57 protein-coding genes and 1 tRNA gene (2 of these 58 only partly in view) are annotated in these 57671 nt (G+C 42.2%); 22 read left to right on the top strand and 36 right to left on the bottom strand.

What is annotated here, in order from left to right:
- A protein-coding gene (locus WFY05_RS08010) for a fasciclin domain-containing protein (protein ID WP_340112260.1) crosses the window boundary here: on the top strand, positions 1-657 show its end. 1338 nt of this gene lie to the left of the window's left edge; 657 of the gene's 1995 nt are visible here — the last part of the coding sequence; the start codon falls outside the window, past its left edge; it ends in the stop codon at positions 655-657.
- A 101-nt stretch (positions 658-758) separates the two neighbouring features.
- On the opposite strand, the gene WFY05_RS08005 is transcribed toward WFY05_RS08010, so the two are convergent.
- The 6 genes from WFY05_RS08005 to WFY05_RS07980 all read right to left on the bottom strand — a co-directional run bounded on the left by WFY05_RS08005 (position 759) and on the right by WFY05_RS07980 (position 7326).
- Positions 759-1688, bottom strand: coding sequence for a DUF58 domain-containing protein (locus WFY05_RS08005; RefSeq protein WP_340112259.1), 930 nt, complete (start codon positions 1686-1688; stop codon positions 759-761).
- 76 nt (positions 1689-1764) lie between these two features.
- The gene (gene trxA, locus WFY05_RS08000) at positions 1765-2082 is read right to left on the bottom strand and encodes a thioredoxin (RefSeq protein WP_340112258.1); all 318 of its coding nucleotides are present in this window, start codon (positions 2080-2082) and stop codon (positions 1765-1767) included.
- Positions 2083-2130: 48 nt separating this feature from the next.
- Positions 2131-5781 (bottom strand): DNA polymerase III subunit alpha, encoded by a 3651-nt coding sequence (gene dnaE, locus WFY05_RS07995; protein WP_340112257.1) that lies wholly within the window; start codon positions 5779-5781, stop codon positions 2131-2133.
- Positions 5782-5903: 122 nt separating this feature from the next.
- On the bottom strand, positions 5904-6296 hold the full coding sequence (locus WFY05_RS07990; protein WP_340112256.1) for an HIT family protein: 393 nt from the start codon (positions 6294-6296) through the stop codon (positions 5904-5906).
- A 5-nt stretch (positions 6297-6301) separates the two neighbouring features.
- Positions 6302-6775, bottom strand: coding sequence for a transcription elongation factor GreA (gene greA, locus WFY05_RS07985; protein WP_340112255.1), 474 nt, complete (start codon positions 6773-6775; stop codon positions 6302-6304).
- Positions 6776-6933: 158 nt separating this feature from the next.
- The gene (locus WFY05_RS07980) at positions 6934-7326 is read right to left on the bottom strand and encodes a hypothetical protein (protein ID WP_340112254.1); all 393 of its coding nucleotides are present in this window, start codon (positions 7324-7326) and stop codon (positions 6934-6936) included.
- 56 nt (positions 7327-7382) lie between these two features.
- On the opposite strand from WFY05_RS07980, the gene WFY05_RS07975 reads away from it, so the two are divergent.
- Positions 7383-7808, top strand: coding sequence for a Rieske (2Fe-2S) protein (locus WFY05_RS07975; protein WP_340112253.1), 426 nt, complete (start codon positions 7383-7385; stop codon positions 7806-7808).
- A 52-nt stretch (positions 7809-7860) separates the two neighbouring features.
- On the opposite strand, the gene ahcY is transcribed toward WFY05_RS07975, so the two are convergent.
- Together ahcY and recQ are read right to left on the bottom strand one after the other, a co-directional pair.
- Positions 7861-9279, bottom strand: coding sequence for an adenosylhomocysteinase (ahcY, locus tag WFY05_RS07970; protein WP_340112252.1), 1419 nt, complete (start codon positions 9277-9279; stop codon positions 7861-7863).
- A gap of 80 nt (positions 9280-9359) precedes the next feature.
- On the bottom strand, positions 9360-11546 hold the full coding sequence (gene recQ, locus WFY05_RS07965; protein WP_340112251.1) for a DNA helicase RecQ: 2187 nt from the start codon (positions 11544-11546) through the stop codon (positions 9360-9362).
- A 261-nt stretch (positions 11547-11807) separates the two neighbouring features.
- On the opposite strand from recQ, the gene tatC reads away from it, so the two are divergent.
- The 9 genes from tatC to upp all read left to right on the top strand — a co-directional run bounded on the left by tatC (position 11808) and on the right by upp (position 18874).
- The gene (tatC, locus tag WFY05_RS07960; RefSeq protein WP_340112249.1) at positions 11808-12656 is read left to right on the top strand and encodes a twin-arginine translocase subunit TatC; all 849 of its coding nucleotides are present in this window, start codon (positions 11808-11810) and stop codon (positions 12654-12656) included.
- Positions 12657-12688: 32 nt separating this feature from the next.
- Positions 12689-13411 carry an LPS export ABC transporter ATP-binding protein gene (gene lptB / locus WFY05_RS07955; RefSeq protein ID WP_340112248.1) on the top strand — a complete coding sequence of 241 codons (723 nt, stop codon included), beginning with the start codon at positions 12689-12691 and terminating at the stop codon, positions 13409-13411.
- Between the two features lie 188 nt (positions 13412-13599).
- Positions 13600-13671, top strand: a tRNA-Glu gene (locus WFY05_RS07950).
- Positions 13672-13701: 30 nt separating this feature from the next.
- Positions 13702-13953, top strand: coding sequence for a 30S ribosomal protein S20 (gene rpsT / locus WFY05_RS07945; RefSeq protein WP_340112247.1), 252 nt, complete (start codon positions 13702-13704; stop codon positions 13951-13953).
- Between the two features lie 147 nt (positions 13954-14100).
- Entirely contained in the window at positions 14101-14802 is a 702-nt protein-coding gene (radC, locus tag WFY05_RS07940) for a RadC family protein (RefSeq protein ID WP_340112246.1), read from the top strand.
- 11 nt (positions 14803-14813) lie between these two features.
- Positions 14814-16169, top strand: a complete 1356-nt coding sequence (locus tag WFY05_RS07935; protein ID WP_340112245.1) for a polysaccharide deacetylase family protein — start codon at positions 14814-14816, stop codon at positions 16167-16169.
- Positions 16169-17089 carry a hypothetical protein gene (locus WFY05_RS07930; protein ID WP_340112244.1) on the top strand — a complete coding sequence of 307 codons (921 nt, stop codon included), beginning with the start codon at positions 16169-16171 and terminating at the stop codon, positions 17087-17089. The genes WFY05_RS07935 and WFY05_RS07930 overlap by 1 nt, the downstream gene beginning before the upstream one ends.
- A gap of 77 nt (positions 17090-17166) precedes the next feature.
- Entirely contained in the window at positions 17167-18072 is a 906-nt protein-coding gene (locus tag WFY05_RS07925; protein WP_340112243.1) for a GNAT family N-acetyltransferase, read from the top strand.
- A 139-nt stretch (positions 18073-18211) separates the two neighbouring features.
- Entirely contained in the window at positions 18212-18874 is a 663-nt protein-coding gene (upp, locus tag WFY05_RS07920) for a uracil phosphoribosyltransferase (protein WP_340112242.1), read from the top strand.
- A gap of 80 nt (positions 18875-18954) precedes the next feature.
- Here the strand turns inward: upp and WFY05_RS07915 are convergent, their stop codons facing one another.
- On the bottom strand, positions 18955-19635 hold the full coding sequence (locus WFY05_RS07915; RefSeq protein ID WP_340112241.1) for a ferredoxin--NADP reductase: 681 nt from the start codon (positions 19633-19635) through the stop codon (positions 18955-18957).
- A gap of 196 nt (positions 19636-19831) precedes the next feature.
- Here WFY05_RS07915 and WFY05_RS07910 point away from each other — a divergent pair, with 196 nt between their 5' ends.
- Positions 19832-20335 carry a flavodoxin domain-containing protein gene (locus WFY05_RS07910; RefSeq protein ID WP_340112240.1) on the top strand — a complete coding sequence of 168 codons (504 nt, stop codon included), beginning with the start codon at positions 19832-19834 and terminating at the stop codon, positions 20333-20335.
- On the opposite strand, the gene WFY05_RS07905 is transcribed toward WFY05_RS07910, so the two are convergent.
- The 7 genes from WFY05_RS07905 to WFY05_RS07875 form a co-directional block, all read right to left on the bottom strand.
- Complete coding sequence (locus tag WFY05_RS07905) at positions 20332-21045, bottom strand: tRNA1(Val) (adenine(37)-N6)-methyltransferase (RefSeq protein ID WP_340112239.1); 714 nt, start codon at positions 21043-21045, stop codon at positions 20332-20334. The two genes, WFY05_RS07910 and WFY05_RS07905, sit on opposite strands and share 4 nt — an antisense overlap.
- A 31-nt stretch (positions 21046-21076) precedes the next feature.
- Positions 21077-21856 carry a TIGR02757 family protein gene (locus WFY05_RS07900; RefSeq protein WP_340112238.1) on the bottom strand — a complete coding sequence of 260 codons (780 nt, stop codon included), beginning with the start codon at positions 21854-21856 and terminating at the stop codon, positions 21077-21079.
- Positions 21853-22503 carry an ABC transporter ATP-binding protein gene (locus WFY05_RS07895; RefSeq protein WP_340112237.1) on the bottom strand — a complete coding sequence of 217 codons (651 nt, stop codon included), beginning with the start codon at positions 22501-22503 and terminating at the stop codon, positions 21853-21855. The genes WFY05_RS07900 and WFY05_RS07895 overlap by 4 nt, the downstream gene beginning before the upstream one ends.
- A 28-nt stretch (positions 22504-22531) precedes the next feature.
- Positions 22532-23557, bottom strand: coding sequence for a calcium/sodium antiporter (locus WFY05_RS07890; RefSeq protein WP_340112236.1), 1026 nt, complete (start codon positions 23555-23557; stop codon positions 22532-22534).
- Positions 23558-23582: 25 nt separating this feature from the next.
- Positions 23583-23903 carry a twin-arginine translocase TatA/TatE family subunit gene (locus WFY05_RS07885; protein ID WP_340112235.1) on the bottom strand — a complete coding sequence of 107 codons (321 nt, stop codon included), beginning with the start codon at positions 23901-23903 and terminating at the stop codon, positions 23583-23585.
- Between the two features lie 175 nt (positions 23904-24078).
- A complete protein-coding gene (gene secDF, locus WFY05_RS07880) occupies positions 24079-27093 on the bottom strand; it encodes a protein translocase subunit SecDF (protein ID WP_340112234.1) in 3015 nt (1004 codons plus the stop codon).
- A gap of 107 nt (positions 27094-27200) precedes the next feature.
- Entirely contained in the window at positions 27201-27602 is a 402-nt protein-coding gene (locus WFY05_RS07875) for a hypothetical protein (protein ID WP_340112233.1), read from the bottom strand.
- 97 nt (positions 27603-27699) lie between these two features.
- Here WFY05_RS07875 and WFY05_RS07870 point away from each other — a divergent pair, with 97 nt between their 5' ends.
- On the top strand, positions 27700-28128 hold the full coding sequence (locus tag WFY05_RS07870) for a gamma-glutamylcyclotransferase family protein (protein WP_340112232.1): 429 nt from the start codon (positions 27700-27702) through the stop codon (positions 28126-28128).
- On the opposite strand, the gene WFY05_RS07865 is transcribed toward WFY05_RS07870, so the two are convergent.
- The 8 genes from WFY05_RS07865 to WFY05_RS07830 all read right to left on the bottom strand — a co-directional run bounded on the left by WFY05_RS07865 (position 28117) and on the right by WFY05_RS07830 (position 38015).
- Complete coding sequence (locus WFY05_RS07865) at positions 28117-28542, bottom strand: aspartyl protease family protein (protein ID WP_340112231.1); 426 nt, start codon at positions 28540-28542, stop codon at positions 28117-28119. The genes WFY05_RS07870 and WFY05_RS07865 overlap by 12 nt on opposite strands.
- A gap of 126 nt (positions 28543-28668) precedes the next feature.
- The gene (gene mdh, locus WFY05_RS07860; protein WP_340112230.1) at positions 28669-29604 is read right to left on the bottom strand and encodes a malate dehydrogenase; all 936 of its coding nucleotides are present in this window, start codon (positions 29602-29604) and stop codon (positions 28669-28671) included.
- A 170-nt stretch (positions 29605-29774) separates the two neighbouring features.
- A complete protein-coding gene (locus WFY05_RS07855) occupies positions 29775-31946 on the bottom strand; it encodes a DUF5916 domain-containing protein (protein ID WP_340112229.1) in 2172 nt (723 codons plus the stop codon).
- Positions 31947-32091: 145 nt separating this feature from the next.
- On the bottom strand, positions 32092-33429 hold the full coding sequence (locus WFY05_RS07850) for a TolC family protein (protein ID WP_340112228.1): 1338 nt from the start codon (positions 33427-33429) through the stop codon (positions 32092-32094).
- 57 nt (positions 33430-33486) lie between these two features.
- Positions 33487-34617: an efflux RND transporter periplasmic adaptor subunit gene (locus tag WFY05_RS07845; protein WP_340112227.1), complete on the bottom strand. Its 1131-nt coding sequence runs from the start codon at positions 34615-34617 to the stop codon at positions 33487-33489.
- 37 nt (positions 34618-34654) lie between these two features.
- Positions 34655-35926, bottom strand: a complete 1272-nt coding sequence (locus tag WFY05_RS07840) for an ABC transporter permease (protein ID WP_340112226.1) — start codon at positions 35924-35926, stop codon at positions 34655-34657.
- A 34-nt stretch (positions 35927-35960) separates the two neighbouring features.
- On the bottom strand, positions 35961-37223 hold the full coding sequence (locus WFY05_RS07835) for an ABC transporter permease (protein ID WP_340112225.1): 1263 nt from the start codon (positions 37221-37223) through the stop codon (positions 35961-35963).
- A 66-nt stretch (positions 37224-37289) separates the two neighbouring features.
- Complete coding sequence (locus WFY05_RS07830) at positions 37290-38015, bottom strand: ABC transporter ATP-binding protein (RefSeq protein WP_340112224.1); 726 nt, start codon at positions 38013-38015, stop codon at positions 37290-37292.
- A 440-nt stretch (positions 38016-38455) separates the two neighbouring features.
- Here WFY05_RS07830 and lysA point away from each other — a divergent pair, with 440 nt between their 5' ends.
- The 3 genes from lysA to WFY05_RS07815 all read left to right on the top strand — a co-directional run bounded on the left by lysA (position 38456) and on the right by WFY05_RS07815 (position 41480).
- The gene (lysA, locus tag WFY05_RS07825; RefSeq protein WP_340112223.1) at positions 38456-39721 is read left to right on the top strand and encodes a diaminopimelate decarboxylase; all 1266 of its coding nucleotides are present in this window, start codon (positions 38456-38458) and stop codon (positions 39719-39721) included.
- 82 nt (positions 39722-39803) lie between these two features.
- Positions 39804-40913, top strand: a complete 1110-nt coding sequence (locus WFY05_RS07820; RefSeq protein WP_340112221.1) for a glycosyltransferase family 4 protein — start codon at positions 39804-39806, stop codon at positions 40911-40913.
- Between the two features lie 3 nt (positions 40914-40916).
- Entirely contained in the window at positions 40917-41480 is a 564-nt protein-coding gene (locus WFY05_RS07815; protein WP_340112220.1) for an L-threonylcarbamoyladenylate synthase, read from the top strand.
- A gap of 35 nt (positions 41481-41515) precedes the next feature.
- Here the strand turns inward: WFY05_RS07815 and mscL are convergent, their stop codons facing one another.
- On the bottom strand, positions 41516-41953 hold the full coding sequence (mscL, locus tag WFY05_RS07810) for a large-conductance mechanosensitive channel protein MscL (RefSeq protein WP_340112219.1): 438 nt from the start codon (positions 41951-41953) through the stop codon (positions 41516-41518).
- A 112-nt stretch (positions 41954-42065) separates the two neighbouring features.
- Positions 42066-42770, bottom strand: a complete 705-nt coding sequence (locus tag WFY05_RS07805) for a head GIN domain-containing protein (protein ID WP_340112218.1) — start codon at positions 42768-42770, stop codon at positions 42066-42068.
- Between the two features lie 158 nt (positions 42771-42928).
- Here WFY05_RS07805 and WFY05_RS07800 point away from each other — a divergent pair, with 158 nt between their 5' ends.
- Entirely contained in the window at positions 42929-43351 is a 423-nt protein-coding gene (locus WFY05_RS07800) for an acyl-CoA thioesterase (protein WP_340112217.1), read from the top strand.
- Here the strand turns inward: WFY05_RS07800 and WFY05_RS07795 are convergent.
- The 5 genes from WFY05_RS07795 to galE form a co-directional block, all read right to left on the bottom strand.
- Positions 43337-43864, bottom strand: a complete 528-nt coding sequence (locus tag WFY05_RS07795; RefSeq protein ID WP_340112216.1) for a ribosome maturation factor RimM — start codon at positions 43862-43864, stop codon at positions 43337-43339. The genes WFY05_RS07800 and WFY05_RS07795 overlap by 15 nt on opposite strands.
- 178 nt (positions 43865-44042) lie before the next feature.
- The gene (locus WFY05_RS07790) at positions 44043-44777 is read right to left on the bottom strand and encodes a 30S ribosomal protein S16 (RefSeq protein ID WP_340112215.1); all 735 of its coding nucleotides are present in this window, start codon (positions 44775-44777) and stop codon (positions 44043-44045) included.
- Between the two features lie 142 nt (positions 44778-44919).
- Entirely contained in the window at positions 44920-45972 is a 1053-nt protein-coding gene (rfbB, locus tag WFY05_RS07785) for a dTDP-glucose 4,6-dehydratase (RefSeq protein WP_340112214.1), read from the bottom strand.
- 23 nt (positions 45973-45995) lie between these two features.
- Positions 45996-46496, bottom strand: a complete 501-nt coding sequence (locus tag WFY05_RS07780; RefSeq protein WP_340112213.1) for a hypothetical protein — start codon at positions 46494-46496, stop codon at positions 45996-45998.
- A gap of 41 nt (positions 46497-46537) precedes the next feature.
- Positions 46538-47566 carry a UDP-glucose 4-epimerase GalE gene (galE, locus tag WFY05_RS07775; protein WP_340112212.1) on the bottom strand — a complete coding sequence of 343 codons (1029 nt, stop codon included), beginning with the start codon at positions 47564-47566 and terminating at the stop codon, positions 46538-46540.
- Positions 47567-47711: 145 nt separating this feature from the next.
- On the opposite strand from galE, the gene WFY05_RS07770 reads away from it, so the two are divergent.
- On the top strand, positions 47712-48902 hold the full coding sequence (locus WFY05_RS07770) for an HU domain-containing protein (RefSeq protein WP_340112211.1): 1191 nt from the start codon (positions 47712-47714) through the stop codon (positions 48900-48902).
- 3 nt (positions 48903-48905) lie between these two features.
- Here the strand turns inward: WFY05_RS07770 and WFY05_RS07765 are convergent, their stop codons facing one another.
- Complete coding sequence (locus tag WFY05_RS07765; RefSeq protein ID WP_340112210.1) at positions 48906-49454, bottom strand: nitroreductase family protein; 549 nt, start codon at positions 49452-49454, stop codon at positions 48906-48908.
- 66 nt (positions 49455-49520) lie between these two features.
- On the opposite strand from WFY05_RS07765, the gene WFY05_RS07760 reads away from it, so the two are divergent.
- Both WFY05_RS07760 and WFY05_RS07755 read left to right on the top strand, forming a co-directional pair.
- Positions 49521-49886 carry a DoxX family protein gene (locus WFY05_RS07760; protein ID WP_340112209.1) on the top strand — a complete coding sequence of 122 codons (366 nt, stop codon included), beginning with the start codon at positions 49521-49523 and terminating at the stop codon, positions 49884-49886.
- A 145-nt stretch (positions 49887-50031) separates the two neighbouring features.
- Positions 50032-50241, top strand: a complete 210-nt coding sequence (locus WFY05_RS07755; RefSeq protein WP_340112208.1) for a dodecin family protein — start codon at positions 50032-50034, stop codon at positions 50239-50241.
- A gap of 205 nt (positions 50242-50446) precedes the next feature.
- On the opposite strand, the gene mtnP is transcribed toward WFY05_RS07755, so the two are convergent.
- From mtnP to WFY05_RS07740, 3 genes are read right to left on the bottom strand one after another with little or no spacing between them, the layout of a single operon-like run.
- Complete coding sequence (gene mtnP, locus WFY05_RS07750; RefSeq protein ID WP_340112207.1) at positions 50447-51196, bottom strand: S-methyl-5'-thioadenosine phosphorylase; 750 nt, start codon at positions 51194-51196, stop codon at positions 50447-50449.
- Entirely contained in the window at positions 51193-52296 is a 1104-nt protein-coding gene (gene mtnA, locus WFY05_RS07745; RefSeq protein ID WP_340112206.1) for an S-methyl-5-thioribose-1-phosphate isomerase, read from the bottom strand. The genes mtnP and mtnA overlap by 4 nt, the downstream gene beginning before the upstream one ends.
- The gene (locus tag WFY05_RS07740) at positions 52297-54684 is read right to left on the bottom strand and encodes a glycosyl hydrolase family 95 catalytic domain-containing protein (protein WP_340112205.1); all 2388 of its coding nucleotides are present in this window, start codon (positions 54682-54684) and stop codon (positions 52297-52299) included.
- A gap of 201 nt (positions 54685-54885) precedes the next feature.
- Between WFY05_RS07740 and WFY05_RS07735 the strand changes: the two genes are divergently transcribed.
- Positions 54886-55659, top strand: coding sequence for an SOS response-associated peptidase (locus WFY05_RS07735; protein WP_340112204.1), 774 nt, complete (start codon positions 54886-54888; stop codon positions 55657-55659).
- Here the strand turns inward: WFY05_RS07735 and WFY05_RS07730 are convergent.
- A complete protein-coding gene (locus tag WFY05_RS07730) occupies positions 55642-57054 on the bottom strand; it encodes a PQQ-dependent sugar dehydrogenase (RefSeq protein WP_340112203.1) in 1413 nt (470 codons plus the stop codon). The two genes, WFY05_RS07735 and WFY05_RS07730, sit on opposite strands and share 18 nt — an antisense overlap.
- Positions 57055-57273: 219 nt before the next feature.
- On the opposite strand from WFY05_RS07730, the gene WFY05_RS07725 reads away from it, so the two are divergent.
- Positions 57274-57671: the 5' portion of a metallophosphoesterase gene (locus WFY05_RS07725; RefSeq protein ID WP_340112202.1), read on the top strand. It continues 715 nt past the right edge of the window; 398 of the gene's 1113 nt are visible here — the first part of the coding sequence; it begins with the start codon at positions 57274-57276; the stop codon falls past the right edge of the window.

The following is a 57671-nucleotide window of genomic DNA, read 5'->3' as shown; positions in this document are numbered from 1 at the left end:
TACGAGCTTACCAATAATCGTATAAGGATTGGCCACGGAACACCTGAATATCCTTCTCAGGGTTGGTTCTTTCCGCAAGGTTATTTTGAAAGATTTAAAGGCTCGAATACCTCTGCCCTGTTGTACTGCGATTCAGACGACAGGTGGCCCGATTACATGGGTGATGAGGTGCGTGCCGATGGACTGTATGATTTTGAGGCCATTACACTACCTATTCCCAAAGGGACTTATGAAGTTAGGTTTGGATACCATGCTACCAATAACAGGGGAGTAGCCCAACTGTATTTCGATGACTATCCGGTAGGAATACCTTTAGACTTAAGAATATTGGCCTCTGACCCAAAGATCGGCTATGTGAGGCCAGGTTCGGATAGTGATGACCCATATGGATACGAAAATGACAAAGCGATGCGCAACAGAGGTTACATGAAAGCGCCGGCAACCTTTAAAACTCTTTCCCCTACATATTATGGCGATGCATATAACTCTAACGTTAGATATCAGGAAAATTGTCTGCGCCGAATACTTGGTATTTTCACGTTCGACGAGATGACAACACATAGATTCAGAGTAGTTGCCGTGAAATCAGGACAGTTTCATTTTGACTGGCTGGAGTTTGTTCCTTTGGAAGTGTTGGAATATGAAGATATCTACTAGATGAGTTATTACTAAGATCTGAAAGCAGCTCGATGCCCTGAAGAGATCATATGTATTTAGCTGTCGAACGGGAGTAAAGTACGACAAAAGTCAATATCAATTTAAAACAACTTCTTCCGCTTCACCAAATAAGAAAACAGCACCTCTTTAAAATCTTTATTGATGTCGGCTTCGGCCAGATCGATCTGGTACTGGCCGCACTTTACTTTCAGATCTTCAAAGTAATCTTTTACTGTAGAAACGTAGTGCTTCTTGACTTCCCATGGATTAAACTTAACCACCTGTCCACTTTCGAGGTCGACGAATTTGTGCGGACGATTGGAGAATTCAAACTCACGCTCGAGCGAATGATCCGTTACATGAAATAAAATGACCTCGTGTTTGTTGTAGCGCAAATGTTGCAGCGCCGAAAAAAGTTCTTCGGTCTTCTGGCTGTCGAGCATATCACTGAAAATGATCACCAGCGAGCGTTTGTGAATGTTCTCCGCAATCTGGTGCAGCACATCGGTCGTGTTGGTGTTTTTGCGCAGGTGTGCGTTTTCGGGCTGGATCAATTCAGAAAGCTTGCTGTACATGATCTCGGCATTCACCGAAGAAATACGCGGAGTACTTTGAAACTCGATCTCCTCAGAAAAAAGCGTTAGACCCACTGCATCGCGCTGCTTGCGCATCAGGTAGATCAAAGCAGCTGCGGTGTACACCGAGAAAGCCAGTTTATTGTGTAAATGTTTACTACCTTTCGAATAGGGAAACAACATCGACGAAGATGTGTCGATAACCACCTGGCAACGCAAGTTGGTTTCCTCTTCGTACTGTTTTACAAACAATTTATCGGTTCGGGCATAGAGTTTCCAGTCGATGTGCTTGGTCGATTCGCCCTGGTTGTATAAGCGATGTTCGGCAAACTCCACCGAGAATCCATGAAACGGACTTCGATGCAATCCGGTTATAAAACCTTCTACCACTTCATGGGCGATCAATCCGAGATTATCGAACTGATGAAACTGTTCTATGTCGAAAATGTTTTTCAAATCTCAAAAAAGGAATTCACCGGGTGACGCAATGTTACAAATCGAGTCACCCGGTGAAAATATTTAATATTGACGATTACAGCAGCGCGTCAAGTTTGGCAGTAAACACCTGTTTAGGTGCTGCACCAACCTGTTTGTCAACTACCTCGCCGTTTTTCACAAAAAGAACGGTTGGGATGTTGCGGATACCGTATTTCATGGCAACTTCCTGATTGTTGTCCACATCTACTTTACCAATAACTGCTTTACCATCATATTCTCCAGTCATTTCTTCAACAATAGGAGCGATCATACGACACGGGCCACACCAAACAGCCCAAAAATCAAGCATTACCGGTTTATCCGAATTCATAACCAACTCTTCAAAGTTGGCATCTGTAATTTCTAAAGCCATAATTAAATTGTTTTTTTATTCGTTATTCTGTTCTTATAATTCGCAAAACTAATTAATTCTGTAACTCATATCCGACTGACCTTCAAAAAAGTTAAGGAAAGCATCGGAGGGATGTATCTTAGTTGTTCTTGAAAACATTTCAAGATGCATATTGTTCTCGGGGTCGAACACGTTGAACTTTAAAAGTGCTTTTCCCTGGTGTTCCTTCGAAAGTTTCTGAATGTCGGATACCAGTTTTTTTGTAAGCACTGGCAACGGAACATTAATGGTTATGCTTTTTACGTAGCTCGACCTGACATCATTCAACAATTCGATGCTGTTTACTTTGTACTCGTAATAATCGTTACTACCAAACCTGGACTTCACGGTTCCTTTCACCATAATAAAAAGACCTACCTTGCAGAATTTACTGAAGTTAACATAGTCGTTGCCAAAAAAAAAGATCTCTTTTGAATCGGTATAATCCGAGAGTGTTAAAGTGGCATACATGTTGCCATTTTTCGACTGTCCCTCGCGGGCTGCTGTTACCATTCCACCAAAAACCAGGTCCCGGTCCTTATACTTTTCAATGTCGTTGTTCAGGTCTTTCAGGGCCACGTCTCTCGAGCAGAAATTATTGATCTCCAGTTTGTAATCGTCAAGCGGATGTGCCGTTAAGTAAATGCCGATAAAGTTCTTCTCTTTCTCGAGCAGAATGAGTTTCGCCCATTCTTCCACATCCGGTATTGCAGGTTTTTGCACACCGGAACCACCTCCCATTCCGCCAAACAAACTTTGTTGAGCACTGTTGGCTTCGAGCTGCATTTTATTTCCGTAGCGAATCAGTTTTTCAATAAAATTGGTATCGTCGTTTTCATTTTCACCGGCAAAAAAGCAACTGCGTTTTATTCCATTCAAATTATCAAAAGCTCCGGCCATGGCCAGTGCTTCGAGGTTTTTCTTATTTACACTCTGTAAACTCACATTTTCAACTACATCGTAAATGGACTTGAAACCATCAATTTTTTCACGTGTGTCGATAATGTTCTGAACAGCGCCGGAACCAACTCCTTTAATGGCTCCCATTCCAAAACGAATATCACCGTCTTTATTCGCGGTAAACTTGATAAAACTCTCGTTCACATCCGGACCAAGCACGTTAAGTTTCATGCGTTTGCATTCGGTCATCAACTTGGTGATATCGGTAATGTTATTGAGGTTTCGACTCAGGTTGGCCGCCATAAATTCTGCCGGATAATGTGCTTTCAAATAACCGGTTTGGTAAGCAATATGCGCATAACAAACCGAATGCGATTTGTTAAAAGCATAAGAGGCAAATGCTTCCCAGTCTTTCCAGATCTTCTCAATGACAATGTCCGGCTTTTTTCCTACATTCTTACATTCGTCGGTAAACCTGAAATTGGCCTTACAACCCGCCACAAACTTTTCTTTCAGCTTCTCCATCATGGCAATGATCTTTTTTCCCATTGCCTTTCGCAGCGAATCGGAATCGCCGCGGGTAAAACCGGCCAAAAGTCGCGAGAGTAACATAACCTGCTCCTGAAATACCGTAATCCCATAGGTATCGCTGAGGTATTCTTCCATCATTGGCAGGTCGTATTCCACTTTTTTCCGACCATGTTTTCGATCGATATAATCCGGAATGTATTCCATCGGCCCCGGACGATAGAGGGCGTTCATAGCCACAAGATCCTCGAAACGGTTAGGTTTCAAATCGCGCAAATGCTTTTTCATTCCGTCGGATTCGAACTGAAAAATAGCGGTGGTTTCACCGTGGCTAAAGAGCTCGAAAGTTTTTTCATCATCTGGCGGGATGTTGTCTATATCAATTTCAATGCCTATCGACAAACGAATATTCTCCAGCGTTTCTTTTATGATGGAAAGCGTTTTCAGCCCAAGGAAGTCCATTTTCAGCAAACCGATGTCTTCCACAAAACGACCATCGTACTGTGTTGTCAGGAGGTTTTCCTCATCCTTGGTTGGCATTAACGGAATATGGTTCGACAGCGGATCGCGACTGATAAGAATTCCGCAGGCATGAACGCCTGTTTGCCGCACCGAACCTTCAAGCGTTTCCGCAAAGTTGATGGTTTGCGACACCAGCTCAATACTCGATTCTTTTTCCTTTTGGAGGTCGGGGCTTTCTTTAAAAGCTTTCTTAAAACTCATTTTCGGAGCATCCGGAACCAGTTTTGCTAACCGATCTGCTTCGGGTAAAGGAAGTTTCAACACACGTGCTACATCGCGAATGGCTGATTTTGTAGCCATGGTGCCAAAAGTACAGATGTGGGCTACTTTATCGCGTCCGTATTTTTCGGTTACATAGTCGAGTACGAGTTGTCGTCCGTCGTCATCAAAATCGATATCGACATCGGGGAGTGAAATACGATCGGGATTAAGGAAACGCTCAAAAAGCAGATCGTACTTTATCGGATCGATGTTGGTAATTCCGCAACAATATGAAACTGCTGCCCCGGCTGCCGATCCACGTCCGGGTCCCACAAGAACACCATTTTCTTTTGCCCAGTTGATGAAATCCTGGGTGATAAGAAAGTACCCGGGATATCCCATAGTTTTTATGGTGTCCAATTCAAAATTTAAGCGATCGAATACCTTTTCATCCAGGGGATCGCCGTAACGCTCTTTGGCTCCTTCAATGGTGAGATGCTCAAGGTAAGCTGATTCAAGCTTTACACGGATCACCTTTTCGTAACCTCCCAATCGATCAAACGCGGCCTCGCCAAATTCCTTTTTTAAATCGTCGGGCGAATACTTCTGTTTGAATCCTTCTTCCGTTCCAATTTCATCAGGAATGGGGAATACCGGCATAATTGGGGCCGTATCCAGCTCAAAATTTTCAATTTTTTCCGCAACCTCTTTTGTATTTTTCAGGGCTTCGGGAACATCGCTGAACAACTCGTTCATTTCGGCCTGCGTTTTAAACCATTCCTGCTTGGTATAGCGCATTCGGTTGGGATCATCAAAATCTTTACCCGTATTCAGACAAATCAGCAAGTCGTGTGCGTCGGCATCTTTTTCGTTGGTAAAGTGAATATCGTTGGTGGCCACAAGTTTTACGCCCAGTTTTTTCGAAAGCTTTATCAGGTGTTTGTTTACTTCTACCTGGTTATCGTATACTTCCTCGCGCTCTCGCTGCGAAAGGGCAGGATGTCGCATCAATTCCAGGTAGTAATCGTCACCAAATAATTTCTTGTACCACAGAATTGAGTCTTCCGCATCCTGCATGTGGTTGTTCATGATCAGTTGCGCGATTTCGCCACCCAGACAGGCGGAAGAAGCGATCAATCCTTCGTGGTGCTGTTCAAGCAATGCTTTATCTATCCTTGGTTTATAGTAAAATCCATCGGTACTGGCTACCGAAATCAGCTTAATAAGATTACGGTATCCTGTTTTGTTTTTAGCCAGCAGAATCAGGTGATGACCTGAGCGGTCGACTTTATCCGATTTATCGGCAATGCTTCTAGAAGCTACATATGTTTCGCAACCCAAAATTGGTTTGATGTCGTTTTTTCCACAAGCTGCATGAAACTCCTTGATCCCGAACATGGTTCCGTGATCGGTGAGCGCCAGGGCATTCATTTTATCACTTTTGGCCTTGGTTATCAGATCATTAACGCTGGCTGCTCCATCGAGGATTGAATACTGCGAATGTACGTGTAAGTGTATAAAAGGAACCATAAAATTTGTATAAAAAAACGTCCTTTAAAGTTAGGAATTTTAAAGCCTGAATTGGGGCGTGTTGATAAATTTTGAAAGATTGAAAGGGCAAAAAAAGCCCTGACGAGATGTCAGGGCTGATATTAAATATTTTCAGCAATTAGTTTTGCCAGTTGCTCCATTTCCTCAGGCGGAAACTTTGTTTTGTCGGTAAAGTTCAGCAAATCGTGTTCGCTTTGCATGGGGACCAAATGTATATGTGCGTGGCGCACTTCGAGCCCCAGCACCATAATCCCTACTTTTACACAGGGAACAGCTTTTCCGAGGCCTTTGGCCACTTTTTTGGCAAACATTTGCAAACCAGCATAAGTTTGATCATCAAGATCGAAAATATAATCCACTTCCTTTTTCGGAATGACCAAAGTGTGTCCTTTCGCGGTTGGAAAAATATCGAGAAACGCAAAATAGTTCTCGTCTTCTGCCACCTTATAAGAAGGGATTTCGCCGTTTATTATTTTAGTAAAAATGCTTGCCATTTTCTTTAAATTGAAATGTCAACGATTTCGAACGGAATAATACCTGATGGCACTTTTATTTCAACAACATCGCCCACTTTCTTTCCCATCAGTCCTTTTGCAATCGGTGTTTCAACCGAAAGCTTACCTTCTTTCAGGTTGGCTTCACTTTCCGGAACCAGCGTGTACTTCATTGTAGCTTTGTTCTTCTGGTTCTTAATGGTTACAATATTCAGAATCTGCACTTTGGAAGTGTCGATTTTCGATTCATCCAGGATACGGGCATTGGCCACTTTCGATTTTAATCTGGAAATCTTTGCCTCAAGCATTCCCTGGGCATCTTTAGCTGCATCGTATTCGGCATTTTCCGATATATCGCCTTTCTCGATGGCTTCACCAATTTGTTTCGAGATTTTTGGTCGTTCTACGCTCATTAAATGCTCAAGTTCTTTCTTGAGCTTATTTAATCCGTCCTGTGTTAAATATGTTACATCAGACATTTCTGATCCTCCTTTTCAATTACTCTCTTGTTATACTATAAAAAAACAGAAAGAATCCCGGAGATTCCGGGACCCTTCCTTTTGCAAAAGTAAATATTTTATTTAAAACTCTGTTAATCCCGTAGAAAAAATCTTAATAATGAGTGATTTATAGTCGATTAGGTATATTTTCGATTCATTATCTCCTGATAGATAACTGCTTTTCGAAGGGAAAAATCCTCACCGTCAACTTTCACTTTTTTAGGTTTTTTCTGCACCGCTTTTCGCAACTCTTCTTCAATTTCTGAGGTGCCTTCGCTGCTGGGAACAAACTCGTATCCTCTTGGTTTTTCTTTGGGTTGTTCAATAAGCTCCTGTTCTTCAACTTCCTGTTGTGGCTGGTATTCCGGACGACGATCTTCCTCTCCCATGATCGCATCCCACAAATCCATGGGTTGATTTGCACCGGGTGACGGTGCTTGCCCCTGTTGAATTTTTCGCTTGTTCCGCTGCCCGATAATACCGATAACGGCAACTACAAGGGTCAATATTATTACGATCAGATCATCCATAAAACTAGTCGAAGCAATAAATTGCTATTTTTGATGTTTCAGTAAAAATAATAAAAATGAAGGAGTTGGTCTTGAAAAGCGGGAAGTATTTATTGATTTTTACGATGTTGGTGCTAATGAATTCGTCGTGTGACAAAGTCGATTCGCAGATTCCTGATGTTTATGTAAATCTACCCATCAACCTTTCAATTAACAACGAGCTGACTATACCGGGGAATTCGCTGTATTCCCCGGGAGTTGGTTTTGGAGGTATCATTGTGTACTGCGAAACCGAAGGTTCATATTATGCTTTTGATGCTGCGTGCACAAACGAAATCAACAGCAGTTGTAAAGTTTTAAATGAAGGTCTGCTGGGAATTTGTTCGTGCTGCGAATCGCAGTTTATTCTTATCGGTGGCTATCCTTCCGACGGACCTGCTTCAGCACCCTTAAAACAATACAAAACGTCGTTGTACGGGAACATTCTCAGGGTATACAATTAAAAACGGGTCTCCAAAACTGAAGACCCGTTTCAATATTTTATCAGTACTATTTTTAGTACCTGTAATGCTCAGGCTTAAACGGACCTTCTTTCGGAACTCCGATGTAGGCAGCCTGCTCTTCGGTCAGCTTAGTGAGTTTCACACCCAACTGCTCCAGATGCAAACGGGCTACTTCTTCATCAAGGTGTTTTGGTAAAGTGTAAACGCCAACCTCATAGTTATTCTTCCATAATTCAATCTGCGCCAGCGTTTGATTGCTGAATGAATTACTCATTACAAAAGATGGGTGCCCCGTAGCACAACCCAGGTTCACCAAACGTCCTTCGGCCAGCAGGAAAATGCTGTGTCCGTCATCGTAGGTGTACTTATCAACCTGAGGTTTAATATTTGTTTTTGCAACTCCCGGCCATTTTTCAAGACGCGAAACCTGAATTTCGTTATCGAAATGACCGATGTTACAAACAATAGCCTGATCCTTCATGGCAGCCATGTGTTCACCGGTTATTACATCTTTGTTTCCGGTGGTTGTAACAAAAATATTTCCTTCTGTGAGTGCGTCTTCCATGGTTTTCACTTCAAAACCTTCCATGGCAGCCTGCAAAGCGCAAATCGGGTCAATTTCGGTAACGATCACACGTGCACCGTAGCTGCGCATCGATTGTGCACAACCTTTACCCACATCGCCATAACCGGCAACAACTACTACTTTCCCGGCAATCATAACGTCGGTGGCTCGTTTAATTCCGTCAGCCAACGATTCGCGACAGCCATAAAGATTATCGAATTTGGATTTGGTTACCGAGTCGTTAACATTGATGGCCGGAACCAGCAATTCTCCTTTATCAAACATGTGGTAAAGGCGGTGAACTCCTGTGGTAGTTTCTTCTGAAACACCTTTCCATTCTTCAACCGTGCGGTGCCATTTCTGATTATCTTCTGCAAGTGTTTTCTTTAACAGCTTTAGTATTTCGCCTTCTTCTTCACTGCCGGGTTCAACATCCAGCGTTGTCGAATCATTTTCAGCAACATATCCTTTATGGATCAGCAAAGTTGCATCGCCTCCGTCATCCACAATTAATTGTGGTCCTTTTCCATCCGGGAAACTCAATGCTTCACGTGTACACCACCAATATTCTTCAAGTGTTTCGCCTTTCCAGGCAAAAACCGGAATTCCTGCTGTAGCAATGGCTGCTGCTGCATGGTCTTGTGTCGAAAAAATATTGCAGCTACACCACCTTACATCAGCGCCTAATTCAGCAAGCGTTTCAATCAGAACCGCTGTTTGAACAGTCATATGAAGGCTGCCCATAACACGCACATCTTTCAGTGGCTTCTCGGGGCCGAATTTTCTGCGCACAGCCATTAGGCCGGGCATTTCTTTCTCTGCAATCTCAATTTCCTTGCGTCCAAAATCTGCCAATGAAATATCGGCAACTTTATAGGCTAGTGTTTCGTTTACTGCAACTGTCATACTTAATTATTTACATGTGAAAAATTCGCTGCAAAAGTAACAATTTTTGCAACAAAAAGGTTTTAGATAAATTTTAAGGATTAATTCCCCATATCGGAGAAGAACTTGACCCGCATCAATCGAATATCGTCGGCCGAATAATCATCTTCGCCAAGTTCTTCAACTGCGGCGTCGATCGAATCGGTTTCGGCTTCCCTGAAATACTCGAAAATCTCATCCTGATGGTCTTCATCCAAAACGTCATTGATATAGTAATCAATGTTCAATTTTGTTCCGGAATTCACGATCGCCTCCACTTCTCCAATCACATCACTCACTTCCAGTCCTTTGGAATCGGCAATGTCTTCGAACGAAAGCTTGCGGTCGATGCTTTGAATGATGAATACCTTCATTTTTGATTTGTTGGCTACGGAGCGTACCACCATGTCCTCGGGTCGTTCTATTTCGTTTTCGTCAACGTACTTTTTTATCAGTGCAACCACTTCTTTTCCATAGCGGCGTGCCTTTCCCTGTCCAACTCCCTGAATGCTTTGCAATTCTTCAATCGAAACAGGATATTGAATCGACATATCGGCCAACGATGGATCCTGAAAAATGACAAATGGAGGAAGATTATGCTTCTTGGCTATCTTCTTCCGAAGGTCTTTTAGCATTGCAAACAGTTGCGGGTCGCCACTTGCTCCTCCTGAAGGTGCACCACCTCCCGATCCGCTTTCATCTTCCTCTTCATACTCGTGATTTTTCACCAGCATGAAACTTTGAGGATGCTCCAGAAAATCGTGCCCTTTTTGAGTGACCTTCAGCAAACCGTAATTCTCGATGTCCTTATTTATAATGCCTGCCACCATCGATTGCCGAAAGACTGCATTCCAAAACCGCTCGTCGTGATCTTTTCCGCGTTCAAACGATTTCAACTCGTAATGCTTAAACGATTTTACAGCAGCCGTTTTATTCCCTATTAATATATTGGCAATGTGATCGCCTTTGTATTTTTCGTTGACCTCGAGAATGGCTTTCAGTGCGGTAACGATTTCGTCCTTTGCTTCTATTTGTTCCTTAGGATTCAAACAATTGTCGCAATTGCCACAATTCTCGGCTTCATATTTTTCGCCGAAATAATGCAACAGAACAATCCTGCGGCAAATGGCCGATTCGGCATACGACACAGTATCGAGCAGAAGTTGTTTACCAATTTCCTGTTCGGCCACCGGTTTCCCGTGCATAAATTTTTCGAGTTTCTGAATGTCCTTATAACTATAAAAAGTAATGCACTTCCCTTCACCTCCATCACGACCGGCACGACCGGTTTCCTGATAGTAACCTTCCAGACTTTTAGGAATATCGAAGTGAATAACAAAACGCACATCGGGTTTATCGATGCCCATTCCAAATGCAATGGTTGCCACTATTACATCCACCTCTTCCATCAGGAATTTATCCTGATTTCCGGAGCGCGTGGCTGCATCCATTCCGGCATGGTAAGGCAATGCTTTAACGCCGTTCACCACCAAAGTCTCGGCCAACTCCTCTACCTTTTTTCGGCTGAGGCAATATATTATCCCCGATTTCCCTTCGTTATGCTTAATGAATTTAATGATCTGTGTAGCAGTTTTAACTTTGGGCCGCACTTCGTAATACAAATTCTCGCGGTTAAAAGATGCCTTAAAGACCTCTGCATCCAAGATTCCCAGATTTTTCTGAATATCGTGCTGAACTTTCGCCGTTGCGGTTGCCGTTAAAGCCACAATCGGCGATTGTCCGATCTCTTCAACAATAGGCTTTATCCGACGGTATTCAGGCCTGAAATCATGTCCCCATTCAGAGATACAGTGCGCCTCGTCGATGGCATAAAACGAAATCTTTACCTGTTTCAGAAAATCGATGTTTTCTTCTTTTGTTAAAGATTCAGGTGCTACGTACAGTAATTTGGTTTTTCCGGCCAGTACATCTTCTTTCACCTGCGTAATTGCTGCTTTCGACAGCGAAGAATTTAAAAAATGGGCCACACTGTCTTCGGCGTGTGTTCCGCGGATGGAATCGACCTGATTTTTCATCAAAGCGATCAATGGCGAGATAACGATTGCCGTACCATCCATTATAAGAGCCGGAAGCTGATAAATTAAAGATTTCCCACCTCCGGTAGGCATCAGGACAAAAGTATTTTTCCCTTCTAAAACACTTTTTATTGCTTCTTCCTGCTGTCCCTTAAAACGATCGAATCCAAAGAAATGCTGTAATCGTTCTACTAATACAATGTTCTTCTCCATAACCTACTCTCTCACAATATGCTATTGTATGTCTACTAAATTTCTAATTTATTAAAACTAAACTAATCCACAATAACTTTTATTGTTTTTTACCATAATTCACGCAAAATCATAATACGTTTTTGGTCCCTGTTTTATGTAAAATGCATATGCCATTTAAGTTAGAGATAAAATCCGATCCTTCCCATTTCGGTGAAAGAAATTTAAAATGCCAAAATTTCGTTTACTTTTGTGAAGTTTTCTGAAAAGCCATCATAAAGTATGAGCGAAGAACAAAGCACGAAAAAAAGAGGCAAAAAAAAGATTGAGGCAGAAATGTCATTCCTCGAGCACCTCGAAGAGTTGAGGTGGCACATTGTTCGGGCGGCGGCTGCCATTATGGTATTTGCCATTGTTGCTTTTGTAATGAAGCAGTTTGTGTTTGATACTATTATATTACGCCCACGCTTACCCGAATTCTGGACCAACCGTATGTTTGCCAAATTAGGCGATCTTATTGGTTCGGAAGCCGTAAAAATTAACCAGACACCATTAAAGATGCAGAGCATTAAAATTGCGGGGCAGTTTTCTACACATATTATGGTATCGATCATTGCCGGATTTATACTGGCATCGCCTGTTGTATTTTTCGAATTCTGGCGCTTTATTCGCCCGGCTTTGTACGAAAACGAACGTAAACATGCCGGTGGCGCTGTATTCTTCACCTCCCTTCTTTTTCTGACCGGGGTGTTGTTCGGCTATTTTCTGATCGTACCACTATCCATCCATTTCCTGGGGACTTACCAAGTGAGCAGCGAGGTAGAGAACACCATTAATCTGCGCTCCTACATTGGCTCTGTAACTTCCATTTCGCTGGCGGCAGGCGTGGTTTTTCTTATTCCTATATTTTCATATTTTCTAAGTAAAGTGGGAATTCTTACACCACAGTTTATGAAAACCTATCGCCGTCATGCGTACATTGTAATGTTGCTTTTGTCGGCCATTATTACACCACCGGATATTTTTAGCCAGATAATGGTTTGTTTCCCGCTTGTATTCCTATACGAAATTGGCATTTTCATTTCACGTCGTGTAGTTAAAAAACGTGAAATCGAAATGGATGCCATGTAATTCCACAGAAAAAATCCGTTATTTGAACTGAAATGAGACTTCGAGCAGAAAATATTGTCAAGAAATACCGTAAACGTACCGTTGTTAAAGGCGTGAGTTTCGAAGTGGAACAGGGAGAAATTGTAGGTTTGCTTGGACCTAACGGCGCCGGAAAAACTACTTCGTTCTACATGATCGTTGGTTTGATTCAACCATTTTCCGGAAAAATATTTCTGGACGATGAGAACATTACCAAATTGCCGGTATACAAACGGGCTAAAAAAGGAATTGGCTACCTGGCACAGGAAGCTTCGGTATTTCGTAAACTCAGCATCGAAGACAATATCAGGGCAGTACTCGAACTCACCAATTATTCCAAAGAATACCAGCGAGAAAAACTGGAAACGCTAATCGACGAATTTGGATTGCAACACATTCGAAAAAGTAAAGGAATCCAACTTTCAGGCGGAGAACGCAGACGTACAGAAATTGCCCGCGCTTTAGCCATCGATCCAAAATTTATATTGCTCGACGAACCTTTTGCCGGCGTTGATCCCATTGCGGTGGAAGACATCCAGCAAATTGTAATAAAACTAAAAGAAAAAAACATTGGGGTGCTGATCACCGATCACAATGTTCACGAAACACTAAGCATTACCGACCGTTCATATCTGTTGTTTGAAGGGAACATATTAAAGGCAGGTACGGCTGAGGAACTTGCTGCCGATGAAGATGTTCGGCGTGTTTATCTAGGGCAAAATTTCGAATTGCGCTAGTGCTTATTTTTTTTCATTTTTTATTTGCAGTTTCAAAAATCTTGCTTTTCTTTGCAGCGCTAAAATCGAAAACGGCATTTTTAAAACGAAAAAGTGCCAGAGATTAGTTGAAATATTCCTATAAAATTTGGTGGATAACAAAAATGAAGTATTTTTGCAGTCCCAAAATTAAGGGAATAAAATAGGAAGGCCCGTTCGTCTAGGGGTTAGGACGCCAGGTTTTCATCCTGGTAGCAGGGGTTCGAATCCCCTACGGGCTACTAATTTTTTAATGAAGAAGGAAAAAGAAAATGGCAAATCATAAGTCAGCATTAAAAAGAATTCGTCAGGACGAAAAAAAGAGAGTACACAATAAGTACTACGCAAAAACTACACGTAATGCAATTAAAGCTTTACGTAATGCTACTGACAAAGCAGAAGCTGAAAAAATGTATCCACAGGTTGTGGCTATGATTGATAAACTGGCAAAACGCAATATCATTCATAAAAACAAAGCTTCGAACCTGAAATCGAAACTGGCCGTACAGGTTAACCAGTTGTAAAAAATCAATTCGATATATATCAGAACCTCTTCGGAATCCGAAGAGGTTTTTTTGTGCCCGGAAATTCCCTAAACATGTTTCACAATCTGTTCAGTCACTTTTCAAAACCATTTATTATGGCTAATTTTAGAAAAGAAGCGAAGATTAATGGCCGAATACAAAAAACTCAAGATAAAAGATTGGGCAGCCGAGGATCGTCCGAGAGAGAAATTACTCGCCAAAGGTTCGCGTGCTCTTACCGATGCCGAACTTATTGCTATTCTTATTGGTTCGGGGAACCTAGACGAAACTGCGGTTGAACTTTCAAAACGTATTCTGTCATCAGTCGACAACAGCTTAAACGAACTCGGGCGTAAAAACATTGATTTTCTTCAGGCGTTTAACGGTATTGGCGAAGCAAAGGCCGTAACCATTTCTGCCGCACTCGAATTGGGAAAACGCAGAAAAGAAGCTGAAGTATTCAACAAAAATAAAATTGGAGGAAGCAAGGATGCTGCCGATTTCTTTTTTCCCGTTCTGGGCGATTTGAACCACGAAGAATTTTGGGTAATGTTGCTGAATCGCGGCAATAAAATCATCGATACGTTTATGATCAGCCAGGGAGGAATATCGGGAACGGTGATCGATGTTCGGCTTATTCTGAAAACGGCACTCGAAAAACTGGCCAGTTCCATAATCCTCTGCCACAACCATCCGTCGGGAACCATGCAGGCTTCGGATGCTGACTTAAAAATTACCACAAAAATCAAAAATGCCGCCGAGATCATGGACATTACTGTCCTCGATCACCTGATCATCGCACAAAACTCCTATCTTAGTTTCGCCGACGAGGGGATGATGAACCTTTAAAACCAAATAAAATGATACTGATCTATGTAAAAAAAGTCAACCCACGAATAGAATATATATCGAAACTCATTTTTAATCAATTATTGCAGACCGAGTTTGCTTTTTCTACAAACTCATCGGAATTCAGAAAAACAGATCTGCCAAAACTGAATTATTCAACCGATAAGTTCGACGATGAGTTTTACATTAAACCGCATCGTTTAATGTTTTCGCGGGCCATGATAAAACCCAACATAGAACCGGTTTGGTACGAAGGCAACAAATACTTCTGTGAAAGCTCGAAAGATTCCGATCTGCCTTTCGATCCGCTGGCCGCCTCGTTTTACCTGGTCTCGAGACATGAAGAATATACGGAAACAGAGCGCGATCATCTCGATCGTTTTCACGCCAAAAATAGCATATTAACCAAGTACGATTTGCTGCAGAAACCGGTGGTCAATATTTGGGCCAAGCTGCTGGGGCAAAAACTCAAAGAACATTACCCGGTGCTACAGTTCGGAGAAACGCCATTTCGGTTTATTTCAACCATCGATATCGACAATGCCTGGGCCTATAAAAACAAGGGTCTTCTGCGGGAGGGAGCAAGTTTGTTGCGCTCATTTTTTAAGCATCCCTCCGAATTTAACGAACGTATGCAGGTACTGCGTGGTAAAGAAAAAGATCCTTACGACACTTATGAATACATAGATTCCGTGTTCAAAGGCAACGAAGATAAAGTGAAGTTCTTTATCCTTTTAGGCGATTATGCCCGATTCGACAAGAACATCTCGCCCCACAATAAAAACTACCAAAAACTTATTCGCAATATTCGAAAAAAATACATAGTTGGCATCCATCCTTCGTTTGCATCGAGCAAAAAAGGAAACCGTAAAAAAACAGGTGTTGAACGTGCCCGTCTTGAAAGTATTTTGGGAGAAGATGTGCGAATCAGCCGGCAACATTTTCTGCCTCTTAAATTCCCAAAATCGTACCGCAGATTGATAAAAAGCGGCATCAATGAAGATTATACGATGGGTTACTCGTGCATGCCGGGATTCCGCGCAGGCATTTGTACGCCTTATTATTTCTATGACCTGGAACGCGAAAGCACAACAAACCTGCTCGTCGTTCCGTTTCAAATACTTGACGGCACTTTTCCTTATTACCTGCATCTGTCGCCTCAAAAAGCTTTGGAAGAAATTACAGCTATTATGAGCGAAGTAAAAAAAGTAGGTGGTACTTTTGTTAGTGTTTGGCACAACGAAACGGTAAACGACAAAGGAATTTGGGAAGGGTACCAAAAAGTTTTTGAGGAAATGAACAGGCTGGGATTTGAGTGGGCCAAAGAAAATGTTACCCACAACAAAGAAGAGGAAGTACACATTTAATGACAGAAAAAACAGAATTCCAATACATTAAGCATCAGGATATTGACTACGAAAAGTGGGACGCTTGCATCGATGGCTCCATTAACAGCCGCATTTACGCCAACACCTGGCACCTCGATCGCACTGCAACTTATTGGGACGCACTGGTTTTAGGCGATTACGAATTTGTAATGCCACTTCCAATACGTAAAAAGTTTGGTATTCGATATTTGTATCAGCCCATATTCTCGCAACAACTTGGAATTTATCCAACACCAACGAGCAACATTACCCGGCAATTTTACCATTACCTCGACAAGCACTTTCGGTATGCGAAGATCCACCTGAATGCAGGCAACCTGCCTGCGAAAGAGGTGGCTTCCATGAGTTTCGAGCCAAAAAAAAATTATTTGTTGCCACTTGCCGGAAATTACCACGATATCAGTAAGTTCTTTTCGAGCAATACAAAGCGAATTATAAATAAGGCCGGCAAGCAACAATTATCAGTAATACAAGGCATCCGGCTGGAAACTTACCTCGAGTTTAAGGCAAAAAACCTGCAATCGGAACTACCAAATTCGTCGATGGCCACGCTGAAAAATATAATTGCTTACGGTCAATACAAAGGTTTTGGTGAGATTTACGGCGTCTACTCACCCGATAACGAATTATGTGCTGCCGTTTATTTTTGTCAGTGGAAAGACCGTGTGATCTATTTAAATGCGGTTTCAAGCGAGCTTGGAAAATCACTGGGCGGAATGTATTTTCTGATCAATGAATTTATTAAACAACATGCCGGGAAAAACCTCACCCTCGATTTCGAAGGTTCAATATTACCGGGAGTTGCCCGCTTTTTTGCCGGTTTTGGTGCCACTCCCGAAACTTATTTTCAGCTTCATTTTAATCGTTTACCTTTGCCCTTAAAGTGGATTAAACGATAAACTGACATGACAGAACGTTTTCATGATATCAGCAAATATCCGGCTCGATGCTTACCTGCATCATCACTGTTTCGATCATGATAAAATACTTAAAACATAGCCAGATTGATAAGCAAAAGTGGGACGCGTGCATTGAGAAGAGCCACAACGGACTGATGTATGCACTTTCATGGTATCTCGATTGTGTATCGCCCAACTGGGATGTTTTGGTTTTGGACGATTACGAAGCTGTAATGCCTCTTACCTGGCGACGAAAATATGGCATTAAGTATTTATTTGTCCCTTATTATACCCACCGTCTAGGTATTTTCGGTTCGAAAGAAAAAGTTGAGCAAAATTCCACAGCTTTCGTTGAGTCAATTCCAAAAAGCTTTCACCATGTTCACTATAGTTTTAATTCATACAATCATCTCCAGACGAACAAAGTAAAACTCAGTTCAAATAATCTGGACTTTCTAAAACTGGATAGCGATTACAAAGATTTACAAAGCAAATATTCGAAAAACCATAAAAAGAATATCAGGAAAGCTAAAAAGCAGAATCTGAAAATTGAGGAAAACATTGAGGTGAGCGAGTTCTGCAATGACTACATTGGAATACATTCTGCATCTGGTAAATTTTCGGAGTTTGAAGGTATATTTGATGTTTTTCGACCGTTGTGCGGACGAATAAATAAACACTTAAAAACCTATGGCTGCCGTATAAAAAGTGATAATGAAACGGATGCTGTAATAATGCTGGCGTTCTTTAGGGGTAGGGCTATTTTTCATTCAGCAGCTTCACAAAAAGGAAGAAAGAACAAGGCTCAGTATTTACTCATCGATCATGTTATCAGGAAATTTTCAGGCTCTGGAACCACCATGGATTTTGCCGGATCTAATATTAAATCAATCAGTTATAGAAATAAAGGGTATAGTGCTTCATCTGAAAGTTTTTACTCGGTATACTATTTCCGTTTCCTAAATACAATTATCAATCGATAATAATTTAGACTCTTTTTTTTGAGAAGTATGTTCAACCAAAAGTATTAAAAAACTATTTTTAAGCTTTCTTCCGGCGAAGATTAAATATTGCACAGCCGGGATTCAAGAATATTTCAACATATCAGAAAAACTGACCGCAATGGACATTAAAATTTTAGGGCACAATCATTCGATACTCGATCACTACCTGGCGGAAATCCGCGATACCAACATCCAAACGGATCCACTTCGTTTTCGCGACAACCTGAACCGGATTGGCGAGATTTTCGCCTACGAGATCAGCAAAACAATGCAGTACGATGTGGAAGATGTGACGACACCTCTTGGTGTTGCCCGCGTCCCGAAATTACAACGTCAACCGGTCCTGGCAACAATTCTGCGTGCCGGACTTGCCACTCATAACGGATTGCTTCGAATTTTTGATCGAGCCGAGAATTGTTTTATCTCGGCTTATAGAAAATATACCGAGGGTGGTGAATTTGAAATCGAATTTGAGTACATGGCATCTCCTTCGCTCGACGACAAAGTGGTGGTCTTATCCGATCCAATGCTGGCCTCGGGAAAATCGATGGAAATCGGTTACGAGGCACTGTTCAGCAAAGGTGCTCCAGCTCATGTTCATTTGGTAGCAATAATTGCCAGCGAGGAAGGGGTGAATTACGTAAAAGAAAAAATTACGGCCGATAATGTAACGCTTTGGCTCGGCGCAGTTGACCCTGAAATGACTCCAAAATCATACATCGTTCCCGGACTGGGAGACGCGGGTGACCTGGCTTTTGGAGAAAAAATCGATTCGAAATAAGTTAAAATAAAAATGCCATTCCGCTGAATTCAGCCTGGAATGACACTTATCGACTCTCTCAACAACTTTTAAATCGTTATTTAGAAATATACTTCAACGTTAATGTTCTCTCTTTCAAAACCTTTCTCTCTTAAGATTTCCATTGAATCGAAAATCATATCGGAATTACCACAAAGGTAAAAGCAGGTATTTTTATCGAAATCGGCTTTCTTGAGGTATTCGGTAAGGCGTCCTTGAAAATCGCCCTTAGGATCGCGCGATGTACACAGAAGGAATTTATCCGCATCGTAGTGATCTTTCTCGTAAGCTTCATTTGTGTAGCGCACGCCGTGAATAACCTGGTAATCCAATCCCGGATTACTCTTTACCATGCTGTGAAATGGTGCAAGTCCTGTACCACTGGCGATAAAAACATGTTTGTGCGTTTCAAGGTTCTTCTCGTCGAGTCCAAATTTACCAAATGGCCCATGGACCTCTACCATGTCGCCAACTTTAAGGTGTTTCAGTTTTGGTGAAAAATAACCTCCGTCAACTTCCTTTACCAAAACCTCCAGGTTTTCGCCACCTTCAGCACTGTAAATCGAATATTCACGACTTTGGTAGTCGCCCGGGATAGATAAGGATACATGTTGTCCTGCTACAAACCGAAACCGGATTTTGGGCAACGATAGTATAAAAGCATGTTCAGTTAACTGCCTTATCCCCGTTATTTTGTAGTAGTTTGTATCAATTTGAACTTCTGGTTTCATATCAATTGCCATGGTATTATTCATTTAAAACAGGGGCAAAAATACAATTTTTTTAATTAAATACTTTTTGGTGTTTTATTTTTACCGATTAATACTAACAATTAACCGATTATTAACACAAATGTTCTTTACTGAACCTGTATTTTAGATAGAAATTTTTGAACACACATTAGCATTATTTATTCGAAAGCCAAAAACAATTAACAAAATGAAGACACTAATCACCTATTGCACTACACATGGATGCACCCAGAAAGTAGTTAAAGAAATCAAACAATTTTTAGGAGAAGAAGTAAGCACCTGTAACCTGAAAATGGAACCAGAACCTGATTTGAGCGAATTTGACCGTGTTGTTATCGGCGGTTCTATCCATGCCGGACAGATCCAAAAGAAAGTAAAGGAATTTTGCAAAAAGAATTTGGAAGCTCTGCAAAAAACCGAATTGGGTTTATTTATCTGCTGCATGGAAGACGGCGAAAAAGCGGAGGCTCAATTGCAGGAAGCTTATCCCGAAGAATTACTGAAACATGCAAAAGCCACAGCATGCCTCGGCGGCGAATTCAATTTCGACAAAATGAATTTCCTGGAAAAAATGATCGTAAAGAAAGTGGCTAAGATCAACCAGAACACTTCGAAAGTGAATTACGAAGCCATTCATTCTTTCTCGAATAACATGAACAAGATCTTTAATCCTTTCCTGTTCTTTGTTTAAAATTTGAGGTAGAACTCCCGGGTTAATTTCACATAGGAATCAGAAAATAAATCCTCGTCTTTATAAACAGTAATGCAGTCCTTAACAGGGGCTGTTTCTGTTTTGCCCCACTCTGCCAGAATCCTGGTGACGGATTTCTCAGATTTTGGGTTGACTTCGGTCATCCGTTGCAAATACAGTAAATCCCGGGCGGCGATCTCTGAAATTTCCCCAAATGCATTAACAGGCAATACCACAGATATCCTTCCCTCGGTGCTCAACAGTTTAGAAGACAATTGTATGAGATCCGTAAACGACAAGGCATGGTTGTGACGGGCCAGGCTGCGTTCGGTGTTGGACGCCGGCAAAGACTTGCTAAAAAACGGGGGGTTAGAAACAATAAGATCGAATTTTTCGTCGGTAGAGGCTGCAAACTCCTGAAACGAACTATTTCGCACCTCTACACGCTCTTTCCAGGGCGATACTGAAATATTTTCGGCTGCTTCATCTGCAGCGTTTTTTTCAATTTCTACAGCGGTAATTTGTGCATTTGAACGCTGTGCCAGCATTAAAGCAATTAATCCGGTGCCGGTACCCACATCGAGAATACGGCTGCAATTTTGTACATCGGTCCAGGCTCCCAGCAGAACTCCATCAACTCCCACTTTCATAGCCGATCGTTCCTGTGTAATTCTGAATTGCTTAAACTGAAAAAAGTTGTTTTTGCCCATAATCTCTCACAAAGCCGCTAAGTCAGAAAAATTAAAATTTTTCAAACACACCCAAACCAAATAGCGCAAAGTCGTATTTGATAGGATCGTCAGGATCGAATTTACGAAGATTAGCCGTGATTTCTTCCACTGCTTTCCAATCGTTTGATTTTCGATGCAGCAGCCCCAATTTACGCCCCACATTTCCGGTATGTACATCGAGCGGAAGCATCAGTGCCGACTGAGGAATTCCTTTCCACAAGCCAAAATCAACACCGACCCGGTCGTTCCTGCAAAGCCACCTCAGGTACATGTTCAAACGTTTTGCCGATGCACCTTTCAACACATTGGGTACATGCTTTCGGGTACGTTCCCCATCATTTTCAAAAAACACCTTGAAAAAATACTGGAGTGCGTCATAAACTGATCCGTTTTTCTGAAATCCGTTTTCAAACACCCTTTCAAGTCCAACATGATTTGTGTATATATTTCTCAAAGATTGGATGAAGTAGATCAAATCGTGACCGTTAAATGTGCGATGCACAAACTTTTGCAAGTTTTGCAGTTCTTCTTGTGAAGCATTCAAAACAAAATCATGAGGTTGATTATCGAGCATCTCCATTAAACGCAGCGCATTTTTAATGATGGCTGCACGGTTGCCCCACGAAATGGTCGCGATAAGAAATCCTGCTATCTCGATGTTCCCTTTCTCCGAAAATTGTTTGGCCACCTGGATGGGATCAGTCTCGATAAACGCCGGGCGATTAAACTCCTCTGCTTTTTCGTCCAGAAAATCTTTCAGATCATCACGTTTCATTGGGAAAAACGTCATTCGATTACGCCGTCTTTTATGTGAAGAATTTTATCGGAACGTTCGGCAAAGTGATCTTCGTGGGTAACGATGACAAAAGTCTGCCCCATTTCATCGCGCAACTTAAAAAGTAGCTCATGCAATTCGTCGCGGTTGCTTGAATCGAGGTTCCCCGAGGGTTCGTCGGCCATTACCACCGACGGATTATTGATCAGTGCACGTGCCATGGCCACCCGCTGTTTTTCGCCCCCCGAAAGTTCCGAAGGTTTGTGCTCCACTCTGTCGGACAACCCAAGATAAGCCAGCAATTCCTTAGCCTTTGCCTCCGCCTTTGCCTTTGGCGTTTTAGCAATAAAAGCCGGGATACACACATTCTCTAGTGCAGTAAATTCGGGTAGCAAGTGATGAAACTGAAAAACAAAACCAATTTCGTTGTTTCTGAAAGCAGCCAGTTGCTTTTCTTTCAGCGCTGATACTTTCTGGTCGCCAAAATAAATCTCGCCTGAATCGGGTTTGCTCAGAGTTCCGAGAATTTGAAGCAGTGTTGTTTTACCGGCACCACTGGCTCCCACAATCGAATAAATTTTCCCCAGTGGAATTTCCAGATTGATGCCTTTCAACACTTCAAGCTGGCCAAATGATTTGTGTATGTTTTGTGCTTTTATCAAATCAAGGAATATTAAAACTGACGTAAAATTACATTTTTATTATCTCGTAAATAACATAGGCTACATAAACCAAAATCAGGATTATACCTGTTGGTTTACCCACTTTCCACCGTCGCAATACTAAAAGTACCATCAGCAGAAGTACCGATCCGAACAGAATAATCACCGAACGAATAAGGTTGCCTCCCGCTTCAATGGTTTTATGCGATGAGAACATTACTATCATAAACGGCAAACCAAGCCCAATAAGTATGTCGAAAATATTGGAACCGATGGCATTACTCACTGCCATGTCGCCCCGTCCCTGTCTGGCCACGATAATCGACGAAAAAAGATCGGGAATAGATGTTCCTACCGCCAGTACCGTCAACGCAATAATTGCTTCGGGAATATTCAGGATATGTGCCGATGCAACGGCCACTTCAACCAAAACATAACTTAACGCTGCAATTAACAGAATAGATACCACGAAAACGAGGTAATATTTTTCCTTTCGTGGAAAGAAAAAACGTAAAACATTATCGAGGTACTTTGTCCACTTGTTCTCTTCAGCATGTGCATCTTCCACATCATCGCCGGTATCTTCATACGGAAGAATTTTACGCCAGTAAACTACGGCCACCACATAGAGAATGTACACTCCGAGAAATATAGCAGCTTCCATCATATCAAAACTTCCGTCCCAAATGAAAAACACAAGCAAGGTTACTGCAAGGGTATAAAAGAACAAGTCGCGTACCAGCGGTTTCCATGTAAGTCTGGTTTTTCGTACCACCGCAGCTGCACCAACAATTACCAGCAAGTTAAAAATAGCACTCCCCACAATGCTGCCAATACCGATCGCATCGTGTTCCCCGGGTTTCATTACGGCAAAAAGCGCAACAAACAATTCCGGGGCACTCGATCCAACAGCCATTAGAGTAGCTCCGGCGGCATCGCTCGACAGTTTCAGATCCTTTGAAATCCGATCTAAGGATGCAATAAAAAATAAATCGACTATGCGTGCCAACACCACAAAGGTGGCCAGCAAAATCAATATGTAAACAATTATCATCAAATGATTTATTTAACCGGAGGTTTTAATCCTTGAGGTTCTCATCAAGGCCCTTTTTAATATCTTTTGATTCCTTCTCAACTTTTGAAGAAACTTTATCGATGTCCTGCTTTATTTGATTGGTCTCCTTTTTTACGGTAGAAGCAACCTCATCGATGTCTTTTCTAATATCAGAAGAATAGTCGTCGAATTCGCGTTTTATCTCGTTGGTAGCCTTTTTAAACTCACGCATACCTTTACCCAGTGTTTTGGCGATATCAGGAATGGCTTTGGCGCCAAAAAAAAGTAAAGCCAGCAACATCACCAATACAATTTCTCCTCCGCTTATGAATAACAAACTCAACATTGCCATTAAATTTAAAACACAAATATAGTAAAAGCCAGAAGTTGGAAGACGGATGCTGAAAGATATTTTTGGAAGGCTAAATCATAAGGTGGGGCAACAAAACCTAGGGTAGAAATAAACAAAAAATCCGGCCAGAAAAATCGGCCGGATTCTTTTAATATAGAGTGTGATACAATTATTTCTTACGTTTTGCAATCACTTTTGCGACCCGTTTACGAAAATCGTAAGCAATTGGAGTTGCAACAAATATCGATGAGTAAGTACCTACAACAACACCCACCAGCAACGCAAATGTAAAGCCGCGAATACTTGCACCTCCAAAGAGGAATATCGCCAGCAATACTACAAAAGTAGATAGCGATGTACTAAAGGTACGGCGCAGTGTGCTGTTAAGTGCTTCGTCGGTATTCTCCTCAGTACGACGTTTTGGATGCAGACCCATCGTTTCACGAATACGGTCGAATACAACCACAGTATCGTTGATGGAGTAACCCACAACCGTAAGAATTGCCGCAATAAATGCCTGGTCGATCTCGAGCGAGAACGGAAGTGCACCGTGCAGCAATGAGAAAATCCCCAGTACAATCAGCGAGTCGTGTGCCAGTGCGGCAACAGCTCCAAGTCCGTACTGCCAGTTACGGAAACGTAGCAAAATGTATAGAAAGATGATGAGCAGTGAGAAACTGATCGCAATGGCTGCATCTTTACGGATGTCATCCGAAATGGTAGGACCAACCTTTTGTGAACTTTGCTGATAATTGTCGGTAAACTCTTGTAGGCTTACATCCTGCCCAATAAATCCACCTTCCTGCAATCCTTTCATCAACAGAGCTTCAACTTCGTTGTCAACATCTTCACTGCGGTCGTCAATGCGGAAATCAGTAGTAATCTTTACCTGATCGCTTTCACCAAATACTTTCACCTCGGGAGCTGACTCGAAAACACCAGTCAGTGAAGCCTGAACATCAGCAACCTGAACCGGTTCATCGAAGCGAACTACGTAGGTACGGCCACCTTTAAAGTCGATACCGTAATTTAAGCCACGGGTTGCTAGGGAACCAACTGAAAGAACGATCAGTGCACCTGAAATAATGTAAGCAACTTTTCTCTTTTCGATGAATTTGATTTTGGTGTTGCGCAACCAATTCTCTGTCATGGTTGAAGTAAACAGGATGCGTCCACCTTTTTTCAGGTAGGCCTCGAAAATTAAACGCGTAATAAATATAGCTGAGAAAAGTGAGGTCAGGATACCAATGATCAAGGTTGTTGCGAAACCTTTGATCGGACCTGAACCAAACAGGTAAAGTACAATACCGGTCAACAAGGTTGTAACCTGACCGTCGATAATGGCTGAATAGGCATTTTTATAACCATCCGAGATGGCCAGTTTAACACCTTTCCCCGCTCGTAATTCTTCCTGAACACGTTCATAAATAAGCACGTTCGCATCAACCGACATACCAATGGTAAGTACGATACCGGCGATACCGGGCAATGTAAGTACAGCACCTAACGATGCCAAAATACCAATAATGAAGAACATGTTGGCCAGCAAAGCAATGTTAGCAGCCAACCCGGCATTTTTACTGTAGAAGAACAACATGTAGGCCAGTACTAATACGAATGCGATGGCAAACGAAAGGAATCCACTTTGAATCGCTTCTCGTCCCAGCGAAGGTCCTACAATTTCTTCCTGGATAATACGCGCAGGAGCCGGCATTTTACCCGATTTCAATACGTTTGCAAGGTCTTTTGCCTCTTCAATGCTCTCTAATCCGGTAATGCTTGAACGACCACCTGAAATCTCTCCGATAACATTTGGGAATGAACGTACATAACCGTCGAGAACAATGGCAATTGATTTACCCACGTTTTCTTTGGTCATACGTTGCCAAACTTTGGCACCTTCACTATTCATTTGCATCGATACTTCAGGATTCGATCCCATTTGATCGAAGTCCTGACGTGCATCGGTGATAACATCTCCATCAAGCGGAGCTTTTCCGTCTCGTGTTGTCACTTTCAGCGCTATCAAACGATAGTACAAACCAGCCTCATCAACCGATTTGGCAGTCCATCTGAAAATCATATCGCGAGGAAATAAACTTCTTACCTGTGGCATGTGCAGGTATGCATTTACCTTCGAAGTGTCTTTTGCTGCTGCAATACCAATTGCCGGACCAGGAAATAACTGTCCACTTTGATCGGTGCTTGGATTCAGTACCGCAAATAAGGGATACTGGTTCTGGAAATCTGCCAGGTTATCGATAGCCGAAGTGGTATCGGATTCAGATTCGGCTTCCATTTCAGCCAGAAGCGAATTTTCTTCTTTGGTTTTGTCAGCTTCAACACTCTCAGTTTCTGCAGCGTTTTCATCGGCAACTTCTTCTGTTTGATTCTCTTTTGCCAACGATTCCAACTCTTTTATTCTTTCGTTTGCCTGAAGCAGGTAAGGATAAACCTCTGAGTTGTTATAGGTTTCCCAGAATTCGAGGTTAGCCGTTCCCTGAAGCAGTGTACGTACCCTGTTCTGGTCTTTTACTCCAGGGAGTTCAACCAAAATACGACCACGTGTTTGTAACTGCTGAATGTTAGGCTGTGCTACACCAAAACGGTCGATACGCGTACGGATAATGTTGAATGCGTTATCGATTGCCGCATTTGTTTCTGTACGGATGATGTCGAGCACTTCGGCGTTTGTACTGTTGAAAGTTACGCGATCGCGCAATTCCAGCGTATTAAAAATCGAAGCCAGTTTTGCATTCGGATCGATTTCTTCAAAAGCATTCCCGAAAAGGGTTACATAGTCTTCCTGAGAATTCTCCTGTAACTGATCGGCACGTGCCAGCGCTTTGTTAAAAGTTTCGTCGGAACTGTTGTTCGACATGGCTCGGATAATGTCTTTCACTTCTACCTGAAGGGTTACGTTCATACCCCCTTTAAGGTCGAGTCCGAGGTTCATTTCCAACTCGCGGACATCTTTGTAACTAAATTTTTTCAGCCCAAGGAAATTGTAAACAACTTCTCCGGCCATTGAATCCAGATACTGGTATTCCAGATCAGGATCGCCTTGTGCATACTCGATGGCATCTTTTTTAATCTGCTGCGATTTCCAGGTAAACGATAACTGGTAAACGCAAACAGCAGCCAACAGAATTGCAAATGTTAAAATTGCACCTTTGTTTTGCATTTTTGAATGAATTTAAATGTTTATTCTTAAATATAATTTGATTGAATTCAAATGAAATACACGAGCTCACACAGTGCGCAAGCTGATGCTAAATACGGTTAAAAGATTTACGCCAAAGGATCTTCGTCGGGGGAGAAAAGATGGGTTTGAAACACCAGGTAATGGTACGAAGTGATCAACGGAGTAGTTTGTTGAATCCTTTCTGCTTTGAGTACCTGATAATTTCTGATGGAATGGTATTTCCGCAAAAATTTAGTGTGTGTTTCAACTCGCTGATCCCGAACCGAAGTTTTCTGAACCGAAGTTTTTACCGTTGATGGTGCGACCTGAGCCAGAATATAAACTTCACCTTGTTCCGAATTGTGTTGTTCGGCACCTGCCTCGATCTTGTCAAGGTCGGCCGGATTTTTCTCAAAATAAGAATCGAGCACCAAAGCTGCGCCGATCAATGCCGCAAAAACGACTAACCTGATCAGCACCTTTTTTGTTATGTAAGCTTTAATTTTCAATGCTTTAATTTTAAGCGGAGCAAATATACCTAAATCCTTCAGGTTTCCAAAAGCGAAGCTGTTAAATTTAGGGCATCCATTTTAAAGCTAGCATTTTATGCAACATGTTTTTGTATATGGAACTTTACTTTTTCCCGAGATACTGGAAGGCCTTACCGGAAGGTCGTTTGAAACCAAGGATGCCGAACTGAAAAACTTTAAACGTTTGCGCGTTGCAATGGGCGATTACCCGGCCATTGTTGAAGAAGAAAGCCAACTTGTTAAGGGTAAACTAGTGCTCGACGTAGATGCGCGATCGCTGGAATTGCTGCGTTTTTACGAAGGCGATGATTACGATTGCCGCGAACTGGAAGTATCTCTTGACGGGAAAAAAATATTGGCACTGGTTTTTGTGTGGAATGCCGAAGCAGAGCTTTTAACGGGGCCCGACTGGAACATCGAGAATTTTGAAAAACACTACCTGAATGACTACATCAGGTTTGTGATTCCGGAAACGGTTACAGAGTTCACCAAATTATTTTCGTAATACAAGCTGCTTTTTTTTGTAGTCGATAACCGCCTTATGGCTCACCAAAAAATCGCCACCAAGCAATCCACATATCTCCATATCGGTGCTGGCCGAATACAGTTCGTTAATGTGGGTCAAATCTAAAACTGCAAGCTGCATGTTCTCTATCTTCATTCCGGCAAACGAGAACGGTTTCATGGTGGCCACTTCGCTTTTTAAAGGTTCTTCGCTAATTCCCGCCGAATGTAGATTTTCGGTTCTTCCTTCAATTATCGAATAAAAGTCGGCAAGGCCTTTATCGAAGATCGATTTCGACGCCCCGGTATCAATCACCCAGTATCCCATTTCTCCGTTCACAAATACCGAGTTCACTACGAGGTGATAATTGTCTTTTTCCAATTCTATGATTTCGATGGGAATTTTATAGCGCATAAAAGCAGTTTAATAAATTCATTTTTCAACCGAAGCTTTCTTCATTCTTTTGTTGACACCTCAGTTTACTACAAAAAAACGGCTGACTCGAAAGAATCAACCGTTTATATTTTCAGAAATCGATAATTACAAAATATTCATTCCGTCAAGCACTTCCATCACACCTTTTACAGCACCGGCCGAGTTGTTCAGCAATTCCATTTCAGCTTCGTTCAGCTTCACTTCAATTACTTCTTCAACACCGTTTTTACCCAGTTTTACAGGAACACCAACAAACATATCGTTCAATCCGTATTCGCCTTCCAGTTTCACACAGCAAGGGAAAACACGTTTTTGATCGAGTACAATGGCCTCAACCATTTGGGCAGCTGCCGAACCCGGAGCATACCAGGCCGAAGTTCCCATCAGATTTACCAATTCGCCACCACCTTTTTTGGTGCGTTCAACAATGGCATTCAGTTTTTCGTCGTCGATCAACTCGGTTACAGGAATACCTGCAACAGTGGTATATCGTGGCAGCGGTACCATGGTATCGCCGTGACCACCCATTAACAAGGCTGAAATATCACGTGGAGAAACATCCAGTGCTTCTGCCAGGAAAGCACGATAACGTGCCGTATCCAGAATTCCTGCCATACCCATTACCTGGGTTTTTGGCAATTTAGCTGTAGCATAAGCAGCGTAAGTCATCACATCAAGTGGATTCGAAACGATAATGATCTTGGCATTTGGTGAATACTTAACCACATTCTCGGTTACACTTTTCACAATACCTGCGTTGATCGAAATCAAGTCGTCGCGGCTCATTCCGGGTTTACGCGGAACACCTGAGGTGATCACAACAACATCAGAATCAGCAGTTTTTGTATAATCGTTGGTAGAACCTACCAAACGAGAGTCGTACCAGTTGATCGGTGCGGTTTGCCACAAATCAAGGGCTTTCCCTTCAGAAACACCTTCTTTAATGTCTAACAGTACAACTTCCTGTACAATATTTTTCTCGGCTACAATCTGAGCGCAGGTTGCTCCAACATTTCCTGCTCCAACTACAGTTACCTTCATTTTATTAATTGTTTTATTGAAATTTGTTTTTCTAATCAATTAGCTGTCAATTTGTTCTAAGGCACGCAAATATAAAATATTTTCCCGATGTATAAAAGGTAAAATCACCCCTTTAAACGGGCTTAACGTTTCCGTAAATATATATTTCTCTATCTATTTGAATGATTTAATTAGTTCAACCAATAGGTCATTTTCAGCACAATTGCCCGGTTGCGCGAATTCCAGGTTCCTGTAAAATAGTTTTCGGTGTACACCAGAAAAATATCTGAAACAGGCTGGTAGCGCCATTGAAACCTGGAATTGATATTGAGGTTATCGATTTGTTCGTTGTATTGTACAAAAGTCGACCAGAATATTTTATCCGAAAAAGTAATGTCCATTTTGGGTCCAAAAAGCAGGAACTTTTCGCGTTCGAAAGGAGCACCTAAATCCAGATCGGTATAATTGAAATTCATTGTCAGGTTTACATAAGGTTGAAATCGATACCCCAACTCGCCTTTTACGTATTGAACATCACCGCTGTAAAACGATCCTTTTGTAAGCTCAACTTCATAATTGAACAGCGTTTTTCGGGTAGAAGTATATTCTACTGTGATTCCTCCAAAATTATATTCGGAGCCTGCCGGTAAATAATTGGTTTCGTCGCTGGTTGGATTAAAATCGTCTTGCAGCTCCACGTAATTATGTGTGTACTTTAACTGAAATTCCGATCGATCCTGAAATTGAAACTCGTATTGAAACTCGTACTCGTGTTCGATTTTTGAATATTCAGAATCGAAATAGTTATCCAGTTTAAGTTGCGGTCCATGACTGACAACTCTTTTATTGGGCACGAACGAATAATTAAACGTAGGTCCTATAAAATTATACCCGGTACGTCGAACATATCCGGCTTCGGCTCTGTAATTCTCACCTATCGATGTTTCGTAAAGTCCCACCCGAACATGTTTTGTTTGGTAGGAAAGTGCAGCCCCCTGCGAGTATTGCTTATCGGGATTTTCGGGTTGAAACGAACGGTGGTAGAAGAATTTACCATCCCAAGAATTATCTTTAGTTGCCAGGTTAAAATCAAATCCAAAAACGCGGTTGTACACGCTGGTATCTGAAGGAACATCGAGGTATTCTTTGTTAACGGCAATCACTCCTAAATTCGAGCGCGAGAACACCTTTTTCTGTACCGAGGCCACTGTAAAATTCCGCGCCAGAAAATCATCGGTTTTTTCGGTGGTCATATTCATAAATCCAACACGCCAGTCGTTTCCGATTTTCCCGCTCAATCGTGCCCCGGCCAAAACAGGTGCATCCAAACCGATGCGACGCGAAAAGAAAGGAGTAGAAGTGTGATATCCATAATCGGAAAACAAATCGCTGTTCTCGAGAAAGAACTGTCGCTTCTCGGGAAAGAACAACTCGAAACGGTCGATATTGGCAATTTGCTGATCCACCTCAACCTGGGCGAAATCGGGATTATATGTCAGGTCGAGGTTCATCGATGACGATAAGCCCACCTTGGCATCAAAGCCAAAATCCTTTCGATAATCGGCATCCGTTCCTGCTTCAAAATCTTTTGAAACTCCCCCGAAAATATAAGGTATGAATGAGAGCTGGGTTTTTGATTTTGGCAGCGGTTCCTCAAATTTCATTACTCCGGTGTAGGCCAGAGAGGCTGTTGGAAACTGCCTTGGGACAGGCGCCCAGGCCGATTTCTCATCCGATTTCAAGTCGAGACGACTAAAATTCACATACCAGGTTTGACTGTTATTTGGGTAACGAAGCGATTTAAACGGAATACGCATTTCAGTCACCCATCTGTCTTTGTAATGCCGGGTTTTCGATTCCCACTTACAATCCCAGTCGAGCAGACTGTTTTGTCCGTTGCTCATGGTTCCGTCCCATTTTGCCCCCGAGGCCGAAATTCCAAACGAATAGCCATTGGTCTGATCGAGAAAAGTATCAAAAAATACCAGGAAATTATCGTTGTTACCAAAACTAAAATCACGCCTGAACGACTCCATTACGCGTTTACCCGGAATGGTATCGTAAAAAATCTGGGCCAGGTAAAGTGCTTTGTCGTCATAGGTCATCATAATGGTTGAAGGCTGCGTTGCATAACCGGTATCAACAGGCAGGACCCTGAAAAAATTATCGGTTTTCTGAGCGACCTGCCAGGCCGGCTCATCAAAAATTCCATCAATAAGAATTTCCGATTTTGCCTTTTTTACATGGTAAATAAAATTGTGATTAAATGTGGTTGAAACAGTATCCTTCTTCCATTTTATATCGTTTCCGGCAACAAGTGAACCCGCCAAAAACAACATTACAAGCAACAGTGCCGGTCTCATTGTATTAGTTTAATTGATATCGGTTTTTTACAGTGCTCACAAAGATATTGAATTTGTTATACTGACAAAGAGCTGAAGTAGTACAAAACAAAAAGCCCTGACGGTAAACGCCAGGGCACAAAAAACAATGTTCAAGCATGATTGGCTACAAAGTGATCGGTACACCGTTGTAGAAATCAAGTATTTTTGTACGGAAAATGTATTCGTATTTTGCCTGTATCAAATCAGACTGAGCAACCGTTAAATTGTTCTTGCTCTGGTTGTATTCCACCGAGTTGATCATTCCAACATTGAACTTTTCTTCGGTATAACGAAAAGCTTCCGCCATTGAAGTTACTGCTTTTTGTGTTGAAATGTAACGATTTAAAGCTGCCAGCGCATTGGTGTATACCAGCTCGATATCTTTTCGCAGCACGTTCCTGGCAGTCTGCAACTGGAATTTGTAATCTTCAATTTGCAACTCCGAATTGGTAATCCCGTTTCGTACCTGGAAGCGATTGAAGATCGGGATATTTAAAGTTAATCCCAGACTGGAGCGGCTGTTGTTTTTTAACTGCTCACCAAAATCAATGCGGTCGCCATAAATATCGGTATACTGGTTGTTGAACAAATTGTAATAATTGGCGCCAAAACTCAAACTCGGATACTGATTTCCTTTTGCAATATCAAGCTGTTTCATCGCACTTTCAACACGCAATTGGGCTGCTTTTATTTCAGGTCGGGTATTGATGGCATTGCTGAATACGTCAAAGGCATTCATAATGGTCAGGTTGGCCTGGATCTCGGGTAATTTAGGTTTTTCAATCTTAAAACTTTCCGAAATCGGCAGATCGAGGAACTGGTATAAATTCAGGTACGACAACTGTACATCGTTCTGATTATTTACTAGTTGGAGTTCTTCGCGCGCCAGTTGGGCTTCAATTTCGAGCAAAGCACCTCTGGCAGCACTACCGGCTTCAACCAATTGTTTTGTTCGTTCGATCTGGCCTTTTGTAACTTCAATATTTGCTTTAGTAACCTCAATTACCTCCTCGGCAAACAAAATCTGAAGGTATTCAGCGGCAATGCCCAACATAATATCGTCCTTGGTTTTTTCCAACTCCTGCAGTGTAACCTGTAAATCGAGTTCACGTTGCCTAACCGTATTTGTCAGGGTCATGCCGTTAAATATCGTCATGTTTGTATTCACTGCTCCCGAAACACTTGCCGAGTTAATGTTGTCGTAAGTGTTATCATAGGTCAGCGAACGACCAAAACTAAAGTCGTTCCCCAATTGCGCATTCAAGTTTGGTAACTTATCGTTTCTGGCCTGTTTAACGAGGTTCTCGTTGTATTGCGCATTAATTCGTTGTCGTTTGATCTGGAGATTGTTTTCGATGGCATACTCGAAACATTTTTGCAGGTCCCACGTTGGCTGCGCCTTTAAAGGGCCGGTAAACGCGAGCAGAAGCACTCCGGTTATCAAGGCTGTTAGATTCTTCATTTGATATTGTTTTTTGTTGGCGACTAATTTACATAAACCTTTCACAATCACCTAAAATTAGCCTTGATTGCTGGTTTCTTCATTCAACTTTTTTGGATCGGTTTTTTCTCCCCTCACTTTATCTTTCAAATCCAGACCTTCAGTAATTTCAATGTTTATGCCGTCGGACAACCCGGTTTTCACCTTGCGTTTTTCGTAGTGCGGTTCTTCCAGCGTTCCGGTGTTTACTTCCACAAAGGCCGAATCATCTTCAAACTGAAGCAAGCCTTCGGGAATAACCATTACACTGTCTTTGCTGTCGAGTACGATGTTGGCATTGGCACTGTATCCCGCACGAATAAACTGTCCTTCTTTTAGCTGAACATTTGCTTTTATCTCGAACTGAATGGCTCCGTTTTCCTCAACACCCTTTGGTGAAATGTATTCAAGAACAGCTCCAAATTTTTCTTTGTCGATAGCACCTATTTCCAATTCAATAGGCATTCCTTCCTTAATTTTTCCTACTTCGGTTTCATCCACTTTGCCTTCAAAAATAATGTCCGACATGTCGGCCACCGAAGCGATTGTAGTTCCCGCATTAAATGTATTGGCCTGTATAACTGAATTCCCAACTTCAACCGGAACATCGAGCACCATACCGTTGATGGTTGAACGAACCAGTGTATTAGTAGCCGTTGCTGCCTTTTTTGTTACACCGTTTTTAATGAGATCGAGGTTGTTCTCGGCCGCAGTTACTTCTTCTTTAGCAGAATCGTATGCCAGCTTAGCGTTTTTGAATTCTTCGTAGGAAATCACTTCCTTATCGAACAGTTTTTGCTGACGTTCGTAGTCGATCTGGGCATCCTCATAATTGATCTTCGCGCGGTTTACCCGGGTTTCAGCTGCATTTAAAGTTACCATGTCAGGAATGATCTTGATGCGGGCGACAATCTGGCCTTTTGTAATTTTATCTCCGGCCTCCACATACAGTTCATCAATAATTCCTGAAACCTGGGGTACAATTTCAATTTCGTAACGCGGAACCACCGAACCGGTAGCTACCGTTTTCATGACTACTTCGCTGTAAAACGGATTCTTATTTTCATAGAAATCCTGTTTCTTTTTCGATTTGTTGTACAGGAAGAACAACGTTCCGCCAAATGCTGCAATTAATATTGCAATTCCTAAAAATCTAAAAATCTTTTTCATCGCTTTTTATTGTTTTTTGTTTTATTAATTCAGTCTATTATTCATCTCTTAATGCATCGATCGGTTTAATACTCACAGCTCGTCTTGCCGGTATCATTCCGGCGAATATTCCGGAAACCACTAACACGGTCAATGCACCAACTGCCATTCGGAAGCTCACTTCAGGATGACGGAAAAATATGTCGTCGGCATTGCCTGCATTGGCTTCAAGTGCCATATTCATCAGCTCCAGTAAGCCGACTCCCAAAGCAAGGCCTATATAACCTGCCATTACAGTTAGGAATACACTTTCAGCAACGATGTGTAAAATCACTTTCCCGGGTGTTGCTCCAATGGCGCGCTGGATGCCAATTTCCTGCGTACGTTCTTTGATGATCACCAGCATGATATTGCTTACACCGATAACTCCCGCCAGAAGCGTACCTATTCCCACGATCCAGGTAAGCACCTGTATCCCGGTGAACAATCCCATGTATTTTTTCCACTCCACTTCAATATTAAAAGATCCTACTGCCTGCATATCGTCGGGCGCAATGCTGTGGCGCTTTTTAAGCAATTCTTTTAAACGCGATTCCAGTCGGCTAACCGGCACACCTGGCTTTGAAGTGACCGAGAAAAAATGGACGTCATCGCCATAATTGTAAGTTTTCTGCATGGTAGTAAAAGGCATGATGATGGTTTCCGGTTTTCTCCCTCCGCCAATATTCACACGGGTTTCACCTTTTATTACTCCAACAACCTGGTAATACACTCCGTTAACTTTCAGGTATTGACCTATCGGATCTTCTCCTTCGTCAAACATCACCTCAACCACGCGTTCGCCAATATTTATCACTTTGCGATTTTGCATGATGTCAATATCATTGATCAGTCGTCCTTGCAGAGGTGTCCATGGATCGATTTTAAAGAATTCGGGATAATCGCCATAAATATTGAATGCACCGGTTTTTTCACCTCGAATGGTATTATCGCCCGAATTGGCATTGGGCCCGAACAAACGGGGTGAAAGGTATTCAATGTCGCTTACGTTTGTTTTTATGTATTGAATATCGGTATTGGAATAGATCCAGTTCCGTCCGCGTTGAAAACCTTTATACGGTTTACCGGTGCGCTCGGTCCAGAAAAATGCCGAATTGGAAGCAAAGGCACTAATTCCATCCATAACTCCATTTTCCAGAGCTTTCCCAGCCCCCGACATAAGAATGAGCATGAATATTCCCCAGAATACTCCGAAAGCGGTCATAAAACTACGCATCCGGTTTTTCTTTAAGGCACTTAATATTTCTTTCCAAAGGTCTAAATCAAACATCTTAGTTCAGAGTTTAAAGTTCAAAGTGTCATCGTTACTCATCGCGCAATGCTACAATTGGTTTTATTCGAGCCGCACGTTTGGCGGGTATGTAACCGGCAATGGCACCGGCAACCACCAATACCAAAGTCGCTGTCATAGCAATTCCCAGGTCAACTGTTGGATTCAGGAACAAGGTTTCGCCGTTTCCTCCGTTTGTTGCGGCCTGCATTTCGTATTGTTTTTCCACAAACAAGCTGATGAGTTCCATCAGTCCGGTACCCAACACCAGTCCTATGTAACCGGCCACCGTGGTTATCAGTATCGATTCAAGAAGAATAAGTCCGATGACCGAACGCGGACTGGCGCCAATGGCTTTGCGAATACCAATTTCTTTGGTACGTTCTTTTACCACGATCAACATGATGTTGCTGACTCCCACAACTCCGGCTATTAAAGTCCCTATTCCAATGATCCATATAAATATGTCGATGGCCTGAAAAAGCTTCATGGTTTGGATGACATCTTCCAGTTTGTTGTACGATCCCATTGCTGATTCATCATCAGGATCGAATTTATGTTTACGCGCCATGGTATTTCTTACCCGGGTTTCAATGGCCTGGCTTTCTTCGAGTGTTTCGGCATTGATGGTAAGTGCAAAATTGTGCAGGCGGTTCGAACCGTTGAATACTTTCTGACCAGTGGTAACCGGAATGTAAGCATTTCGATGACGCGTACCACCACCTTCTGTGCAAATACCAACTACTTTGAACGGAATATTATTTACGCGAACGTATTCGCCAATGGCATCTTTTTCTTTGAACAATGCATCATAAATGTCTTTTCCAAGTACCACCGATTTGCGGGTCTGATTGATGTCGACCTGGTTGATAAAACGACCTTCAATAACATCGATCGACTCTACTTCTTTCAAATCCGGGTGACAGGTAATAGCGGTATATTCTCCGTATTCATTTCCATACGAAAACTGGTTTCCGCCAATGTAGTAGCGGCCTGAAGTATATTCAATTCCTTCCAGGTCTTTTAAAATATCGTAATCGGCATTGGTAAATCGGATCTCGCGGCCTTCCTGTAAACCATGATAAGGTATACTGGTTCGGCCTCCCCACAGCCACATGGCGTTAATGGCATCGCGCATAAAATTTTGCGAAACTCCATTGCTCAGGCCATTTCCGGCACCTAAAAGGATCATCAGCATAAAAATTCCCCAGGCAACACTGAAGCCAGTGAGGAAGGTCCTCATTTTATTTTTTTTGATGGTGGCAAAGATCTCTTGCCATTTATCTATGTCGAACATTGTTTTTAGTTTATAGTTCAGAGTTCAAGGTTGAACGTACCCGTAAACTGAGCGCAGAGACTGAGATTACGCTGTTTCCAGCTCTTTTGCGTATTGATGCTGAAAATGCTTGAGTTCGCCATTTTTGATGACCTCATCAATTTTGCCGTCTTTCAGGCGCACAATCTTCTGCGTCATGGCAGCAATATCATGTTCGTGTGTTACCAGTATTATCGTAATTCCGTCGTTGTTGATTTCCTTCAGAATTTCCATAACTTCATACGAAGTGCTGGTATCGAGCGCTCCGGTTGGCTCGTCGGCAAGAATAATTTTGGGTTGCGAAATGAGTGAACGGGCAATGGCAACGCGTTGTTTCTGTCCGCCCGACATTTCGCTCGGAAGGTGAGTCGCCCATTCCAGCAATCCTACTTTTTCGAGGTATTCCATGGCGATTTTATTGCGCTTTTTACGTGCAACACCCTGATAGTAAAGTGGAAGCGCCACATTTTCCATGGCATTTTTAAACGAAATAAGGTTGAATGACTGAAAAACAAAACCAACCAACTCGTTTCGAAGTTGAGCAGCTTTTTTCTCCGACATTTCTTTGACCAGCGATCCGTTTAAATGATACGAGCCTTCGTCGTAGTTATCCAGGATACCAAGTATATTCAGAAGTGTAGATTTCCCCGATCCTGACGATCCCATGATCGACACAAATTCACCCTGTTCAATATCGAGGTCGATACCTTTAAGAACATGGAGCGAATTGTGGCCCGTAACATACGATTTGTGAACATTTTTAAGATTAATCATGGCTTGAACTTGTTTAAAGTATTGTTTTTTGTTTTTGTTTTCGTTTCCTGACCGATTCAGGTTTTCAGTATAAATTTGTTAAAAATCAGGATGTTCTGTGTTATTTTTTCGATGAACTACTGTTTTTAACAAGTAAACAGTATCTTAATTCCGATTTCAAGTATTTTAAACCATTCATCTTTCTGATATATTCCTGTTTACTTTTACTATGTGACGCACGAAGTATGATTTGGTGACAGATTTTTTTCGTTTTGATACTCCGGTTAGAATCGATGAACAACAACCGGTACTTCCCGGAACTGCATTATGCTTTTGATATATTTGTGTAGAATGTAAACGAGTGGTTAAATCTTCGATTCGAAAATACAGGTTTATTTAGACTGATTCTATTAAAATTAAGCAGAAAGATTACTTTTGTACTCCTTATAATACGACAAAACATGGCAGACAAAAAACTACCGTTTAGCAAAGAACAGTTAGAAACGATTATTGAAAAATTTCCGACACCTTTTCATATATACGACGAGAAGGCCATTCGCGAAAATGCACGACGTTTTATCAAGGCCTTTTCGTGGAACGAAGGTTTTAAGGAATATTATGCGATTAAAGCCGCGCCGAATCCGTATTTGATGAAAATTCTAAAGGAGGAAGGTTTTGGGATTGACTGTAGCTCGGTAGCTGAATTGGAGTTGGCAAAACGTGTTGGAATGAGCGGCGACGAGATCATACTCACTTCGAACGATACGCCGGCCTACGAGTTTCAGATGGCCAAAGAAATGGGTGCAATTATCAATCTCGACGATATTTCACACATCGATTATGTGGAAAAACACGTTGGACTGCCCGAGAAAATATGCATGCGTTACAACCCGGGCGACCTGAAAGCCGGGAACCTGATCATCGGGCATCCGGAAGAAGCCAAATACGGATTTACCCACAAGCAGGTGCTTGAAGGCTACCAAATGCTGAAAGATAAAGGCGTTAAACATTTTGGTATTCACACCATGGTAGCTTCCAATGAACTGGATAACGACTACTTTATCGAAACTGCCGAGTTGCTGTTTAAACTCGTGCTCGAGGTTCACCAGAAAACCGGTATTGAGATTGAATTTGCCAACCTGGGTGGCGGAGTTGGTATTCCTTATCGTCCGGGCGAAAAAGCGGTTGACCTGGAATATGTAAGTGCAGGGGTTAAAAAAGTATACGACGAAATTATAATCGGTAACGGACTGAAACCGCTTAAATTATTTTTCGAACTGGGACGTGCAATTACCGGACCCTACGGATATTTGGTAACAAAAGTGCGCCACATCAAAGAAACCTATAAATCGTTTGCCGGGCTCGATGCCTGTATGGTCAACCTCATGCGGCCTGCACTATACGGAGCTTATCACCACATTTCAGTTCCGGGAAAAGAAAACGAAAAAGCGGAGTACAAATACGACGTTACCGGCTCGTTGTGCGAGAACAACGATAAATTTGCCATCGATCGCATGCTGCCAAAACTGGAATCGGATGATATTGTAGTGATCCACGATACAGGTGCGCACGGGCACTCTATGGGTTTTAATTACAACGGAAAATTAAAATCGGTTGAGATATTGTTGCGGGAAAACGGCGAGATCGCCCAAATTCGTCGGGCCGAAACGGTTGAAGATTATTTTGCTACACTCGACTTCGACGGGCTGAAAGATTTTAAAGCGTAAATAAACGACAGTCAAAAATACAGAGGCCGGGCAATTTTAGCCGGCCTTTTTTGTTATTTTAGGGGAACTGAATTTCGATAAAATGAAACTTGGATACGACGCAAAAAGAGCTTTCTTAAATACTTCGGGATTGGGAAATTATGCCAGGAATGCATTGAATGCACTTCAGAAATTTTTTCCTGAAAACCAATACTTCCTGTTCACTCCTGATGTAAAAGCGAATATGCTGAATAATCAGGAAGCTTTTGAGATTATAGCACCCCCTGATTCAACGTCGAAAATCAAAAAATCGTTGTGGCGATCGTATCATTTGAGCCAGGAGCTGGAAGAGCATCAGCTCGACCTTTTCCATGGAATGAGCAACGAACTGCCCAACGGAATTCACAAAACCAAAGTTCCGTCGGTGGTGACCATTCACGACCTGATCTTTATTAGATATCCGGAGTTTTATAAATACATCGACCGGAAGCTTTATTTCGAGAAAGTGAAGTATGCCTGCAAGTCAGCTACCAAAGTCATCGCCATTAGCGAACAGACCAAGGCCGATATTATTAAATACATCGGTACTGCACCCGACAAGATTCAAATTCTTCACCAGTCCATCTCGCCTTTATTTTTTGAACCTGCCGAAACCGAAAAAGTAAAAGCAAAATACAAGTTGCCCGAAAAATTTATTCTGGCTGTCGGGACGATTGAAGAACGTAAAAACCAGTTATCTATACTTCAGGCAATGGAATCCGAAGGACTGGATATACCGCTTGTGTTGGTCGGTAATCCAACTTCGTATTGCAACGACATTCATAAATACCTCGCCGAAAAAGGAATAAAAGATAAAGTGATTTTTCTGAAAAATATTCCTGAGAAGGACCTTGCCGGAATTTACCAACTTGCAGAGCTGTCGGTGTATATATCGGTTTTCGAAGGTTTTGGATTGCCGGTGATCGAAGCCATGGCCTGCGAATGTCCGGTGATCACTTCTAATGCTTCGTGCCTGCCCGAAACTGCCGGCGATGCTGCAATTCTCTGCTCGCCCGACGATGTGGAAGAACTGGGAAAACAGATCTCGAAAATATTGAATGACGAAACCTTCAGAATTGAATTGATCACGAAAGGAAATGAAAGGGCGCTGGAATTTCAGCCACAGAAATACGCAGAAAGACTGTTGAAACTGTACAACGAAATTATCGGATAAACCATGTACGACGATATAAAAAAAGCACTGGAAGTTTTGAAAGGAGGTGGCGTAATCCTATATCCTACCGATACCATTTGGGGAATTGGATGTGACGCTACAAACGAGGAAGCCGTAAAGCGCATTTACGAGATTAAAAAACGCGAAGATTCAAAAAGCATGCTGGTGCTGATGGAAAATCCGGCTTTGCTCGATCGTTATGTCGACGAAGTGCCTGAAGTAGCGTGGGATCTGGTGGAAATTTCCACCACACCTTTGACCGTTATTTATCCGGGAGCAAAGAACCTGGCTAAAAACCTGATCGCCGAAGACGGAAGTATCGGTATTCGATTTACAAAAGAGGAATTTACCGGTAAGCTTCTGGAGCGTTTACGCAGGCCGCTGGTTTCCACATCAGCCAATGTCAGTGGCGAAAAATCACCCGCTTTTTTCGATGAAATTTCGGAATACATTAAAAGTTCTGTTGATTACATTGTAGAGTACCGGCAGGACGATACCGCACCGGCAACGCCATCGAGTATTATAAAACTGGGGCCAGGAGGACAAATCGATATTATCAGAAAATGAAGAAGCTGCTTACACAAGTAAGCAGCTTCTTTTGTTTAATTCTTTTCTTTTAAAAGATCACGAATTTCAGTAAGTAATACCTCTTCGTTTGAAGGTGCCGGTGGAGCTGCCGGTACTTCTTCCTCTTTCTTTTTAGTTTTATTGTAAGCTTTAATAATAATGAAAACTGCAAAGGCAATAATGATGAAATCGATGATCGTATTGATCCATAATCCGTAGCTTATCGCCACCTCTGAAATGGCAGGAGTCACAACCTGATCGCCATTCATAACAGCTTCGCTGCCTTCTTTCAATATTATTTTTAGTTCGGTAAAATCTACTCCCCCTAGGAACATTCCTATTGGTGGCATCAAAACATCTTTTACAAAAGAAGTAACTATCGCCTTGAATGCTGTAGCAATAATCACTGCAACTGCCAGATCAAGCACATTGCCTTTCATAATAAAGGCCTTAAATTCTTTGAGTAATTTCATAATCTAAAACTTTAATTAAACAGCTAATTATCAGCTTCAATTTATGCGATTTTCTACAATAAAAAAAGCCATTGTTTGAACAATGGCTTTTCGTTGAAACAATATGTCTATCTCACATTTTCTTCACTTTTCCCGAACCGGCCACCGAGGCATCAATACTGGCATTACCTTTATAGTATATACTTCCCGAACCGGCAATTCTTGCCTTGATCGATCCGTTTGAACTCACCTTACAATTACCGGACCCAGAAGTGGTAACATTTACTGCATCCGCCTCAAAACCTTCAGCATCGAAATTACCCGAACCCGAAATGGCAACGGTTATCTCTTCTGCAACGCCACCATCATCCAGTTTAATGTTGCCCGATCCTGAGATCGTTCCTTTTACTTTTTTTGAATCCAGTTCATCAATTTCAATATTCCCACTGCCACTTACTGCCAGATTCAGAATTCGAGATTCAAGCTCGTTGGCCATAATATCGCCCGAACCGGAAATTGAAAGTGCATCAACCTCGGGAACCGTAATATAAATCTCGATTTTGCCGGGATTAAAATTTCGCTGAAAAATAGTTTTGTTCGGAAAACGAATGATAAGTTCGCTTCCCCGAACTTCGGTAATCAAATCTTCGAGTGTTGACTCCTTGGCCACAACACGAACGCTTTGCGGCTCTCCCTGTTCCAGGTATACTTTTCCGGATACCCGTAAAGAAATCTCTGAAAAAGTAGAGACATCGCGGTCTTGATCCTCTGCCATCGAGTTACTATAAGTGAAAAGACCCGCAAGAAGCAGGGCCATTGCCAATAATCTGAATTTCATGGTTTTTACTATTTATGATTTTACAATTTCGATTTTGATATCCACCGAAGGACTTTATTGCGTTTTAATTTTACTCTTTTAAGGACGTGCAAACCGGCGAAAAGTTGCACGGTTCAGAAAAAAATTAGCACATTTGCCTATCACTTTATCACTTCTGCATGAATGCAAAACACAGAATGTCGGTTCAGATCCGGTTTAACGACATTGATTTGATGGGACATGTTTACAATGCCAAGTACCAGGAATTTTTTGATTTGGCACGATTGGAATATTTCGACCAGGTTTTGGGAAATTTGATAAGTTGGGACAACGAAGGATTAATCATTGCTTCGGTAAAAGTTGAGTTTATGGAGCCCACTTTTTTGAATGATCAGATTGAGGTGGAGACACACATTTCGTCGGTAGGCGAAAAAAGTCTTGTAATGACCCAGCAGCTTTTTAAGAATGGCAAACAGGAACCGGGATGTACCTGTAACACGGTTATGGTGTGTTATAATATGAAAGAAAAATTCTCGAAATCAATTCCGTCTGAGTGGAAAGCAAAATTTAGGAAGTACGAACCTGAATTAACCCTCAATTAAACCATCGGGAAGTTTTAAAGTAATTTCTTTTCTTCCTTCATCCAGTTCCACTAGCATTTCTTCATTATAGGGAACCAACAGCTCCTGTCCTCTAAAATTAACATTGAACACAATGTTCCCGGCAAAATCATCCATTTCCTCTATAGGTCCAATCACTCCACGTTGCTCGTCGATCAGGGTATAGCCCAGCAACGTAGCAGTGTGTTCTTCAGGCTCATCAACAATTTCAGTTTTATACAACCAGGCCGATTGCCCGATCAGGCGTTTAGCATAAGCCTCCGTTTTTACTTCCTCGAAATTTACAATAACCGACTTCGCTGAGCGAAAACGCAGACCTTCATCTTGAATAAAAAATGGAACCAACAAACCATCGAGCTCAACAAAAAAACGTTCGGCTTCTTCCACTGAGTATTCGTAATGTTCTTCATATTCGAGTACCACTTCGCCATGTACTCCATGGGTTTTTCGGAAGAATCCGATTTTTTCGCAATCACTTTTTGGTATTGTTTCCATATATCAAAAATACGTTTTTAAAAGTTATGTAATCACATCATCCCCTTTTGTTCCCCTTCAAATGAGAGTGGGTAGAAGTAGAGGGAGGGGAAAAATTTTATTTCACAAATAAACATTTATAAAAAAAACCACCTGCCTTCCGGCAAGTGGTTCTTTATAATAAGATGTGATTTCTTTCTTAAGATTCCGCACCTTTTCCCTTTTCAGGAGCTTCTTCTTTTGTTGCTTCTTCTGCTTTAGCCGGCTCTTCTGCTTTTGCAGCAGGTTCTTCAGCTGGCTTTTCTTCCTCTTTAGCAACTTCTTCCTTCTCTTCAACTTCAGCTTCGGCTGCAACTTCTTCGCTTGCTTCTGTAGCAGTTTCTTCTGTTGCTTCTGCAACAGGTTCTTCAGTTACTTCTTCAGCAGCTTCTTCTGCTTCGTCCTCGGCAGTTTCAGCTTCGGCTTCGGCAGCTAGTTCTGCATTTCTTGCAGCGATTGCAGCAGCTCTTTCTTCGTTGATTTTCTTCTCAGCATCCAATTGTTTTTGAGTTTCGGCATCTGCTTCACCTTTCAGGCGATCAATTTTTGCCTGGATTTTTGCTTCTTTTTCAGCAATCCAACTCTCCAAACGTTTTTCAGCTTCGGCTTCATCGAAAGCTCCTTTTTTCACTCCACCCATCAGGTGTTTTTTGTACAATACACCTTTGTACGACAAAATTGCCCGTACGGTGTCGGTAGGTTGTGCGCCTTTAACCAGCCAATCGTAAGCTTTGTCAAAATCGAGATCAATAGTAGCAGGATCAGAGTTCGGATTATAAGTGCCAATCCGCTCAATGTACCTGCCATCCCGTGGCGCCCTGCTATCAGCTACTACAATGTGGTAGTATGCGTAGCGTTTGCGACCGTGTCGCGCGAGTCTCATTTTTACTGGCATAACTCTACTTTTATTGTTTTTAAAATGTCGCGCAAAGATAGTATAAATTTCTGTTTCTGAAATCTTTGACACATTAATTCTGGACAAAAAGAAACCGTTCTCTTTAAAAAAGAACGGTTTCTTTCTCAAATTCGCTATTGGCTTATCTTTTTACGTATTGTTCTTCGTAATATTTTTGGTAATCGCCCGAAGTTACATTTTCGAGCCACTCGGTATTTTCGAGGTACCAGTCGATGGTCTTTTCTATGCCTTCCTCGAACTGTAGCGAGGGTTCCCAGCCCAGTTCATTTTTGATTTTTGTGGCATCAATGGCATAACGCAAATCGTGGCCGGCGCGGTCTTTTACAAAAGTGATCAGCTTTTCCGATTCACCTTCCGGACGACCCAGCTTTTCATCCATTTTTCCACACATCACACGAATCAGATCGATGTTGGTCCACTCGTTAAAACCGCCAATATTGTATGTTTCGCCAATTTTACCTTTGTGGAAAATTACATCGATGGCACAGGCATGGTCAACCACCCACAACCAGTCGCGAACATTTTCGCCTTTTCCGTACACCGGTAGCGGCTTGTTGTTTCTAATATTATGAATGAAGAGCGGAATCAACTTTTCGGGAAACTGATACGAACCGTAATTATTCGAACAATTTGAAATTACCGTTGGTACGCCAAAGGTATCGTTATAGGCACGCACAAAGTGGTCGGAACTTGCCTTTGATGCCGAATACGGACTGTGCGGATCGTACGAGGTCTCTTCGGTAAACATTCCTTCTTCCCCTAAAGAGCCATACACTTCATCGGTTGAAATATGGTAAAAACGCTTGTCATTAAAATTGTCCTTCCACATGTGTTTTGCCGCATTCAGCAGGTTAACTGTGCCAATTACATTGGTGAACACAAACTCGGTTGGATTGGAAATGGACCGGTCGACATGTGACTCGGCAGCCAGGTGGATCACCCCGTCAAACTGCTTCTCTTTGAATAGCTTCAGAATAAAGTCGGAATCGACAATATCGCCTTTTACAAATTCGTAATTGGGCTTGTCTTCCACATCCTTCAGGTTGGCCAGATTACCGGCATAAGTGAGTTTGTCGAGGTTGACGATTTTATAGTCAGGATACTTATTTACAAATAAGCGAACCACATGCGAACCAATAAAACCTGCTCCTCCTGTTATCAGTATTGTCTTCATTATTATTTCTTTCAAAAATTATTTCAATTCAAACGAGTTCCAACTGCGATGCCAAAGTTAATAAAATCAGAAGTAACATCATCGTATAAATGAGGGCCCGTAACGTTAAACAAAGGACCAATATACAGTCGTCCAAACCATTTTTCTGATTCGTATCTAAATCCAACAATAGGAGACAAGTATAATTCTGACTTTTGCATTCCAGTAATGGGGTTCTCGATCTTACTCTTAAAAATAAAAGTGGATCCTGCTCCAGCTTCAATAAAAAACATATGCTTCCCAAAATTGGCCGTTGCTTGGATCGGTAAATTGAAAGGCCAGGAAGACTGAGCTAATTTTGGGATCCATCCTAATCCCCCTTGAAGAATAATCTTGAATCGTTCATGCGTAAAAACCGTCTTTGCAATATTAGCGGATGCTACAATTCCTGTTCCCCCTCCTTCAAAAGAAAGGTATGTTTTGGATTCTTGAGAATAACCATACAAAGAACTAAGGCATATGATGAGGCTTAAGAAACGTAACATTAATTATGGTTTTCATAATCAACGAAAAACCATTAAAGTTATTATTGAATGCCGCGTACTCTTTTTTCCCAATTCCAGGCCGAAAGCAAAGTTTCTTCTGTTCCTTTTTCAGCTTTCCAGCCCAGCTCTTCGTTGGCAAAAGTAGTGTCGGCCCAAATTTTCTCAATATCACCGGCACGACGTCCTACAATTTTATAATTCAGTTTTACTCCCGTTGCCTTTTCGAAACCATTTACTATTTCCAGTACTGACAAACCGGTTCCGGTTCCCAGGTTAAAAATCTCGTAGTTCTTTTTGTTTTTGCCGCCAAGTAAACGTTCAATAGCCACCACGTGAGCTTTGGCCAGGTCGACCACATTAATGTAATCGCGAACAGCTGAACCATCCACGGTATCGTAATCGTCGCCAAAAACTTTTAACTCGTCGCGCAAACCCGCAGCTGTTTGGGTAATAAACGGTACCAGGTTTTGCGGAACGCCCAATGGCAACTCACCAATCAAAGCACTCGGATGCGCCCCTATCGGATTAAAATAGCGCAAGGCTATTCCTTTTAATTGCGGATAAGCGGAAATGGAGTCACTCAGAATATCTTCATTCACTCGTTTCGTATTACCATAGGGCGACTCAGCATCTTTACGTGGTGTTTTTTCAGTAACCGGCAAAACATCAGGCTGTCCGTAAACCGTACAGGACGACGAAAAAACAATGTTTGCTACATTATATTTTAGTTGACAATCGAGCAGATTCATCAGAGAAACCAGATTATTCCGGTAATACAGCAATGGTTTTTCTACCGACTCGCCAACAGCTTTCGAAGCCGCAAAATGAATGATCGCATCAATATCGGAATTCCGGCTAAAAAAATCGTCGGTTTTTGCAGAATCAGCAAGATCGAACTGTTCGAAGGCCGGTTTTATGCCTAATATTTTTTCGATGTTATCCAATACATCGATACTTGAATTGGAAAGATCGTCGACAACAATTACATCGTAACCCGATTCCTGTAATTCAACCACTGTGTGCGAACCAATGTATCCGGTTCCGCCTGTAACTAAAATTTTGTTTGCCATTGTTTTTTGGTTTAAGCCTCAAAAGTATAAAAATACCTTGTGAACCTCCTATGACGAACTTTTGTAAGCGATCGATTTTCAATAAATTAATTTACAAAATCCATAATGGCGATTTTTTTTAATTTTACGGCAAAATTCGCACATCGTGAAATTAGACAGCTACATCCAACAACTTTTGCAGGATCACGACATGGTGATCGTTCCCGGATTTGGGGCATTTATTTCAGAATATCAACCGGCTGAAGTGGACAATGAAAGTGATGAAATAAAACCGCCCTCATCGCGCCTGGTATTTAATCCGCAAATTAAAAACAACGACGGACTACTGGTTGGTTATGTGGCTGAGGCTACACGAAGTTCGCATTTCGAAGCACTTCAGAAAATTGAGAAAGAACGCGACAACATGTTGTATCAGCTTGATAAGGGAGAAAAAGTTGAGCTGATAGAACTGGGTACGCTTTATCACAACGAAAAAAACGAACTTGTTTTCGAATCGCTTTCCGACAAACGTCATTCGCTCGAATCGTTTGGGCTGGAAGCTACTTCCTTAAAGGAAACGGAGACTGAAGAATCCCTGGAAGAAGACATTGTGGAAAATGAACCAACGGAAGAAGTGCCTCCTGTTATCCCTCCTGCTGAACCTATAAATGAAGAGTCGGAACTCGAAGAAAACCAGCCGGAAGAAGAAACTTCAGAACCGTCAGAGGAGCAGGAAGAACCACAATCCGACGTAGAAGAAGTTGTTCAGGATGAAGCTCCTGAAGAGAATGAGGAAGAAAAAGAGGAAGAAGAATCGGCAGCGGCAGTTGTTCCGCCAATAGAAGAAAAAACCGTTGAGGAAAAAGAAGAGAAAAAGCGAAAAGGTGGTTGGATATGGTTGCTGGTCATCCTGATTCCACTGATCGCAGTTTCGGTGTTTATTCTGATTAAAGACAAAAAATCCGGTCCTCCCGTTCAGAAACAAATAATCTCAAATGTCCCGGAAGAAAAACCTGAACCTGTTGCAACAATTGACACTACAATTCAGGACTCTGTTGTAGCTGAAGACACTGAAACAGTTTCTGTGACAGAAGAATTTGCGGAAGCCGAAGTTGCTCTTGAGGAAAGTGGACCAAAATTCTACCTGATCGGTGGTAGTTTCAAAGAGGAGGAAAATGCGGAAACCTATCTTCAGGAGTTAAAAGCTAAAGGTTACGAGCCTTTCCATTTAGGCAAATATGGTAGTTTTTACATAGTAGGAATTGGTACATTCAAAACTGAAGAAGAAGCTCTCGCAGCAAAACAAGACATGCTGGATAAAAATCCGGGATCGGGATACTGGGTGCTGGAAAAGTAAACTTCAGGAGTAGGCGTTGAAACTGTAAATCTGTTCGATAGGCTTTCGAATTTTACGGCGCAATTTGTAATCTTCGGGCGCGTAACCCAAAGTAATCAGTAATCCTATTTTGCGTTTCGAAGGAATATTTAATAAGTGCTGAATTTTCTTTTCATCGAACCATCCGAGAATGCAGGTCCCCAATCCCAGTTCGGTAGCCTTCAAACAGAAATGTTCTGCCGCGATACCAATGTCGTACTGCGGGTATTCCTGATTTTTTATCGTGCCGCCAATACGGGTGATCAACCGTGCCTTTTCGATGACCAGCACTGCAATTACCGGAGCTTCTTCAACAAATTTATTGAATGAAACACTTTTACTGTATGTTGCTTTGGCCACCTCGTGCTTTAGATCAGGATCGTCAACTATAACAATTTTCCAGGGTTGCGAATTACAAGCCGAAGGTGCCAGATGAACAGCCTCCAGAATTTTCATAATCTTTTCTTTTTCTACAACCTGTGGCAAATATTTTCGCACACTTTGACGTTTATGTAATAACTCGTTTAATGACATAGCCTTAATAAATGGTGTATTAAAGATGTAAAACAGCGCAAGCTGGCAACCTAATTTAGTAATTCTATGAACATTCTACTTTGGATCATTCAAATATTTTTAGCAGCCTTATTTATTACCGTTGGACTCGCAAAAGCGGTTGTCCCTATGCCCACGCTCCGAAAAGCCATGGACTGGGTTAATGAACACGATCCGAAAAAAGTAAGGGCTATAGGAATCCTTGAAACCATTGGCGGTTTTGGATTGTTTTTCCCCGGATTATACCCCATTCATGATCTTGTCATTCCACTTTCAGCAACCGGCTTGGCTATTCTAATGATCTTTGCCGCCATCACCAATTTTAACCGGGGCGAAAAACAGGAACTGATCACCAACATTGCGCTTTTTATCCTGGCCTCTTTTGTTGTATTAGGCAGGCTGGCTTTGGTTTAGTATTTCCTAAGGATTTATTGGGTTGCTTTTTTGACCGGGAAATTCTTATTCTCGAAATCCTTTAAAATCTACAACATTTCGCTATATCTCACGTAAACGCATACACTTATTCAACTTCAGATTTATTAACCAAAAAATTAAAGTTATGCCAGACAGCGTTTATAAAATTGTAGAGCTTGTAGGAAGCAGCCCGGTTTCGTGGGAAAAAGCCGCAGAGAGTGCCATCACACTGGCCTCAAAATCATTACGTGACCTAAGAATTGCCGAAGTTTGTCAGATGGATATGCATTTGAACAACGGCAAAGTTGAAGCTTACCGTGTTAAACTCAAGGTATCGTTTAAATACGAAGGATAGCATCCCGTAAAATCAAAATTGAGATAAAAAAAAGCGGCACCTGTTAAGACGCCGCCGGAAACTGTTCTCCAACAAATTGTTGGATGGTTTTATAATAGTACTAACTGAACGGTTATGAACTTGCTTTCTTGGCTTTGAAGCATTTTTAGTTTCAGAAACAAATGCTGTGCCAAAAAACCTTAACTGGTAATGTTCAGCAGCACTTTTATTCGAAATCTTTTATCGTTTCCAGCAACAGCCGAATTACATTTTCCACATTCCGGTTGAATACCTTGAGTACTTCTTCCCAGGTAACGGGCTCCTCATCGGTTTTCCAACAATCGTAATCGGTACTTAAGGCTATTGCGGCATACGGAATTCCTATTTCGTTGGCCAGAATACATTCAGGTGCGGTTGACATGTTAATCACATCGGCACCCAGAATGCGAAACATATTCGATTCGGCCCGGGTTGAAAACCGGGGTCCTTCGATAGTAACAACCGTTCCCTTTTCATGGAAAGGAAGTTTCAGCTCTTGAGCTTTTTGAATAAGTGTTTTTCGCAGCTCTCCATCAAAAGGGTCGGCCATCGGCGTATGATTCAAATCGCCATTTTCGAATTTACTGTGAAAGGTAACATCGCGGTGGCGTGTAAAATCGATGAACTGATCGAGGATAACAAGATGTCCGCGGTCGATTTCTTCGCGAAGGCTACCACAGGCTGTTGTTACAATAATGTGCGTACAACCTAATTCTTTTATCGCCCAGATATTGGCCCGGTTGTTCACCTGCGTTGGCGGAATGGAATGATCGCGATCGTGGCGGGATAAAATGGCCACTTCTACACCACCAATTTTGCCGCATTTAAAACTCGAAGATGGATGACCATAAGGCGTTTCAACAGCTACATCTTTTGGTTCTTTCAGTATGGCCGGATCTTCCAGACCGGAGCCACCGATAATTGCAATCTTTATCATTTTTGTTTTTCAGGAAATAGTTTTAGAATACTTTTTTTGTCGGCCTTGCACACTCCGCGTTCGGTGATCAATCCTGTTACCAGCCGTGCGGGAGATACATCGAAACCATAGTTGGCTACTGGACTTTTTTCAGGGATAAGTTGAACGGATTGAATTTGTTTTCCGTCCCAGCCTTCTATTTTGGCTACTTCATCAGCGTTACGCTGTTCAATCGGAATTTCGTTTATTCCATCTTCCATTTCCCAATCGATGGTTGAAGATGGTAGTGCTGCATAAAAAGGAATGTCATTATCCCGTGCTGCCAGTGCTTTCAGATAAGTTCCTATTTTATTGGCCACATCGCCAGTAACAGTGGTTCGGTCGCTGCCAACAATTACCATATCCACCATTCCGTGCTGCATTAAATGTCCGCCGGTATTGTCGGGGATCACGGTATGCGGAACACCTTCCTCGCCCAATTCATAAGCGGTTAGCCGGGCACCCTGGTTTCTTGGCCGGGTTTCATCCACCCACACGTGCACAGGAACTCCTTTTAAATGAGCTTTATAAATGGGCGCTGTTGCCGTACCCCAGTCGATGCAAGCGAGCCAACCCGCATTGCAGTGGGTGAGAATATTAACTGTATCACCCTTTTTGTGATAAATTTCTTCGATAATTTTAAGACCTGATTCCCCGATCTTGTCTCCAAAATCGATTTCCGACTGTTTCAATGCGTGGGCTTTATAAAGGGCTTTATCATGCAGATCAGAATCTTCAATGTTTCCCAGAATATAGTTCAACATCTCATCAACCGCAAAAGCCAGATTCACCGCTGTTGGCCGCGAGGATTTTAAGTAATTGGCTTTTTCAGAAAGAAATTCCTTCCTATTTCCGGATTGAAATTCCAGTAAAGCCAGGTACATCCCATAAGCGGCGGTCACCCCGATTAGTGGCGCACCACGAACCACCATTTCGCGAATGACAAAAAAAACATCCTCGACCGTTTTCATGTCATAAATCTCAAACTGAAAAGGAAGCTTTCGCTGGTCGATGACCTGAAACACAGTTGGATCGTTTTCCTTCAGCCAAATGGTGTGATAATGTTTTCCGTTTATCTTCATTTATTCGCTTAGCTGATCAGAATTAAAAGTATAACTCTCGCCTTTTGTTGTTTCCTGCGATATGAGTCCTCCGTTATACCTTAAATTCAAGGGATTACCCAGCAGTGACTTTACGGTTAATGATGTCAGTTCTCCATTTTCCCAGGCAATATCAAACTCAAAACCACCCCGACCTTTAATTACTGAAATTTTCCCATTTGAAATGGCGGAAGGAAGTGCCGGTAGTATATCCTGGTAAAAATTGCCTTCCTCATCACGAAGATGCGATTGCAGCAACATTTCGGTAATCCCAGAAGTAGCTCCAAAATTTCCATCAATCTGGAAGGGCGGATGCGCATCAAAAAGATTGTTGTATAAGCCCCCTTCATCGTGACCGTTTTCAGGATTTACGGAAGGTACCATCAGGTTTTTCAGAATAAGGAACGAATGATCGCCATCGAGCAAACGCGCCCAGAAATTGATTTTCCATGCACGTGACCAGCCGGTTCCGCCATCTCCCCGCTGCGCCAGCGTAACTTTGCATGCATCTGCGAGTTCCGGCGTAGTTATCGGGTGAATTTCGCTTCCGGGATGCAAGCCCCACAAATGCGAAACATGCCGGTGTTTATTCTCCGGATCATCTTTATCTTCCAACCATTCCTGCAATTGTCCGTATTGTCCGATTTGGTTCGGAGCAATTTTGGCTCGTTTCTCTTTAAGTTTGGCAATCAATTCATCATCATCACCCAGAATTTCAGCCGCTTCGATGGTATTTGCAAACAATTCCCGGATGATCTGGTGATCCATGGTTGGCCCCATTACCAGTCCACCATTTTCGGGGCTGTTGCTTGGCCCGCTGATCAACCACTCGGAATGATTCGGATCAGGAACCAGGTAGTCAGCAAAAAACCGGGATGCTTCTTTCAAAACCGGGTAAACCGTTTTTGCGAGGTACTCCTTGTCGCCGTTAAACTGATAATGCCACCACAAATGCTGACTTAACCAGGCTCCTCCGCTTGGCCATATCCCATGATTGGCATTGTTGATAGGAGCTGCTCCGCGCCAGATATCGGTATTGTGATGAGCCACCCAGCCATCCATATCGTAATGTTCTTTCGCTACATTTTGTCCGGTAACCGACAAGTCTTTCACCATTTGAATAAGTGGTTCCGACAATTCAGAAAGATTGGTGATCTCGGCCGGCCAGTAGTTCATTTCAGCATTAATGTTGATGGTGTATTTGCTGTCCCACGAAGGAGCGAGTTGGTAGTTCCAAATTCCCTGTAAATTAGCCGGCTGCGTACCGGGCCGCGATGATGAAATCAACAAGTAGCGACCATATTGATACAACAAGGCTACGAGACTCGGATCTTCGTCGGCATTAAAACTTGCCAGTCGCTGGTTAGTCGGTCTTGCTGATAATTCAGATTGTCCAAGATCAATGTTTACCCGTTTAAAATATTTTTGAAAATCGGTAATGTGATCTTTTTTGACCTGTTCGTACGATTTCCCCTCCAGATTTTTAACGTAGGTTTTGCAACGTTCTGCCGGATCGGCACTGATGTCGTTGTAATTTACAAAGCTTGTGGTTGCCACCAGGCGAAGCGTTACTGCATTTGCATTTGTAATCCTGATTTTCCCATCTTCCTCAATCAAACCACCACCTTCGTTTTCAACTTTTAAGCGGGCTACAAAAGTGAGCTCGCTGGGTGGATAGCCACCGCCTGCACGGATCTTATCATCAGGATAATCGTTGGCTTTCCCGGTAAGAATCAGCTCATTTCCATCAACAATGACTTGATTCATTTCGTGCGGACAGTCGAGACCAATCGAAAAATTAATTGCCCCGGTTTTCGATGCGGTAATCCTTATCAGTATTGCCTGATCGGGATATGAAGATAATACTTCACGTTTGTACTTAACATCGTCTACTTCGTAAGTGATCGAAGTAATCGCATCTTCCAAATCCAGTATTCGCTGGTAATTTGTTGCTTCTTCATGTCCCGGGAAATTCAGCAGAATATTCCCGAATGGCTGATAGGAAAGCTGCCCGAGTGGCTGCGACATAAAGCGTTCGTTCCCTAACTCTTCGGCTTCATCTTGCTTGCCCTGCCAAAGTAATTGACGCATTTTACCCAAAACTTTATAAGCTCCCTCGTGCGAATAATCGTGTGGCTGACCCGTCCACAATGTTTCTTCGTTAAACTGTATCGTTTCATTATCGGTTCCGCCAAAAACCATCGCTCCCAATCGACCGTTACCAACCGGCAAAGCCTCTGTCCAGCTTTGCGCCGGCTGATCGTACCACAATACCAACGATGGATCCAGCTCTTTATCAGACTCCTGGTATTGCGAACATGAAAAGAGAAAAAACGAAATGAACAGGAAGAAAAATGTTGTCGGTTTCATAATTGTAAGATTGGAATTTTTCAGCTGCACCAAACTTACAAAGAATAATTTTTTTGGACTGTATTCTCCACTTAAACCTTGCCTTTTTCGGAGAGAAATCAAGGTACTGAATTAAACTGAGATCCCAACTACCCGTTCATATCTGATTTTGCTGTTCCATCAATATTCCCGAAATTCGCTAAAACACAGAACAACATATCTATGTGCTACGATATCAAAGCCAAAGTAGAAGCCGCTCTGAAAAGGGCACGTCATTACGGAAATGAAGAAGCCATTCAAATGCTGATCGAGCAATTCCGACCTTTTCTGGAAGATGAATTCTTTCACGTCTCTGGCTTCGACCATCCCAAATTGCTGATATACACCAACGAAAGTTTTGAAATGCCGGTAGTAGCCAGTTGGGGACTTATTCCTTTTTGGGTAAAAAATACCGAGCAGCAACTCGACATTTGGAACAAAACCATAAATGCACGTGGCGAAAGTATTTTCGAAAAACCTTCGTTTAAAACTTCGGCGAAGTCAAAACGCTGCATCATATACATCGATGGTTTTTTCGAGCACCACCATTTCAATGGAAATACATACCCTTATTTTATTCAACGTGTGGATGGCGAACCCATAGTTTTGGGTGGTTTATGGGACGAATGGATCAACGATAAGACCGGCGAGATTGTAAATTCATTTACGATTGTAACCACAAAAGGCAACCGGTTGATGAGTGAGATCCACAACAATCCAAAGTTAAAGGAGCCACGCATGCCATTAATTCTGGAAGAAAATACTGCAGATGACTGGTTGATTGGCAGCGAAGCTGAAATCAAAAAAATGATCGTGCCGGCCAAAGATGGTATTTTAAAGGCACACACTGTTCGAAAACTCAGGGGCAAAAATGCCGTTGGCAATAACCCTGAAGCCATTGAAGAATTTATTTATCCGGAACTTGAAATGCGCTCGTCCTCACTGTTTGGGAACTAAACGAACAACTGTACCCGGGTTATTCAAAACGATATAAATGGCTCCGTCAGGTCCGGTAGAAACATCACGCACCCGACCCTGATTTTTAAAAATAACTTCTTCATGCATCACCCGGTCTTTTTCAATATCGAGCAAACTCACCTGCTCGTATTTTAAAGCCCCCACCATTAATTTGTTCTTCCACTTTGGAAACAGATCGCCACGGTAAAAATCGAGACCACAAACGGCAGTCGATGGTTTCCAGTAATAAATCGGCTGCTCCATTCCTTCTTTATGGGTCTGTTCAGTAATGATGGTTCCGTTGTAATTGCGACCGTAAGTAATTACCGGCCAGCCATAATTTTTGCCGGCTTCAATCAGGTTAAGTTCATCGCCGCCCATTGGCCCGTGTTCGGTTGCCCAAACTTCTCCGGTAACCGGATGAACAGCCATTCCCTGAATATTTCTGTTCCCCAGGGAATACAAGGTCTTTATCGCTCCTTGTTCATTGTACCAGGGATTGTCGGTCGGAACTTTCCCATCGGGGTAAATGCGGTGAACTTTTCCGTTTGGCAAAGTAAAATCCTGCGCCATGTCCTGGTAACCTCTTTCCCCTATGGCAAAATACAAATAGCCATCGGGATCAAAAACAATTCGGCAACCGTAGTGATGACGTGTGGTTCGATACGTTTCGTGCGGTGCTTCATAAATCACCTGCTCATCCGTCCAGGTATTATTATTTATTTTTCCACGAACCAACTTGGTCATCGCTCCCGGTCGTCCTGCTCCATCATCCCTCAAAACATGGCTGAATGCCAAATAGACCCAGCCGTTTTTGTCGTAATTCGGATCAACAGCCACGTCGAGCAATCCACCCTGTCCGCGGTGCAACACTTCGGGAGTATTTTTTACAGCTTCCGGCAGCAATTTCCCATTCTTAACCACTCGCAACCTACCCGGCCGCTCTGTTATCAGCGCAGTATTCTTATCCAAAAAATCGATGGCCCACGGTATTTCCAGCCCCTCGGCAAATACTTCCACATCCAAATCGTAATCCATTGTTTCGTACTCATTCACAAGGGCCGGCTTCTCGGCACCCACATTTTTCTCCGAATTGCGAATGTAATCCAGTATCGATCCAATTTCAGCATCACTCAGTGTGGCCTCATACGACGGCATTCCAAGATGCGGAATCCCAAACTTTATATTTCTATAAATGTAACTGTTCTCGGCACCAAACTGCCAAACTCCGTCGATTAAACTGGCGGCATTACCACCATTCAGATCGGCACCGTGACACGAAGCACAATTTTGCTGATAAAGCGCCTGTCCATCCTGTGCCTGGGTATGAATGGCAAACACGAAAAATATTCCCAGTATAAAAAGTTGCTTAATTCTTTGCGGTATAGTTTCCATAATCGTTGACTTAGATTTACTTAGAAGATAATGAATTTTGGACATATTTTGTTCAAATTATCAAGCAGAAATGACAAAGTCAGTCTTACCTTGATAAATTTGTAATGTAATAAATGGATTTTCCGGACAATTAAACCGTAAACCAATTTCATACAACGTTGTTTGGAGAACTAAAGAAAACAACAAACAAATGTTTAGTTTTCAATCAATAAAGCAAATATGAGACAATTCATTCCCATAATATTTCTAGTCGTTTTTCTGGGAATCCTGGCCGGTGCAAATGTTTACCTCTCAAAAAGGTTCGCCTTTTATTTTGATGTCCGAAGCACCCGCTTCCTCTACATCACCTTTGGCTTTTTAACCGTATTTATGATAGCCGGAATCATAGGCTTCACAAACTCACAGGGATTTTTTGCCAATATGATGTATGTTGCCGCTTCCATCATCATGGGATTTTTACTGTACCTCTTATTGTCGGTCGCTGTGGTCGATCTTATTAGTCTGTTTGTAAAATCAGTACCGCGATTGCTGGGAATTGCAGCCGTTTCGCTTGCCGTTTTTATTACCACTGCGGGAATTATTAATGCCCAGTACCGAAGAATCAGCGAAGTTGACAT

Source organism: Maribellus mangrovi, from assembly GCF_037646455.1.
Classification (GTDB): Bacteria; Bacteroidota; Bacteroidia; order Bacteroidales; family Prolixibacteraceae; genus Draconibacterium; species Draconibacterium mangrovi_A.
The sequence above is the reverse complement of the archived record's forward strand: the minus strand, read 5'-3'. Positions and strand labels throughout refer to the sequence as shown.

Bases quoted from the DNA above. Each gene is read 5' to 3' on its own strand.
- trxA (WP_340112258.1), bottom strand. From the start codon at position 2,082: ATGGCTTTAGAAATTACAGATGCCAACTTTGAAGAGTTGGTTATGAAT.
- dnaE (WP_340112257.1), bottom strand. From the start codon at position 5,781: ATGGTTCCTTTTATACACTTACACGTACATTCGCAGTATTCAATCCTC.
- WFY05_RS07990 (WP_340112256.1), bottom strand. From the start codon at position 6,296: ATGGCAAGCATTTTTACTAAAATAATAAACGGCGAAATCCCTTCTTAT.
- greA (WP_340112255.1), bottom strand. From the start codon at position 6,775: ATGTCTGATGTAACATATTTAACACAGGACGGATTAAATAAGCTCAAG.
- WFY05_RS07980 (WP_340112254.1), bottom strand. From the start codon at position 7,326: ATGGATGATCTGATCGTAATAATATTGACCCTTGTAGTTGCCGTTATC.
- WFY05_RS07975 (WP_340112253.1), top strand. From the start codon at position 7,383: ATGAAGGAGTTGGTCTTGAAAAGCGGGAAGTATTTATTGATTTTTACG.
- ahcY (WP_340112252.1), bottom strand. From the start codon at position 9,279: ATGACAGTTGCAGTAAACGAAACACTAGCCTATAAAGTTGCCGATATT.
- recQ (WP_340112251.1), bottom strand. From the start codon at position 11,546: ATGGAGAAGAACATTGTATTAGTAGAACGATTACAGCATTTCTTTGGA.
- tatC (WP_340112249.1), top strand. From the start codon at position 11,808: ATGAGCGAAGAACAAAGCACGAAAAAAAGAGGCAAAAAAAAGATTGAG.
- lptB (WP_340112248.1), top strand. From the start codon at position 12,689: ATGAGACTTCGAGCAGAAAATATTGTCAAGAAATACCGTAAACGTACC.
- rpsT (WP_340112247.1), top strand. From the start codon at position 13,702: ATGGCAAATCATAAGTCAGCATTAAAAAGAATTCGTCAGGACGAAAAA.
- radC (WP_340112246.1), top strand. From the start codon at position 14,101: ATGGCCGAATACAAAAAACTCAAGATAAAAGATTGGGCAGCCGAGGAT.
- WFY05_RS07935 (WP_340112245.1), top strand. From the start codon at position 14,814: ATGATACTGATCTATGTAAAAAAAGTCAACCCACGAATAGAATATATA.
- WFY05_RS07930 (WP_340112244.1), top strand. From the start codon at position 16,169: ATGACAGAAAAAACAGAATTCCAATACATTAAGCATCAGGATATTGAC.
- WFY05_RS07925 (WP_340112243.1), top strand. From the start codon at position 17,167: ATGATAAAATACTTAAAACATAGCCAGATTGATAAGCAAAAGTGGGAC.
- upp (WP_340112242.1), top strand. From the start codon at position 18,212: ATGGACATTAAAATTTTAGGGCACAATCATTCGATACTCGATCACTAC.
- WFY05_RS07915 (WP_340112241.1), bottom strand. From the start codon at position 19,635: ATGGCAATTGATATGAAACCAGAAGTTCAAATTGATACAAACTACTAC.
- WFY05_RS07910 (WP_340112240.1), top strand. From the start codon at position 19,832: ATGAAGACACTAATCACCTATTGCACTACACATGGATGCACCCAGAAA.
- WFY05_RS07905 (WP_340112239.1), bottom strand. From the start codon at position 21,045: ATGGGCAAAAACAACTTTTTTCAGTTTAAGCAATTCAGAATTACACAG.
- WFY05_RS07900 (WP_340112238.1), bottom strand. From the start codon at position 21,856: ATGACGTTTTTCCCAATGAAACGTGATGATCTGAAAGATTTTCTGGAC.
- WFY05_RS07890 (WP_340112236.1), bottom strand. From the start codon at position 23,557: ATGATAATTGTTTACATATTGATTTTGCTGGCCACCTTTGTGGTGTTG.
- WFY05_RS07885 (WP_340112235.1), bottom strand. From the start codon at position 23,903: ATGTTGAGTTTGTTATTCATAAGCGGAGGAGAAATTGTATTGGTGATG.
- secDF (WP_340112234.1), bottom strand. From the start codon at position 27,093: ATGCAAAACAAAGGTGCAATTTTAACATTTGCAATTCTGTTGGCTGCT.
- WFY05_RS07870 (WP_340112232.1), top strand. From the start codon at position 27,700: ATGCAACATGTTTTTGTATATGGAACTTTACTTTTTCCCGAGATACTG.
- WFY05_RS07865 (WP_340112231.1), bottom strand. From the start codon at position 28,542: ATGCGCTATAAAATTCCCATCGAAATCATAGAATTGGAAAAAGACAAT.
- mdh (WP_340112230.1), bottom strand. From the start codon at position 29,604: ATGAAGGTAACTGTAGTTGGAGCAGGAAATGTTGGAGCAACCTGCGCT.
- WFY05_RS07855 (WP_340112229.1), bottom strand. From the start codon at position 31,946: ATGAGACCGGCACTGTTGCTTGTAATGTTGTTTTTGGCGGGTTCACTT.
- WFY05_RS07850 (WP_340112228.1), bottom strand. From the start codon at position 33,429: ATGAAGAATCTAACAGCCTTGATAACCGGAGTGCTTCTGCTCGCGTTT.
- WFY05_RS07845 (WP_340112227.1), bottom strand. From the start codon at position 34,617: ATGAAAAAGATTTTTAGATTTTTAGGAATTGCAATATTAATTGCAGCA.
- WFY05_RS07840 (WP_340112226.1), bottom strand. From the start codon at position 35,926: ATGTTTGATTTAGACCTTTGGAAAGAAATATTAAGTGCCTTAAAGAAA.
- WFY05_RS07835 (WP_340112225.1), bottom strand. From the start codon at position 37,223: ATGTTCGACATAGATAAATGGCAAGAGATCTTTGCCACCATCAAAAAA.
- WFY05_RS07830 (WP_340112224.1), bottom strand. From the start codon at position 38,015: ATGATTAATCTTAAAAATGTTCACAAATCGTATGTTACGGGCCACAAT.
- lysA (WP_340112223.1), top strand. From the start codon at position 38,456: ATGGCAGACAAAAAACTACCGTTTAGCAAAGAACAGTTAGAAACGATT.
- WFY05_RS07820 (WP_340112221.1), top strand. From the start codon at position 39,804: ATGAAACTTGGATACGACGCAAAAAGAGCTTTCTTAAATACTTCGGGA.
- WFY05_RS07815 (WP_340112220.1), top strand. From the start codon at position 40,917: ATGTACGACGATATAAAAAAAGCACTGGAAGTTTTGAAAGGAGGTGGC.
- mscL (WP_340112219.1), bottom strand. From the start codon at position 41,953: ATGAAATTACTCAAAGAATTTAAGGCCTTTATTATGAAAGGCAATGTG.
- WFY05_RS07805 (WP_340112218.1), bottom strand. From the start codon at position 42,770: ATGAAATTCAGATTATTGGCAATGGCCCTGCTTCTTGCGGGTCTTTTC.
- WFY05_RS07800 (WP_340112217.1), top strand. From the start codon at position 42,929: ATGAATGCAAAACACAGAATGTCGGTTCAGATCCGGTTTAACGACATT.
- WFY05_RS07795 (WP_340112216.1), bottom strand. From the start codon at position 43,864: ATGGAAACAATACCAAAAAGTGATTGCGAAAAAATCGGATTCTTCCGA.
- WFY05_RS07790 (WP_340112215.1), bottom strand. From the start codon at position 44,777: ATGCCAGTAAAAATGAGACTCGCGCGACACGGTCGCAAACGCTACGCA.
- rfbB (WP_340112214.1), bottom strand. From the start codon at position 45,972: ATGAAGACAATACTGATAACAGGAGGAGCAGGTTTTATTGGTTCGCAT.
- WFY05_RS07780 (WP_340112213.1), bottom strand. From the start codon at position 46,496: ATGTTACGTTTCTTAAGCCTCATCATATGCCTTAGTTCTTTGTATGGT.
- galE (WP_340112212.1), bottom strand. From the start codon at position 47,566: ATGGCAAACAAAATTTTAGTTACAGGCGGAACCGGATACATTGGTTCG.
- WFY05_RS07765 (WP_340112210.1), bottom strand. From the start codon at position 49,454: ATGTCATTAAACGAGTTATTACATAAACGTCAAAGTGTGCGAAAATAT.
- WFY05_RS07760 (WP_340112209.1), top strand. From the start codon at position 49,521: ATGAACATTCTACTTTGGATCATTCAAATATTTTTAGCAGCCTTATTT.
- WFY05_RS07755 (WP_340112208.1), top strand. From the start codon at position 50,032: ATGCCAGACAGCGTTTATAAAATTGTAGAGCTTGTAGGAAGCAGCCCG.
- mtnP (WP_340112207.1), bottom strand. From the start codon at position 51,196: ATGATAAAGATTGCAATTATCGGTGGCTCCGGTCTGGAAGATCCGGCC.
- mtnA (WP_340112206.1), bottom strand. From the start codon at position 52,296: ATGAAGATAAACGGAAAACATTATCACACCATTTGGCTGAAGGAAAAC.
- WFY05_RS07740 (WP_340112205.1), bottom strand. From the start codon at position 54,684: ATGAAACCGACAACATTTTTCTTCCTGTTCATTTCGTTTTTTCTCTTT.
- WFY05_RS07735 (WP_340112204.1), top strand. From the start codon at position 54,886: ATGTGCTACGATATCAAAGCCAAAGTAGAAGCCGCTCTGAAAAGGGCA.
- WFY05_RS07730 (WP_340112203.1), bottom strand. From the start codon at position 57,054: ATGGAAACTATACCGCAAAGAATTAAGCAACTTTTTATACTGGGAATA.